Origin of the sequence: Flavobacterium sp. N1994, from assembly GCF_025947145.1 — a bacterium.
Taxonomy (GTDB): Bacteria; Bacteroidota; Bacteroidia; order Flavobacteriales; family Flavobacteriaceae; genus Flavobacterium.
The window spans coordinates 1,844,440-1,902,110 of the sequence record NZ_CP109999.1 but is presented as its reverse complement, the minus strand read 5'-3'; the positions used below and the strand labels follow the sequence as shown (position 1 = coordinate 1,902,110).

Genomic DNA, 57,671 nt, shown 5'->3' with positions numbered 1-57,671 from the left:
TTTTACCAAAATAATTGCTGGAGAAATTCCTTGCTACAAGATAGCAGAGGATGATAATTTCATAGCCATTTTGGATGTAAATCCGAATGCAAAAGGACATGCACTTTGTATTCCAAAACAAGAAATCAATAAGATTTTTGATATGGAGGAAACTCTTTATTTAGGCTTAATGAAATTCTCCCGAAAAATTGCCAAAGCCATTGAAAAAACGGTTCCATGCAAACGAATAGGAGTGGCGGTAGTTGGACTTGAAGTGCCTCACGTTCATGTACACTTGATTCCACTTCATGATATGGATGATATGCGTTTTCAAAGAAAAGTTGCTTTAAGTCAAGAAGAATTCGAAAAGTTAGTTTCGGATATTCGAAGTAATTTATAACCTTATTTTAATTACAAAATAGGAAACCTGCTAAGTTCTATAATTTTGCAGGTTTTTTTCATAGTATCAAATTAGCTATATGAGACTCATTTTAGTGTTTTCATTTTTATTTCTAACTCAGTTTTCCATTGGGCAAACTAGCGAGGGTTATTTGAATATTGACAAAACCATTGCTAAAATACCAGATAGCTTAACTACGACAACTTCCAAAATTGCAAGTTATATCACTGCCAATTTCAAAACCGAAAACGAAAAGATTAGAGCGGTATATTATTGGACAGCAAGCAACATTTCTTATGACGTTCCTAATATGTATGAACCCAATTATTTGGATTCACAACAAGTAAAAATCACCAATACATTAAAATCTAGAAAAGGGGTTTGTATTCATTATGCTGAAGTCTTTAATGATATTGCTAACAAAGCAGGTATTAAAACCTATATCATTGGCGGATATACTAAACAACTTGGAGTTATCGCTACTATTTCTCATGCTTGGTGTGCTTCATTTATAGACGGAAAATGGTATATGTTCGATCCTACTTGGGGCTCAGGTTATGTTGATGGGAAAAAATTTGTGAAGAAATTCAATACTACTTACTTTAAAGTTGAGCCTAGTAAGATGATTGCATCGCACATGCCTTTTGATTATTTATGGCAGTTTCTAAACGCTCCGTTGACTAATCAAGAGTTTGTTAGTGGGAAGTCAGATGCCAAAAAACCTAAAATAAATTTTGATTACCCATCCGAAATCGACAAGTATGAAAAATTGCCCGATGGTGAAAAGGCTTTTGAAGCTTCAAAGAGAATTGAAAAAAATGGAGTGCTCAATAATTTAATATCAGAACAATTAAAGGATAAAAAAAACGAGTTCACCGTATACAATCAAAATCAAAATATTGAAAAACTAAACGGAATTACAGCCAATTATAATGAAGCAGCTGCTTCTCTTAATGATTTTTTTATTTTTAAAAGCAAGAAATTCAAGCCTACTCAACCAGATGATATACTCAAAAAAATGATAACCGACATTAAGGATAAATTGGTTACTTGTAGAGATGAGGTTTATACTGTGGGTGCTGTTGGTCAGCAAAACATCAATAATTTAGCGAATTTAAAAAAACTGATTTTAGACGCTCTTACTCAAGTTGCGATAGAAGATAAATTTGTAACAGAGTATCTGGGCAAAGGACTTATAGGGAGAAAGATTATGATAAATACCAAAAATTAACCACTAATTTTTTTATAAGAAACCTGTATGGTGGTGCCTTTTCCAACTTCGGAATTCAACACTTTTATTTTCCCTTTGTGATATTCTTCAACGATTCTTTTGGTTAAAGAGAGTCCTAATCCCCAACCTCTTTTTTTGGTAGTAAAACCAGGTTCAAAAATACGTTTGAATTGTTTTTTTGGGATGCCTTTACCGCTATCTGTCACTATAATTTTTACCAAATTATTTTCATTTTCAATTACTATTAATAGTCTGCCTTTTCCCCGCATCGCATCAATGGCATTTTTGACTAAATTCTCTATTGTCCAACTATGCAATGCCGTATTGAGTGAAACCATGATAGGTTCTTTTGGAGCTTCAAAAGTAAAAGTAACTTGTTTTGAAAACCTCGATCTCAAATAATCAAACGACTGCTCAGTTTCAGCAATAATATCTTTAGGTTCTAATATGGGTTCTGAACCAATTTTTGAAAATCTATCGGCAATGGTCTGTAAACGATTAATGTCTTTCTCAATCTCACTCACCGTAGTTTCATCCACATTATCGGCTTTCATAATTTCGAGCCAACCTAATAAGGAAGATAAAGGTGTGCCAATTTGATGTGCTGTTTCCTTTGCCATTCCAGCCCAAAGCTTATTTTGAGTGGCCATTTTGGTGCTTTTGTAGAAGTTGTAAACAACAGCGCCAAATAGAAAAATAATCAAAAGCAACGCAATAGGATAGTATTTCAGTTTGTTGAGCAAAGAAGAATCGCCATAATACAGATTATGCGTCTGATTTTCAGAAATCCGCATCACAATCGGCTCATTTTGATTTTTTAATTTTTGCAAAAAAGCATAAAGTTTAACCTTATCTTTTAAAATATCGGGATCGATATTATTGGTATTAATTATAGAATCTTTTTCAGTTACAATGATAGGAATATTAGGTTCCCGAATAATTTGAAAAGGGAGTTCCATATCAACATCTGCATTGGGATCAGCGCTATTAATTTTTTTTTGAGCTAAGGCCCAATTTTCCATTTTAATACGTTCTTCGTCTTTAAAAATTTGAAAAAAAGAATAGGTATTCCAAAGAATCAAAACCACAATAAAGAATGAGGTCATAATGATAATCCAACGGGAGATATTTCTTTTTTCGGAAAACTGCATTGTGAAATTTTTTATAAATATAGACAAAACTACCAAAGTTTGAAAAGAGCAATACAGAATCCTCTTTAGTCCTGATGGTAGTGGTTACCATGTAAAAGCGAACAGCAGGAATAAGGATGGCAAGAATGCCCAAACCAACCGCTCCTAAAATCAATTAAAATTGTATTTTTGGAAAAATAAAATATCATGCTTAGTTTCGAACCACATACATTGTCACCAGCAGAATTACAAGGATATTTGCAAAGTGCTGTAGCCCCAAGACCAATTGCTTTCGCCAGTACAATGGATAAAAACGGGAAACCTAATTTGTCACCCTTTAGTTTTTTTAATGTGTTCAGTTCTAATCCGCCAATATTGGTTTTTTCTCCAGCACGACGCGTTAGAAATAACACTACAAAACATACACTAGAAAATTGTGAAACCACAAAAGAAGTCGTAATCAATGTGGTAAATTACGATATTGTACAACAAGCTTCTTTGTCGAGTACGGAATATCCTGATGGAGTAAATGAGTTTGTAAAATCGGGATTGACGATGCTTCATTCGGATATGGTAAAACCTTATCGTGTTGCCGAAAGTCCGGTACAAATGGAATGCAAAGTCAATGAAATTATAGCCTTGGGAAATCAAGGAGGAGCTGGAAATTTAATTATCTGCGAAGTGATTAAAATTCACATCAATGAAAAGGTCCTAGATGCTCAAAATAGGATTGACCAAAATAAAATTGATTTAGTTTCTCGTTTAGGAGGGAATTGGTATTCGCGTTCTAATCAAGGGCTGTTTGAAGTCGAAAAACCATTGACAACTCTGGGAATTGGAGTAGATTCAGTTCCTGATTTTGTCAAAAAAAGTCCTGTTTTTGACGGGAATGATTTAGGTAAATTAGGAAATGTTGAAGCATTGCCAACACAAGAAGAAATTACTATATTTGTACAACAAAATTTTGCTGTTAAAGGAGTTTTGAGTTCGGATGATGAAAAGAAAATTCACCAAAAAGCAAAAGAATATTTAAATAATAATGACGCACTCTCTGCTTGGAAAGTGCTTTTAGCAAAACAATAATTATGGAAGTTACCGGGAAAATTAAGGTGGTAAATGCTGAGCAACAAGTGAGTGCTAGCTTTAGAAAAAGAGAATTGGTTGTGGCTACAGAAGAGCAATATCCGCAATTTATCAGCATCAACTTTGTCCAAGACAAATGTGATTTGTTGAACAATTATAATGTAGGGGATGCGGTAAAAGTAGCCATCAATTTGAGAGGAAGAGAATGGGTAAACCCACAAGGAGAAACCAAATATTTCAACGATATTCAAGGTTGGAGAATTGAAAAATTACAAGCAGAAGCTCCAGCAGCAGGAATGGCTCCAATGCCACCAGCAGAAGCATTTGCTCCAGCAACCAACTTCAACGAAGAAGAACACGACGATTTACCTTTTTAAGAAGAAAGAGTAAAGAAGAAAGAACAAAGACCATTCTAACAGTAATTGTAGGGATGGTTTTTTCATTTAAATCCTTTTTCTTTTCTCTTGCTTCTTTTCTCTATTTTCTAAATATGTATTTTCTATCCAAAGAACTCTATTTTCCTCCTGTTGATGAAGCTTCCTACGAAGGAATTCTTGCTATTGGAGGCGATTTGTCGGTTGAGCGCTTGTTATTGGCTTATCGTGATGGAATTTTTCCTTGGTTTAATGAAGACGAACCCATACTTTGGTGGGCTCCTCCAGAAAGAATGGTAGTTGCACCGCAGTTATACAAGGTTTCTAAAAGTATTCGGAATCTCCTTAATCAGAATAAATTTAAAGTTACTTTCAATCAGAATTTTAAGGATGTAATTTTAGGTTGCCAGCAAATTGAGCGTCCAGGTCAAGATGGAACGTGGCTTTCTGATGATTTTGTCGATTCTTATACCAAGCTTCACGAAATGGGTATTGCTAAATCAGTCGAAGTATGGCAAAATGAGGAATTAGTCGGCGGATTATATGGCGTTGATTTAGGACACATTTTTTGTGGGGAAAGTATGTTTTCAATAGTTTCTAATGCCAGTAAAATAGCTTTTGTCACACTTATAGAACATTTAAAAAACAACAATTATAAACTATTGGATTGTCAAGTTCATAATGATCATTTGGAAAAATTAGGGGCATTTGAGATTTCGAGAGAAACGTTTATGAAAGTTTTAAAATCGGAAAAATCTAGTTTTTAAAACTGGATTTTATTTTTCTTTTGGTCATATGATAATACACCACGATATTATCAAAAACCAAGGCTATTACGAGTACAAATGCTGCAAAAAGCAATATTTTTAATTCGTAGGTTTTGTAAAATAAGCCCCCTAAAACCCCTCCAATAAAGAAAAACAAAATAATAGAAAGTCTCAACGAAATGCTAACAGACAAACGCTTTAACTCAATAGGTTTTTTATAAAAGAACAATTGGGAAAGCTCAATCCCTAAATCAGTGAATAAGCCAGTTAAGTGTGTGGTTCTTACTGTTGACTGAGAAATTTTTGTCACCAAAGCATTTTGTAAACCCATGGCAAAAAGCAAAGTGTAAGCAACACATTCGGGATTATAGTTTTGAGATAAGCCAACCGCACAAAGCAGTATTACTTCCAAAAACATCGGAACGGCATGAGCTATTCTTGGTTTCTTTATAGATACAATCTCAACTAAAAAATTTGAAACAAAAGCACCCGCCAAAAAGAAAAAAATAAAGACAATAAAAGTAAGCGCTTTGGAATAATTCTTCAGTGAAATTTGTTCGGCAAAAAAAGCGAAATGCCCCGTGACATTTGTGGTTAATGTGCTAACAGACAATACACCAGCAATATTAACAATCCCAGCAATAAACGATAAAGTAGATGCTAATCGCAAATTGTGAGAAAATGTTCGCCGACTCCCTTTATGCCGAAACATAGCTTTAAAATTTAAGCTAAAGGTACAAATTTAAGACTGAGCCTAGAGTAAAAATTAAACACTCCTTTTCCAACAATCTTCAACATGATCATTTACCATTCCGGTGGCTTGCATGTGAGCATAAACTACAGTAGAGCCAACAAATTTAAATCCGCGTTTTTTTAAATCTTTACTGATTTCATCCGAAAGAGGAGTAGTAGCTTTTACATCACTCATTTTTTTGATGTTATTCTCAATAGGTTTTCCTCCTGTAAAATTCCAAATGTATTTGGAAAAACTGCCAAACTCTTCTTGAACTTTCATAAAGGCTACAGCGTTGGCAATTGTCCCTTTAATTTTTAAACCATTACGGATAATCCCTGCATCTTGCATCAGTTCCTCAATTTTGGATTCTTTGTATTGCGCCACTTTTTTATAATCAAATTGATCAAATGCTTTGCGGAAGTTATCTCTTTTTTTCAAAATGGTATACCAACTAAGCCCTGCTTGAAAAGTTTCCAAGACTAAAAATTCAAATAATGTAGCATCATCATAGACGGGATTCCCCCATTCGTTATCATGATAATCACGATATAAATCGTCTTTTTCGCACCAGGCACAACGCATTTTATTTTCCATCTTTTGCAATGTATTTTTCAATTAAGGAATGGCCAAGATAAATCAAAGGTGTCATTAAAACGGCAATAATCAATTTTACAGTATAGCCGGTAAATGCAGAAATAATAAAGGTTGGGGTATCCATTTTCCCTGTCATCCAAAAGGCAATTCCAAGCACAATAAAACTATCGAACAATTGCGAAATCACCGTTGACCCCGTACTTCTTAACCAAATCATTTTATCCCCCGTTTTATTTTTAACAAAATGAAAAATACTAACATCAATCAACTGAGAAGCCATAAAAGCAGTAATACTCCCCACAATAATCCACATACTTTGCCCAAAGACTCCATTGAATTGTTCATCAGAAACTAGTTTTTCACCATTGACGGCCGGAATTTGCATCGCCAAATATAGAATGATAAAAGTATAAGCAATTAAACTTGCGGTTATGAGTGATAGTTTTCTAACGCCTTTTTGTCCAAAATATTCGTTGATTAAATCGGTGGTTACAAAAACAACGGGCCAAGGCAAAATACCAATACTCATTACCGCAGATCCTACATGGATTAACTTTCCACCAATCAATTCGGCAACAACAGCATTTGTTATAAATATACCAGCCAGAACAACATAAACGGTATCTTTTTTGGAATGAAACATAGGGTTGTATTTTTCTCAAATTTATAGAATTATCTGTAATGATTTTCAAATGACTTCTGGGAATTGATTTTTCATTACTTTTGATAAATCAAATAAAGTAACTAATGAAAAAACTAATGTTAACCTTGCTTATGAGCGCACCATTGCTTGTTATAAATGCACAAAAAAGCCAAAATTCATTTTTGAATAATTGGGCTGGTCCTTACGGAGGAGTTCCAGCATTCAATGATTATAAATTAAATGAGTTAAAACCTGCTATCGAATTTGCCATTCAGGAAAAATTGAAACAAGTAGATAAAATAGCCAATAATCCGAAACCAGCCACTTTTGATAACACCATAGTAGCTATGGAAAAAGCGGGTAAACGATTGAATGAAGTGTATGTTATTTTTGGTATTTATAGCTCTAATCTAAACAGTCCAGAATTTGAACCTATCGAATCAGAAATGACTCCTAAATTTTCCGAAGTTTTCAATAAAGTGTACCAAAACGGAAAATTATTTAAAAGGATTTCAGCCGTATATAATTCGCCAGCAAAAGCAAAATTAACTCCAGAACAACAACGTTTGGTTTGGTTATACTATTCCAACTTTGTTCGCGAAGGAGCCAAAGCCGATAAGAAAAGCAAAGAAAGAATTGCTCAAATTAATCAAGAATTAGCAGGGTTGTTTACCAAGTTTTCTCAAAATCAATTAGCCGATGAAAACAATTATTACTTGGAATTAAAAACGGAAGCCGATTTTGATGGTTTACCAAATGAATTAAAAAATGCAGCCATTGCTGAAGCTAAAGACAGAAAACTAAACATAATGGGTTGTATTGCTAATACGCGTTCGTCAATGGAACCTTTTCTAACTTTTTCAAACAGAAGAGATTTGAGAGAAAAAGCATTTCAAATTTGGACAAGCCGTGGGGACAATGACAATGCTAATAACAACAACGCTACATTGGTACAAATCTTAAAACTTCGTGCTGAGAAAGCAAAATTATTAGGATTTGCGACTTTCGCCGACTGGAGTTTGTCTAATACTATGGCGCAAAAACCACAGAAAACCTTAGATTTGATGATGTCGGTTTGGACACCCGCTGTAGAAAAAGTACATGCTGATGTTGCTGAAATGCAAAAAATGGTAGATGCCGAAGGAGGAAAATTCCAAATAGAACCTTGGGATTACCGTTATTATTCTGAAAAAGTGCGTAAAGCTAAATATGATTTAGACCAAAACGATGTAAAACCGTATCTTCAATTAGAGAAACTAAGAGAAGGCATGTTTTGGGTAGCTGGCGAATTGTTTCACTTGAAGTTTAAGCAAGTATACAACGTTCCTGTATTTCATCCAGACGTACGTGTTTTCGAAGTGTCTAACTCGGTTACTGGTAAAGTAGTAGGTGTTTGGTATTTCGATCCTTATGCAAGAAAAGGGAAACGTTCAGGAGCATGGATGAATGCCACCAGAGAACAAAGCAGAGTAGATGGCGATGTAATTACGATAGTATCCAATAATTGTAATTTCATCAAAGGCAATGATAACGAACCTATTTTAATTTCATGGGAAGATGCTAGTACTTTATTTCACGAATTTGGACATGCTTTACATGGTTTGAATTCGAATGTAACTTATCCAAGTTTATCTGGAACAAACGTGCCGAGAGACTACGTAGAATTTCCTTCTCAAGTTATGGAAAGATGGTTAGCCACTCCAGAAGTACTAAATCGATTTGCATTGCACTATAAAACAGGAGAACCCATGCCAATGTCTTTAGTAAATAGAATTGAAAAGGCAGCTACTTTTAACGAAGCTTTCTCAACGGTAGAAACTATCGCAAGTGCATTAGTAGATATGAAATTACACTTGTTAACCAATCCGGATATCAATCCAAAAGAGTTTGAAAAGAAAACCTTAACAGAATTGAATATGCCACACGAAATCGTAATGCGTCATAGAATTCCACAGTTTGGCCATATCTTTTCAGATGATGCCTATGCAGCAGGCTATTATGGTTATCTGTGGGCTGATGCTATTAGTGCGGATGCCTCCGAAGCCTTTACAGAAACTAAAGAAGGATTTTACAACAAAGACGTAGCTAAAAAATTATACGATAATGTGTTTAGTATAGGTAACACTATTGACCCTGAAATTGCTTATAAAAAGTTCCGTGGTCGAGATGTAAAGACAGATGCTTTAATGAGAGCAAGAGGATTTACAGTAGTGAAGAAATAAAACAAAACAAAAAACCCAAATCAAACGATTTGGGTTTTTTTATGAGATTCTGAAAATGTTTCAGAATAAATTATCCAAGAGCAACTCTTTTAAAACCAGTAACAGTTAATCCACCGTCAACAGTTTTAACATAAGCAGCAACGCTCATAGAGCTATCTTTAATATAATCTTGGTTTACTAAAGTATTGTCTTTAAAGAAACGACCCAATTTTCCTTTAGCAATGTTTTCAATCATAGCTTCTGGTTTTCCTTCTTGACGTAACATATCTTTAGCAATTTCAATTTCTTTAGCAACTGTATCAGCATCAACACCAGCTTCATCTAAAGCAATTGGGTTCATAGCTGCAGCTTGCATCGCTACGTTTCTTGAAGCTTCTTCAGCACCAGCAACGTTAGCAGAAAGTGCCACTAAAGTAGCAATTTTGTTTCCAGCATGGATATAAGAACCAACAAAAGCACCATTCAATCTTTCGAAAGAAGCGATTTCAATTTTTTCTCCAATAACACCCGTTTGCTCGATTAATTTTTCAGCTACTGTGATACCATTAAAATCAGAAGCTAAAAAGGCTTCTTTAGTATCATAGTGTAACGCTTGGTTAGCGAAATCAGTAGCCAATTTTACGAAACCTTCATTTTTTCCAACAAAGTCAGTTTCGCAGTTTAATGTGATAACAACACCAGAAGTCTTGTCAGCATTAACAGCAGCGATAGCAGCTCCTTCAGTAGATTCTCTGTCAGAACGGTTAGCCGCTACTTTTTGACCTTTTTTTCTAAGGTTTTCAATAGCTAAATCAAAATCTCCTTCTGATTCTACTAAAGCTTTTTTACAGTCCATCATTCCTGCACCAGTAATAGTTCTTAGCTTATTTACGTCTGCAGCAGTAATTGTGATTGTTGACATAATATTTTTTATTTAAAAGTTTTTAAAAGTAAATTACGAATTACAAATTGGTAATTACGAGAGAAAATAATCCGTAATTCATGATTTGTAATTCGTAATTATTTTTTTGTTTTATTCTTCAGTTGAAGTTTCTTCAGTTGCAGCTTCTACTTCTGGAGCAGCTTCTACTTCTACAACCTCAGCAGCTGGTGCTTCTACAGCAGCAACTACTTCAGCTACTTCTTCTGTTTCTGTTTCAGGAGCGATATCAGCATCAGAAGTTCTGTTAGCTAATCCGTCTTTTACAGCGTCAGTTACTAAAGTTAAAATTTTATCAATTGATTTTGAAGCATCATCATTGGATGGAATAACGTAATCTACTTCACGTGGATCAGAGTTAGTATCAACCATTGCAAAAACTGGAATGTTTAATTTTTGTGCTTCTTTGATTGCGATGTGTTCCGCTTTGATATCTACTACGAATAAAGCAGCAGGTAATCTTGACATATCAGCGATAGAACCTAAGTTCTTCTCTAATTTGGCACGAAGACGATCAACTTGTAATCTTTCTTTTTTAGACAAAGTCATGAAAGTACCATCTTTTTTCATTTTATCAATAGAAGCCATTTTTTTAACAGCTTTACGGATAGTAACAAAGTTGGTTAACATACCACCAGGCCATCTTTCAGTGATGTAAGGCATGTTACAAGCTAATGCTTTTTCAGATACGATATCTTTTGCTTGTTTTTTGGTAGCTACGAAAAGTATTTTTCTACCAGATGCTGCAATTTTTTTCATGGCTTCATTAGCCTCTTCAATTTTGGCAGCGGTTTTATATAGATTGATAATGTGAATTCCATTACGCTCCATATAGATGTAAGGGGCCATGTTTGGATCCCACTTACGAGTCATGTGTCCAAAGTGAACACCTGCTTCTAATAATTCTTTAACGTCAATTTTGTTTGCCATTGTGTAATAGTTTACGTTCCGTGTTATAGCAATTTCCAAGTAGTCACTTGCGTTAGTCTTGAAAATTTAGATGCTAAACTAATTCCCTTTTTATAAGGAATATCGACAACTTTATTAATTTCAATTTTAATTTGTAAAAATTCTGAAGATTAACGTTTAGAGAATTGGAATCTCTTACGTGCTTTTTTCTGACCGAATTTTTTACGTTCTACCATTCTTGGATCTCTTGTTAGTAATCCTTCTGGTTTAAGGATAGCTCTGTTTTCAGCTTCCACTTCACACATTGCTCTTGCAATAGCCATTCTCACAGCTTCTGCTTGCCCTGTTGAACCACCACCATATACATTTACTTTTACGTCAAAGTTGTCCGCATTGTTTGTCATAGACATTGGTTGCAACACTTTGTACTGTAAAGTAGCTGTTGGGAAATAGTTGTTGAACTCTCTTTTGTTTACGGTGATTTTTCCTGTTCCTTCTGAAACATAAACACGCGCAACAGCACATTTTCTTCTACCGATTTTGTGAATAACTCCCATTACTTAAGATCGTTTAGGTTAACTGTTTTAGGTTTTTGCGCACCTTGTTTGTGCTCAGTTCCTACAACAACATTTAAATTTCTGAAAAGTTCTGCTCCTAATTTATTTTTAGGTAACATTCCTTTCACTGCTTTTTCAATTAGCAAAGCAGGATTTTTTGATTGCAAAACCTTTGCAGTCAAACTTCTTTGTCCTCCAGGGTAACCTGTGTGTCTGATGTACGTTTTGTCATCTAACTTGTTTCCTGTAAGATTGATTTTCTCTGCGTTAATAACAATTACGTTATCTCCACAGTCGACGTGAGGTGTGTAACTTGGCTTGTATTTGCCTCTCAAAAGCATCGCGACTTTTGAAGCAAAACGACCTAAGTTATGACCATCAGCATCTACAATGATCCACTCTTTTCCAGAGGTGGCTTTGGTTGTAGATTGTGTCTTGTAGCTTAATGCGTCCATAATATTTTTTTAATTAAACATTCCATTCCCAATAAAGGGAGCGCAAAAGTACAATTATTTATTAATAAAGCAAATACGTTTTTTTAAATATTTTTATAAAGCACAGAAATTTGCTTAAAATCCTTTTAATCAATGGGCTTAATAGGGTCAAAACTTCTATTTTTTGCTATAAATGACTTGCCTCTTTTTAATAAAATACCTATAACTTTACTTATTATTTGAGAGGTTGCAGATTTTTTTTTGCTATTTTTACACTTAAACCGATATAAAATGAAATCGAAAGCCACATTAAAACAAATTGCAAAAGAGTTAGGAGTTTCTGTTTCCACAGTTTCTAAAGCATTGAATGGTAGCCCGGAAATAAGTGAGCCAACCAAAAAACGCGTTCAGGAATATGCCAAATTAAAAAACTACAAGCCGAATGTTATTGGATTAAACCTAAAGAACAGAAAAACAAAAACGATCGGTGTTTTAATACCGAATATTTTAAATTCTTTTTTTGCTAAAGTTTTTAGTGGCATAGAAAAGGTAGCAGATGAGAAAGGGTATAAGGTAATTACTTGTATTACTAACGAATCCCTTGAAAAAGAAATCAATGCCTTGGAAATGTTGAGTAATGGAACTATTGATGGTTTTATTCTTTCGATTGCTGAAGAATCTCAAAAACTAAGAAAGTTTGATCACTTCACAACAATTATTAATGAAGGGACTCCTATTGTAATGTTTGACCGAATCGTTGATGAAGTGAATTGTGATAAAGTAATAGTAGACGACTACGAATCGGCAATGAATGCTACACAACACTTGATTAAAACAGGATGTAAAAAAATAGCCTTGCTCTCTGCCATTGACAATCTTAGTGTTGGTAAATTAAGAGCTCAAGGATTCTATAAAGCCATGGAAGACAATGGTCTAAAAGTTGACGAGAATATGGTTATTTTAACCAATAATAATGAAGAGTTCAATTCAAAAATTGGAGGCTTTTTTATCAAAAACAAACCTGATGGCGTTTTTGCTGTTGATGAACATGCATCAGTAACGGCTCTTAAATTAGGAATTCAAAATGGATATAAAATTCCGAAAGACTTATCAATAATAGGTTTTGCCGATGGTGTTTGGTCGCGCAGAATGACCCCAAGTTTGTCAACCGTAAGTCAGCACGGACCTGAAATTGGTGAAGTGGCAGCCCAATTATTAATTGACAAATTAGAAAGCACAGAAGAAATCTTTACGTTTTCAACAACAACTATAAAAACAGAGTTACGTCAGCGTGATTCTACCAAAAAATTATAAAAGCCTGTAAATAGTATTGCAAAAAGGGAAATGTTCACCTTTTGTCTACCTTGATTTGTTGTTTGGTGTTATAGCTTAAAATACATTTGTAACTTAATTAAGACATGAAACACTCTTTATTTTGCATATTACTTTTTCTTACCGTGAACTCGGCTTTCTGTCAAGCGAGCCAAGATGTGTTTGATATAGCCAGAAATGGAACTGTAGAACAAGCCAAAGCTATTATTAACGCAAACCCAAATGCTTTTAAAACCGTAAATAGTGATGGGTTTTCACCCTTAACATTAGCCTGTTATCGAGGTAATAACGAAGTTGCCAAATTGCTCATAGAAACAGGTTGTGATATCAATCAAAAAAGCAGTATGGGAACCCCTTTAATGGCGTCGGTTGTCAAAGGGAATGTTGAAATGGTAACACTATTGTTAAATAAAAAAGCAGAAGTAAACACAGCTGACAATAATGGTACAACAGCTTTGTTATATGCCACAATTTTCAAAAACAAAACAATAGCAAGTTTACTTATAAAATCAAATGCTAATCCAGAAATGAAAGACAATAGAGGAAACTCTGCCATAGATTATGCAATTCTTGCAAATGATGATGAATTAATAGAAATACTTAAAAACAAATAACATGAAAAAAATTACTTTATTATTTGCTTTACTGATTACCTCATTCTTTTACGGTCAAACCTACTCTACAGGTTTAATTAATTTTACTTCTGGATACTCAGGTAAAATTGATGTCACGGATTCACAAGTTACTTTAACTTTAATAGGGCCATCTACAGGTTGGTTGGGAATATCATTCAACTCAACACAAATGGATGACATCGGAAATGATGTAGTCCTATTTGACGGCACAAATTTATCAGACAGAACTTTTGACGGACAAGGTATTGTTCCGCCATTAGACGCTATTCAAAATTGGACAGTAACTTCAAATACTGTTACAAGCGGAGTAAGAACTGTTGTTGGAACAAGAGCAAGAAGTACGGGAGACGCAAATGATTATACTTTTAGTGCTAGTGCTCAAGCATTAAATATAGTTTGGGCTCGTAAACTGGCAAATTTCTCAGTCAATTATCATGGTGCAGGAAGTTGTGGCGCCACTGTTGCTAATTTTACCCTAGGAAATGCTGATTTTAATATTGAAGCATTTAAGTTGTTTCCAAATCCTGCTAAAGGGTTTACATCAATTGAATTGCCTACAAACATTAATGAAGCACAAGTTAAAATTTATGATAATTTAGGAAGAGTAGTTAAAAATCAATCCATTACCAAAACAGAAAATAATGTCAATACTGTTGATATGTCAACGGGAACATACTTAGTTGTAATAAGAACAGATTATGGAAATGCAACCAAAACATTGATAATAGAATAAAAGGGTTATCAATAATAAAAAAGGCTAGAATAAATTTTCTAGCCTTTTTTATTTTAGGTTTATGATGTTTTAAAAAGTAGCAATAAACTTTGTCAATTCAATTAATTTTGTTTCGTCTTTAAATGAAAAATTATTCTTTTTAATAAAGTCTTCGATTTTATCTTTTTGGATAGGGAATTGAATTATAAGCTCCTTTTTGTTTTTAGGAAATAAGATTATTTTTTTATCTGCTAACTCTAAATAATATTCGTCTTGAACTCTTTGAAACCTTGCAGGAATACTTTCACTATAGGTGTTTCTTGCAGGTTTTGCGTTTAAAAATTCTATTTTATCTCTTCTTAAAAGCGTGATTCCATTTTCGGATTTTACTTCAACTAAATAACCATCAATTTGTTTTTTATCCGAATTGGTATAATTTACATGTCTTAATTTGTAATTTAAATCCTTGATGAAAACGGAAGTTATAGTTGAGTTTTTTATTAAATTATAAACATCATTATTTTTTTTAAATTCAACTTCATCTGTAGCAGCATTATATCGAACCATAACATTGTCTACAACTCCTTCGATATTGGCAGGTTTAAAATTATCATTTATAAATTGTGTTCCTTCTATTTCATTCAAAGGTACAACGGTATATTCATGTTTATAAAAAGTACCTGCTTGAACTCCTCCAATAACCTCTAATACTTGTAGCTGTGATTGTGAGAATAAGTTAGAAGAAAGTGCTATTGTAAATAAAATTGTTAGGGATGTTTTTTTCATTTCATTTTTTTTAGTTAGTTGAGAGTACTTATATCAGTAAAATTAATAAATTAACTTCTAAAGTAAGATTAAATTAACATCTTCCTTTCAAAGGATAACTTCTTTTAATTAAATCGTTAAACTTTCTTGTTTAAAAGGGACGTTAATTTAATGTGCCTCTAACCAATTTCTGCCCATTCCCATTTCCACTTCTAGAGGAACGGCTAAAGTAAAAGCGTTTTCCATTTCGTGTTTGATCATGGGTTTTATCTTTTCTATTTCTGAAAGGTGTACATCAAAGACTAACTCGTCATGGACTTGCAACAGCATTTTTGATTTCCAATTTTCAGCAGATAATTTTTTATAAATATTGATCATCGCAATTTTAATGATATCAGCGGCCGAACCTTGAATAGGAGCATTGACGGCATTTCGTTCAGCCCCTCCACGCACTATGGCATTAGCCGAATTGATATCTTTCAAATAACGACGTCTTCCTAAAACCGTTTGCACATAACCATTTTCTCTGGCAAAATCCACTTGGTCAGACATGTAGGATTTAAGTTTGGGATACGTTTTGTAATAGGCATCAATCAAAGCGGCACTCTCTGAACGAGATAATGAAGTTTGGTTACTTAAACCAAATGCGGATACGCCATAAATAATTCCGAAGTTGACTGTTTTGGCATTGCTTCGTTGTTCTTTCGTAACGTCTTCCAAAGGAACATTGAAAACTTTAGCTGCAGTGCTTCTGTGAATATCCTCATGATTTTGAAAAGCTTTAATCATGTTTTCTTCGCCAGATAAAGCAGCAATAATTCTAAGCTCTATTTGAGAATAATCGGCAGAAAGTAAGGTGTAGTTTTCATCACGAGCGATAAATGCTTTTCGTATCAATCGACCTCTCTCGGTTCTAATCGGAATGTTTTGCAAATTGGGATTATTAGAACTCAAACGACCTGTTGCCGCTACCGTTTGCATGTAATCCGTATGAACTCTTTTGGTTTTTTTATCTACTTGATTTGGTAATGCTTCAATATAAGTACTTTGTAATTTTACCATTTGACGCCAATCCAGTATGTCTTTTACAATCGGATTGTCATGAGCCAAATAGGATAAAACTTCTTCCCCAGTAGCATATTGACCTGTTTTGGTTTTCTTTTGTTTGGTACCGCCGATTTTTAATTTATCAAATAAAATATCGCCAAGCTGTTTCGGTGAAGCTAAATTGAATTTTTCTCCAGCCGTTTCATATATTTTTTGTTCGAATAAATCGATTTCTTTTTGCATATCTACCGCCATCGATTTTAGGAAATCAACATCTAGATTGATGCCTTCCATTTCCATAGCGGCTAAAACAGGAATTAATGGAATTTCGATTTCGTCAAATAATTTTTTGGTTTCTGCTTTGTCTAAAATGGGACTGAATACCTCTTTTAATTGTAACGTAACATCAGCATCTTCAGCAGCATATTCTTTGATGTCCTCCAAAGGAACATCTCGCATAGACAATTGATTCTTCCCTTTTTTACCAATTAAAGTTTCAATCGATTTTGGCGCATATTTCAAATAGGTTTCGCTCAACACATCCATATTATGACGCATATCTGGATTGATGAGGTAATGCGCAATCATGGTGTCGAATAGTTTTCCTTTCACTTGAATGCCATAATTCGATAACACTTTCAAATCGTATTTGATGTTTTGCCCTATCTTTTCAATAGTTTCGCTTTCAAAAAAAGGCTTGAATTTATCAACTAAAATCTGAGCTTCCTCTTGATTCTCAGGAATCGGAACATAAAAGGCTTTTCCTTTTTCAAATGAAAATGACATGCCAACCAGTTCAGCATTTAAAGCATCTATTCCAGTAGTTTCAGTATCAAAGCAAACCGAAGTTTGATTCATTAAATTTTGCAAAAACAATTTCGTACCCAATTCTCCTTCAACAATCATATAATTGTGATCGGTGTTTTCTAAAGTGGCGTAATAGGAATGTGGCTTCGGTTCATCACTTTCATCATCAGAAAATCCAAATAAATCAAACTGATCTTGATTGGATTTTTTTACGGGAGCTTTTTTAGTTTCTGGAGATGCAGCTGTTTCAGAACTAGTACCATTCGAATCAATCTCATCGTATTCTTTACCCGTTCCAAAGAGTTTATCAAATTGAGTTTTCATTTGACGGAATTCCAATTCTTGAAACAAAGCATCTGTTTTCTCCACATCGGGTTTGGATAATTCAAAATCAGTGGCATCAAAAGTCACGGGACAGTCTAGTAAAATACGCGCTAGTTTTTTGGATAAAATTCCGAGTTCGGCATTGGCTTCAATCTTCTCTTTCATGGCACCCTTCAGCTTGTCGGTATTGGCCAAAAGATTCTCCATCGAACCAAATTCTTTCAAAAGTTTCTTCGCGGTTACTTCCCCAACGCCAGGCAAACCAGGGATATTATCAGCAGAGTCTCCCATCATCCCTAAAAAGTCAATTACTTGTAAAGGGTCCTCAATTTCAAACTTAGCTAAGACTTCAGGTACTCCCCAAATTTCAATATCATTCCCCATACGAGCGGGTTTGTACATGAAAATATTTTCAGAAACCAATTGTGCAAAATCTTTATCAGGTGTAACCATAAAAACTTGATAACCTTCTTTCTCAGCTTGTTTAGCTAAGGTGCCAATCAAATCATCAGCTTCGTAACCTGCTTTTTCCATAATCGGAATGTGCATGGCTTTTAATAATTCTTGGATATAAGGAACCGCAATTTTTATAGCCTCTGGAGTTTCATCACGGTGGGCTTTGTATTCTTTATACATTTCGTAACGATAATCGCTACCGCCTTTGTCAAAAGCTACCGCCAAATGATCTGGTTTTTCTCGTTTGATAACATCCATCAAAGAGTTCATAAACCCCATAATAGCTGAGGTATCCATTCCTTTCGAATTGATTCTCGGATTTTTTATAAAGGCATAATATCCGCGAAAAATTAAAGCATAAGCATCAAGGAGAAAAAGGCGTTTTTGTGACATGAAATCAATTTTTATAAGAATGTAAAAATAGGAATTTGATGTATATCTTTTGGTAAAATCATAAACTAAAGTTAAACTTTTTTAAATGGTTCTTTCTTAATTCAATCTTCATTTTAAGGATTTAGTTTTGCTTTCAAATTAAACGTAAACCATAAGAATTATGAAAAAAATAGTGGTAATACTATCCTTCTTTTGCACTTTATTACTGCAATCGCAAACGGTTGAAACCAAAACAGAAGTTGTGCCAACATTGGAAGTTCAAAAAGCGTTTCAAAAAGAATTTCCCAAAATCAAACCCGTTTGGAGACAAGAATTTACAGGGGATACTAAAGAGGAATTAAGTTATGAAGCTGATTTCGTTTTGAACAATACTAATATGACAGCGGTTTATAATGCTATCGGAGTTTTTAAACTCTTAGAGTATGAAATTCAACCAGCCGATATTCCAGAAAAGATTCTTCATTATATGGATAAAAATTATCCCAAAAACAAAATACAAAAAGCAGCAAAACAAATGACCAACAGCAATAAAATTACATATGAAATAGGGATTACTATAAATAACAATTGGGTTGATGCTCTTTTTGATAAAGAAGGAGATTTTTTAGAAATGGTCCCGAAAGATAATTGATTTGTGTTTTTAGAGTTGTAGGTTGATGAAAGTCGGTGAAGGGATTTGCCGGCTTTTTGATTACATTTACGTAACATTTTACTAAGATTTTCATGAAAGTTTTAATTGTTGAAGATTATAAAGAATTGGCCAATGAAATTATGGACTTCTTGTCAAAGAATGGCTATTTGTGTAAATGGGTGGCTAATTGCGAAGATGCCTTAGAGGAGATGAATGTCAATACTTATGATGCTATGCTTTTAGATTTGGGACTTCCTGATGGCGATGGATTTCAAGTTTTAAAAAGCATCAGAAAACAACAATCTAAAACGGCAGTTATTGTCATTACAGCTCGTGGTGAATTAGATGATAAAATCAATGGATTAGAATTAGGAGCCGATGACTATCTAACAAAACCGTTTGCACTTACCGAATTAGCAGCTCGTTTGTACGCTGTAATCAGAAGAATGAACGGATTTGTTACTAATGAAATGGAAGTGCACGGTTTTAAAATTCAGCTTCAAGATTATAAAATTACGTTTGAAGATTCTCCTCTTAGCTTGACTAAAAAGGAGTTTGATATTTTTCAGTATTTGGTTTTGAATAAAAACAGAGTCATTACCCGATTACAATTGACAGAACACGTTTGGGGCGATATTTTAGAATTAAATTCAGATTCTAATTTTGTGGATGTTCATGTTAGAAATTTAAGAAAGAAACTGGAAAAATTTACCAAAATAGATTGGTTTGAAACCGTTAGAAATGTGGGTTACCGTATAAATATTTAGCATGAGGATAAAACATCAGTTAGCTATTTTCAATGCCTTAACACGATTATTAATTATTGTGGTGTTGTGGTTTTCATTGCCTATACTGATTGAAAAAGTAGTTTACAAACACATCGACAAAACCCTTTTAGAAAAAAAGCAGAAATTCATTGAACATCTTGACAAAGAAGAAATCAACGATTTCATTACTCGAAATGACTCCACCGAAACCTATTCCAGTTTCTCAACGCTTCACAACGAATTCTTGCAGTTATACCAGTCAAAAGAAAAGTATGTTCAAACGGATTCCTACTTCAAAAATGAATCCCGAATCATAGAGGAAGAACAAAACGATTACCGAATTCTATACTATACTTTCGAATACGAAAACACAACTTACAAGTTAGAAATCGGAATTAGTCTTGATGAAATTAAAGATTTGACTTTCGTTATTCGCTTGTTCATTCTCATTGTATTATGCATTGTAGTGGTGTTTACATTTTTGGTGGATACCGTTTTTGTGGAATATTTGCTAAAACCTTTTTACCGAATCATCAACAAAAAAATCAGAAATGTCAATGCTCCCGAACGATTTGATTATACGACCATTCAATCTCATTCTACTGATTTCAAAGAACTGGATGAAGTGCTCAATCAAATGATGAAAAGAATACAAGAGCATTTTTCCAACGAAAAACAATTTATTGCCAATGTCTCTCATGAATTAATGAGTCCGATAGCCTTACTTAAAAACAGGTTCGAGAATTTACTTCAAAACGAATCGATAAATGATGAAGGGATTGATAAAATTGCGAGTTCCCTCCGAACGTTAGATTTGCTAAAAAAAATAATCAATAATCTATTGCTGATTTCTAAAATCGAAAACAATCAGTTTGTCAATAACGAACAGATATCCATTAAAGAATTAGTGCAGGAAATCATGGATGACTTTGAGGATCGAATTGAAGAAAAGGGAATTGCTGTTGTAAATGAAATAAAGGAAGACTTCATCTTTTTAGGCAACAAAACACTCATCCGAATAATGATTTATAATTTGTTGCTCAATGCTATTAAATACAATATTCAAAATGGTAAAATTATACTGAATACCAATTTTTCGGGAGACCACTATTGGTTAACGATATCCGATACAGGAAAAGGAATGTCGGATATCCAATTGACCAAAATCTTTGATCGTTTTACCCGAATCGATTTAGAACAAGAAGGACAAGGTTTAGGCTTAGCCATTGTAGATAGTATTGCTAAATTTCATCATATCGAAATCAAAGTGGCTTCTACAGTTACGGTTGGAACTACTTTTGTTATTCAATTTCCAGTCACTCTCACAAAGAAAAGTTAAACTTTTTGTCAAAGGGTATTTCTTCATTTTCTCTTCATTTTACAGTTATAATTTTGGGTAACAATAATAACAATAGTGTTATTTATTAATTCAAAAAAAATAGAAATCATGAGAAAAATTGTAATGTTAGCTTTGCTTGTTCTAGGAACAACAGCTTTCGCAAATGGAGTACAAACTCCAACAACAGGAACTCCAACAACAAAAGAAGCGCCTGCTAAAAAACACCACAAAAAACATCATCGCAAAGCCAAAAAAGTAGAAGCAACTAAAACAGAAGGTGCTAAAACCGAAACACCAGCCAAAAAATAGGCCCTAAAAGGAAATAGCTTTGAGTCTTACTCTTAAAGTTATAGTGAGTAGTTATTAATTCCGGAAAAAGCTGATGTGAGTCAGCTTTTTTTGGTTAGAAAAATAACAGAAATCAAGCCAAATCAAAATAGTTTGTTAAACTTTTCAAAAGGCGTAAATCTTCATTTAATCTTCATTTAACGATGGTACATTTGTCTTGTAAATAATAAATAATTAATTTTTAAAACTTAAAATCATGAAAAAAGTATTGATGTTAGTAGCAGTAGTTCTAGGAACAACAGTTATGGTAAACGCTCAAACAGCTCCAGCTAAAGATGCAAAAGCGGCTCCAGCTAAAGAAGTAAAAGCGGATAAAAAAGCTGAGAAAAAAGAAGCTAAAAAAGCGGCTCCAGCTAAAAAAGTAGAAGCTGCTCCAGCTGCTCCAGCAAAAAAATAACTAAAACTTTTGTAAAAAAGTAGTCAAGCAAGACGTTAGTTGAGAAAAGACCAATGGAAATCTCCATTGGTCTTTTTGCTTTAACTAAAGTTAAAATTCTCCAAAAACAAAAGTTCAAAACAACTTTCTTTGTTAATTTGTTAAAAATTTAAAAATGGCTTTTCGCTTACTCCTTCTTTTCTTAATCGTTGCTATAGTGGAAGTCTATGCTTTTCAAGCAATAAAAACAGTAACCAAGTCCAAATGGTTTCTAATAAGTTATGTTGTTATTTCGGTGGCAGCTATTCTTTTTATTGCCTATCAGTTTATGAAATTTGATAGAAGTGTAGGCCAAACCAAGATGACGCTAATCACTTTGGGCTTATTGCTTTTAGTGTTGTTGCCAAAAATTGTCCTATCATTCATAATGCTCTTAGAAGATGTGATGCGAATTTTAATGGGAACCGTTACGCATTTTATGGGACATAATTCCGATAGTTTTCTGCCTCACAGAAGAAAATTCGTCAGCCAAGTAGCGCTTGGATTAGCAGCAGTGCCTTTTCTTTCTTTGATATACGGAATGACCGTTGGCAAATACAATTTTAAAGTGCTTCGTCAAACTTTATACTTCCCCGATTTACCAAATGCTTTTGATGGATTTAAAGTGACGCAAATTTCAGATGTACATAGCGGCAGTTTTGATAACGAAGAAAAAATAAGATACGCCATCGATTTAATTAACGAGCAAGAAGCCGATTTACTTTTGTTTACCGGAGATATTGTCAATGCTAAAGCTGATGAAATGCATCCGTGGATTGACATTTTTAAAGGCATCAAAAAATACGAATATGGTAAATATTCCATTTTAGGGAACCATGATTACGGAGCTTATCTAGATTGGAAATCAGAAAAAGAAAAAGCCGAAAACTTTACCGCCATCAAAGACTTACACCGTCAAATTGATTTTAAATTGATGTTGAACGAACACATAAAAATCAAAAAAGGAACTGACGAAATTGCTTTAGTAGGCGTAGAGAACTGGGGAAAACATTTTGGAGAATTTGGTGATATTGACAAAGCCACTGAAAACCTAGCGGCATCCGATTTCAAAATCCTAATGAGTCACGATCCAAGTCATTGGGAATACATTGTAAAACGGCATCCGAAAAATATTCAACTTACGCTTTCAGGTCATACTCATGGAATGCAATTTGGAATTGAAATCCCTGGCTATTTTAAATGGAGTTTAGCCCAATACATGTACAAACAATGGGCAGGATTGTACCAAGAATTTGGAAGATATATTTATGTCAATCGCGGTTTTGGCTTCCATGCTTATCCTGGACGTGTGGGTATTATGCCCGAAATAACGGTTTTTGAACTAAAAAAAGGCAATAATGTGGCATAATTAGTTAAAAATGCTACATTTGTGCTTTAATTTACTTTTGAAACTATAGTAATTAAGTAAAAACGTTTTGGTTTTATGTCAAAATTTGGAGAATTAATCAATGCTCAAGTTCCAGTATTAATCGATTTTTATACTGAGTGGAACGAATCATCCGTATCAATGCACCCTGTAATTAGAGATGTAGCGGCGGCACTTGGCGATAGAGCAAAAGTGATAAAAATTGATGTAGATAAAAATCAGGAATTGGCCGATGCATTACGTATCAAAGGATTACCAACTCTAATGATTTATAAAGAAGGTCAAATGGTTTGGAGACAATCCGGAGAACTAGATGCCAATACCATTATTGGACTCGTGCAAGAACAATTGTAATCACTTACCACCCTATAAAAAAGGCGAATCAGAAATGGTTCGCCTTTTGTTTTTTTGATAAATACTTTTTCATCACGGTACTCTCAAATGTACTTTTTTTTAATTCATCAAATGCCTCTTCTAGGTTTCGAAAATTGATTTTAAAAACTTTGGCAAAATTTTTGATAAGAAAAAGTGTCACAAAGAAAGTTGTCGCAAAAATAAATGTGACAAAAAAAATTGTGACATTAAGTTTATTGTAATTTATAAAAAAAAATCATGAAGAGAAAGAGTTTACGTCAAGCCCATTCTAACAGATTAATGTTTGGGCTTACACAGCAGGAAATCGCTTTGATATTAAATGTTAGCCGCAGTCACTTGTCCCACCATGAAGGCAACAGAAGAAATTTGCCGTCTGCAGCGAACTTAAGGTTGCAAGAAATGATGCTTTACATGCTCACCCCCGAGGCTCAAGCCTTGCAAAATCTTCCTAATCAGAAACAAGAGGAAAGCAAAATAAAAAACATCCTTGAGATACGACTTAAAGAAAATGAATACCAATTGCAGGTCATTGCTCGAAAAATAACTGCAACTCAGGAAAAAGTAGCCAAGTATGCTAAGGCAGTTCAACTAATGCACTTTTTAAATTTGCCAGAACAAGTTGCCAAAGCAGCCGCGCCAAATGTTTTAGAGGCTATAACGGCAACAGCCCTTAGGAATTACAATGAAAATAATTCGCAATTGAGTGTATTACTTATAGACCAAGAGTTGTTGCAACTGCAACATAAAGTTCTTGAAAAAGCAATGCTTAAATTTGAAAAATAAAGTACCGATTACTCTATTTTAGCACAAACAAATCCCCGCTCTTTCAAATACGCCAAGGTTTTAGGCAACACATACCGAAGATTGGGCTCGGCTTTCAAACTATCGTGGAAAACAATAATGCTACCAGTGGTGACGTTGTTAAGTACGTTTGCCAAACATTGTTCTGGGGTAATGCTTCGGTCAAAATCACAACTCAACACATCCCACATAATAATTTTATACCCCATCTTGCGCAAAATCCTAGATTGAGCCGGTTTAATTTTCCCATAAGGAGGTCTAAACAACTCTTTATCTTGCTTCTTGCTTCTTGCTTCTTGCTTCTCCATAAGCATCGAACACTTCATTGTGTTTTCAATATAGTCTTTAGTATCCGTTTCCCAACCTTTAACATGATTAAAAGTATGGTTCCCAATAGCGTGTCCTTCAGCGATTACTTGTTCAAAAATAGCGGGATGTTTTTCAATGTTATTGCCAATGCAAAAAAAAGTAGCTTTTGCATCATAGGCTTTCAATTGTTCTAAAGTCCAAGCTGTAATTTCAGGTGTCGGGCCATCATCAAAAGTTAAGTAGACTTTCTTCTCACGGTTAGGAATGTCCCAAACGTACTTCGGAAAAAGCAACTTAATAAACGGATTTATCTTGACCCAAAAACTCATAGTTTAAATATAAAAAAAATGTGCCAATAAGAACTATCCAATTGGCACATCTTCCATTTTTAAAGTAACCTTATTCTAAATCTCTACCAAAACGACCAAAGCGTTGTACTAAAGCATTAAAAGCAGGTTTGTTTTTGTTATAGAATTCAAGATCCTTGTGGTCTTTCATTACCACTAATAAACTTCGGTAGCGCTCAATGTCGGTAATAATATCAGAAGCAATACCGTTTTGAACAGAAGGTTGAATACCGGAATAATACGTTAAACTTTGTTTGTATTTAGTCATCAAGCGTTCTAACAACTCACGAGCTTTAGCTTTTTCACCCAATTCATAATACCCACTGGCAAAAGGCTCCACCATAGTGTAATAGCCATAATAATCCATTGGCATTTTGGTTAAAGCTACCTCAATAATCTTTTTCGCTTTCTCAGTTTTCCCTTCATTGATTAACTGTTCCATTAATCGCGCCATGTTCGTGCGGTACGAAATACTGTTTTTACGAGTTTCAGGATCGTGGTAAATAGTCGTTAAGTCACCATTACCCCAAACCCATTTCATGACCAAGTTATACATCTTATCGCTATCAATATTCCCCATATCATAAGGATTGTCTTTATCGATAGGCGTTTTAACAGGAACCAATTTATAAACTAATCCGTCCAATTGCAGGTAATCTTTCATCCAAAGATAATCGTCATCCCCAAAACTTCCTCCCGTAAAATAGATAGGACGTTTCCAATCATTATTAGCCAAAACATCCAAAGCCATCAAACGGTTTTTATACAAAGCACTGCCTTTGATGTCCAAATCGATATAAGGCACAATAGAGTCATAGTATCTTGGATTCACCACTTTGTTTCTGATGATGGCCGCTTTGTCAATAGGAATTCTGATTTTATTGGTTGGATAGAAATGAATGGTTTGTCCATTGCCCATCTCCACCGTAGATCTTTTATCTTTTATAAAATTAATCCAAGCTTTTAAATCCCAACGCGCCTCCGTTTTCGGAATATGAGCCACATAATCTAATTTATCCCCCACATACTCATCATGAGTAAATGAAATAGGCAATCCATCTGATTTATAAGTCTTAAACTTCATCTGATCGATATACCAATCCGTCATAAACAATTGGGTATTCACAATTTTGATGTCAGTTCGAACCCCTTCAATCTCTTGAGCATACCAAAGCGGGAAAGTATCGTTATCCCCAATGGTATACAAGATGGCATTAGCATCACAAGACTCTAAGTAATTTTTCGCCATAGCAATAGCCGTATATTTTTTAGCTCGACTATGATCATCCCAGTTTTGAGAAGCCATCAAGACCGGTGCCGCAAGTAAACAAGTTCCAATTACTATAGGTCCTACCAATTTAGATTTAACCCTTTCTGAAATCATTTCATAAATAGCATAGACCCCAAAGCCTAACCAAATGGCAAACACATAAAACGAACCTACCAAGGCGTAATCTCGTTCACGAGGCTCAAAAGGTCTTTCGTTTAGGAATATTTTTAGAGCAATACTAGTAAATAAGAACAAGGCCAAAAGCACATAAAAGCTTTTCAAATCTTTTTGAGCATGGTACATCAGTCCAATTAGTCCAATAAAGAAAGGCAAGAAGTAATACAGATTTCTTCCTTTGTTGTTCTTAACATCATCTGGTAAATTTTCTTGAGAACCTTTACCTAAGTGAATTTCATCAATAAATTTGATGCCACTCAACCAATTTCCATCTAAGTTATCATATTTCCCTTGAACGTCGTTTTGTCTTCCCACAAAGTTCCATAGTAAATAACGACCATACATATAGCCAAATTGGTATTCAAACATGAAACTTAAATTGTCCCAAGTGGATGGTTTTTCAACTGTTAGATAGTCGCTGTATTTTTTCAAAAACGAAACATAGTCCTCATTGTCAATTTTTTTCTGAGCATAAGCCGTTTTAAATTCAGAAACTGTTTTTTGCATTTCATCTTTCAATTGACCCACAGCCATGGTAACTTGTTCTTCACTAAGACTATCAATATTAACGCCATATTGCGCTAAATCCTCTTCATATGGATAATCTTTTCTTAGCTCCACTTTAGGAACTCCTGTAAACTGAATGTAGTTATCAATATTATCGGTACTCCAAAGTCTTGGAAGTATTGCTTTTTGGGAATTATCACTGTTTTGCTCAGCATTTTTATAATTGTTTACAATAACATATTTTCCTGTTTTGTAATCTCTCTCGTAGTTAGGGGCTTTGTCTAAATAAGGTTCATCTTTATCCAAACCAGCAAAAGTATCCGTATACTGCGGACCATAAAACAATGGATTTACTCCATATTGCTCTCGGTTATAATAAGCTAACACCTCGGCAGCATCGGAAGGTTTGTTTTCATTAATAACCACATTGGCATTGGCACGAATTGGCAACATCATCCATGTTGAAAAACCAATAAGTACAAAAAGAATACATAATAAAACCGTATTCAAAAGTGGATGGTTTTTTTGACGGGTATAGCGTAATCCAAAATAAAAGAAAGCTATAATCAACAACAACGCAAAGATGGTTCCTGAGTTGAAAGGCAACCCAAAGCTATTTACCATGAAGATCTCAGTCTTTCCAAAGAAGGCTAGGGTATATGGCAATAATAATTTAAAAATAAACAATAAAACTGCAACGATAATGATGTTAGCCAGAATAAAATTCTTGATGGTAACGGTTTTGTAGTTTTTGAAGTAATATAAAAACCCAATGGCAGGAATGGTCAATAAAGCCATAAAGTGAACTCCAAAAGAAAGTCCAACTAATAATGAAATCAACAATAACCAACGATTACCTCTCGGGGTATGCATATCTTCTTCCCAACGCAATCCCAACCAAAACAATATAGCAATAAACAAAGAAGCCATGGCATAGACCTCTGCTTCAACAGCACTCGACCAAAAACTGTCCGAAAAAGTAAACGCTAAGGAACCTACAAAAGAACTTCCTAAAATTACAATAGCTTTACTTTTATCAATTTCAGTATATTGAGAAACAATTTTTCGCAACAATATAGAGGAAGACCAAAACATAAATAATATAGTAAAGGCACTTGAGAATACGGATAACATATTAACCATTAAGGCAACGGTTTCTTTACTGGTGGCAAACATCGCGAAGAAGGCTCCAAGAATTTGAAATAGTGGAGCTCCAGGTGGATGACCTACTTCTAATTTTGCTGAGGTGGAGATGTACTCGCCACAATCCCAAAAACTCATGGTAGGTTCAACAGTTAATGAAAAGGTAACTAAGGCAATGGTAAATGCAGCCCATCCTAAGATGGTGTTCCATTTGTTGAAATTGAAGTTCATCATATAGCTATGAAATGAAGGGTTTTATTTTGATGCTACAAAGAAACTATTTTTTTCAACGTAAGTTTACTTGCGTTAACAAAATTTTCTAAAACAACTTAACGATTTAAGTTCAAGTTTATTATGACCGTAAAAGAAAAGAATTAAGCAACTACTTTTAATTTTTATACTTATTTATTTGTGTAAAATAAAATTTGTACTAAATTTGCACTCGCGTTAAGCAAAACCTGGTCTATGGTGTAATGGTAACACAACTGTTTTTGGTGCAGTCTTTCAAGGTTCGAGTCCTTGTAGACCAACAAAAAAAGCCTCTCAATTTTGAGAGGCTTTTTTATTTTTAGAAGTAGCTGTAAAATTATATTTTAAAAGTAACTACAGGTCGCGAAGCATGATTTACTAAGTCTTCACTAATGCTACCATTGAAAAAGTGTGCAATACCTTTTCTGCCATGTGTACTAACACCGATTAAATCTGCATCAATATGGTTTGAAAAGTTTAATATTCCGTTTTCAACATTTACATCATTATAAATATTAATAGAATATTTGTTAATAGTAAAGTTGGAAGCAAAATTTCTCATAATTTCTTCAGCAACATGAGTTGGTTTGAAACTACTTGGAGTGTTAATCATAGCTAATTGTAATTCTGCATCAAATTTATTGGCGAATTCAACTACTTTGGCGAAAGGTTTTTTAATTTCATCTGAAAAGTCAGAGGCAAATACAAATTTGTCTACATTGAACTGTCCAACATCTTTTTTAATAATCAAAACAGGTGCTTCAGAATTTCTGACTACTTTTTCAGCATTTGAACCAATGAACATTTCTTTGAAACCATTGGCGCCATGTGAACCCATTACAATTAAATCAACTTCGTTTTTTCTACTAATATTCAGGATGCCGTCGAATGCTAGTTCAAACTGTATAATTTCAGAAACTTTTAATCCTTCTAAACATTCATCATCCATTAAATCCTCAAGTCTATTGATGGCAAAGTTTTTAAAAAGCATTATTTCAGGTAAATCATGACCACTCCCTATAGCATCACCAGCCTGATGAGGTAATTCTAACATGTGTAATAATATGATTTCTCCACCATTTTTTTTAGCAATTTGTGAAGCAACTTTTAGTGCGTAATAGGCGTGATCTGAAAAGTCGGTAGGGACTAAGATTTTTTTCATAATATAAAAAGTAAATTTTGGATTGTAAATTTTAAGACAATAAAGGTATTATTTTTTTTTTGATACAACAACATTTTTTGATTTATAAAAAAATAACTATATTTGCCCCGTTATTTATCATTCAAACTAAATAATGAGGGAAGCATTGCTTCCCTCTTTTTATACAACCTATGGCATTTAGAGACAAAGTTTTGCAATTATTAGAGGAAGGATTACAAGAAAGACCTTCTTTGTTTCTTGTAGATTTAAACATTTCAGACAGTTATAAAATTACCGTAACTTTGGATGGAGATAATGGTGTAAATTTGCAAGACTGTATTGATATCAGTCGAGCTATAGATAATAATTTAGACCGTGAAGAACAAGATTTTTCACTAGAAGTAGCTTCGGCAGGAGTTTCAACCCCTTTGAAAATGGTTAGACAATATAAGAAAAATATTGGAAGAACTTTAAAGGTAAAAACCGCTACCGAAACAATAGAAGCAGTTTTAGAACAAGTTTCTGATGAAAGCATAGTGCTAAGTTGGACGACAAGAGAACCAAAAAAAATAGGAAAAGGAAAAGAAACGGTTCAGAAGACGTTAACTCTTCCTTATTCAGAGATAAAAGAAGCAATTGTTACAATAATATTTAATTAAAATTTAGGCATGGAGAATATTGCATTAATCGACTCGTTTTCAGAGTTTAAAGACGATAAACTTATTGATCGAGTAACGCTTATGGCGATTTTGGAAGATGTGTTTAGAAATGCATTGAAAAAGAAATACGGTTCTGATGATAACTTTGACATCATCATTAATCCTGATAAAGGAGATATGGAGATTTGGAGAAGAAGAATTGTTGTTGCTGATGACGATTTAGATTTAGAAAACGAAGAAATTACCCTAACAGAAGCAAGAAAAATTGAAGCCGATTTTGAAATTGGTGAAGAAGTTTCTGAAGAAGTAAAATTGATTGATTTAGGAAGAAGAGCTATTTTAGCTTTACGCCAAAACTTGATTTCAAAAATTCACGAACACGACAATACCAATCTTTACAAACAATTTAAAGATCTGATAGGTGAAATTTACACTGCAGAAGTACACCATGTTCGTCCAAGAGTTGTAATTTTGATTGATGACGAAGGAAACGAAATTGTTTTACCAAAAGAAAAACAAATTCCATCTGACTTTTTCCGTAAAGGAGATAACGTTCGTGGTATTATTGAAAGCGTTGAATTGAAAGGAAATAAACCTCAAATTATCATGTCGAGAACGGCAGATAAATTTTTGGAAAAATTATTCGAACAAGAAATTCCAGAAGTTTTTGACGGTTTGATCATGATTAAAAAAGTAGTAAGAATTCCAGGAGAAAAAGCAAAAGTAGCCGTAGATTCTTATGATGATAGAATTGATCCAGTTGGAGCTTGTGTGGGTATGAAAGGGTCTAGAATTCACGGAATTGTTCGCGAATTAGGAAATGAAAATATTGATGTAATTAACTATACTACTAATTTGCAGTTGTATATCACAAGAGCTTTAAGTCCTGCAAAAGTATCTTCCGTTAAAATTGATGAAGAGAAAAAAAGAGCTGAAGTATTCTTGAAATTAGAAGAAGTATCAAAAGCAATAGGACGTGGTGGACACAATATCAAATTAGCTGGGCTTTTAACAGGTTACGAATTAGACGTAATCAGAGAAGGAAGTGCAATTGAAGAAGATGATGTTGAATTAACTGAGTTCTCAGACGAAATCGATGGATGGGTTATTGATGAGTTTGCCAAAATCGGATTGGATACTGCTAGAAGTATTTTGAATCAAGATGTTGCTGATTTAGTAAGAAGAACCGATTTAGAAGAAGAAACTATTTTAGAAGTAATAAGAATATTGAAAGAAGAGTTTGAGGACTAATTTTTTCACCCAAAATTGATAACATTAAAAAGATTATATGTCTGAAGGAAATATTAGAATTAATAAAGTTTTAAGAGAGTTAAATATTTCTCTGGAAAGAGCTGTGGATTATCTTAAGGATAAGGGTATTGCTATTGAAGCAAGTCCCAACACAAAAATTTCCGACGATGTATATACTATTCTTTGCGGACAATTTGCCGGAGACAAAGGCAATAAAGAAGCTTCAAAAGGAGTAAGTGAAGAAATTAGAAAAGAAAAAGAAGCGCTTCGAATAGAAAGAGAAAAAGAAATCGAAGACAAACGCAAACAAGACGAAGAGCGTCAACAACAACAAGAGTTGATTAAAGCAAAAGCGGTTGTTACGGGTCCCAAGCAAGTTGGAAAAATCGATTTACAACCTAAAGCAACTCCAACTCCTCCGGCTCAAGAACCAAAAATTACGGCTGAAAAGAAAGAAATTGTAACGCCAAAAGAAGTTATAGCTCCACCAGTTGCTCCAGTTGAAACTAAAGCAGTTGAAATCAAAGCAGTTGAAAAACCACAAGTTGTTGCAGAAGAAGCACCTGTAGACGAAACACACACTACACAATATCAAAATCTTACTGGGCCAGTCTTAACAGGACAAAAAATAGATTTAACTCAGTTTAATAAGCCTAAAAAGAAAAAAGAAGAGTTCAAAAAAGACGCCAATAAGCCTGCTGCTGGAACTCCAGCAAACGCACAAAATGCAGGAGCAAATAATAACGCGAATAAAAACAAAAGAAAAAGAATATTGCCTAAAGCTGGAGAAGCAGGCAAACCGGCTATTACTGCTGGTGGAGGAGGAAGTAATGCTTTTGGGCCTAATAAACCAGGAGGTAACAAACCAGGAGGCGGTGGTTTCCAAAAAGGAAATCGTCCTGCTATAGTTCAAAAAGTAGAGCCTACTGAAGAAGAAGTTAAAAATCAAATTAAAGAAACTTTAGAGCGTTTACAAGGTAAAGGAAACAAATCTAAAGCAGCTAAATACAGAAGAGATAAACGTGATTCTCACCGTCAAAGAAGTGAGGAAGAAATGCAAGCGCTTGAGGAAGGAAGCAAAACTATCAAAGTAACAGAATTCGTTACTGTTGGAGAAGTAGCGACCATGATGGATGTGCCTATTACTAAAGTTATAGGAACATGTATGTCATTAGGAATCATGGTTACGATGAATCAACGTTTGGATGCTGAGACTTTATCTATTGTTGCAGATGAATTTGGTTTTGAAGTTGAATTCATAACAACTGATATCGAAGACGCAATTGAAATTGTTGAAGATAGAGAAGAAGATTTAGTATCTCGTGCGCCAATCGTAACTGTAATGGGTCACGTAGATCACGGTAAAACATCGTTACTAGATTATATCCGTAAAGAAAATGTAATCGCAGGTGAATCAGGAGGAATTACACAACATATCGGAGCTTATGCTGTTACTTTAGATGGAGGACAAAAAATCACATTCTTGGATACACCAGGTCACGAAGCGTTTACCGCTATGCGTGCTCGTGGAGCTCAAGTTACCGATATCGCTATTATTGTAGTAGCTGCGGATGATGATATCATGCCACAAACCAAAGAAGCTATTAGTCACGCGCAAGCGGCTAATGTTCCTATGATATTTGCTATTAACAAGATTGATAAACAAGGAGCCAATCCTGAAAAAATCAAAGAGAAATTAGCAGCCATGAACTTATTAGTAGAAGACTGGGGTGGTAAATACCAATCGCATGATATTTCAGCTAAAAAAGGAACTGGAGTTAAAGAATTATTAGAAAAAGTATTGCTTGAAGCTGAAATATTAGACTTAAAAGCAAATCCAAATAAACCAGCAGTTGGAACTGTTGTTGAAGCTCAATTAGATAAAGGTAGAGGATATGTGTCCACTATCTTGGTACAATCGGGGACTTTGAAAGTGGGGGATTATGTATTGGCAGGAAAAAATCATGGTAAAGTGAAAGCGATGCATGATGAAAGAGGTCATAATGTTTTAACGGCTGGTCCATCAACACCAATATCTATATTAGGTTTGGATGGTGCGTCAACTGCAGGAGATAAGTTTAATGTATTTGAAGACGAAAGAGAAGCTAAACAAATTGCTACTAAACGTATTCAGTTAATGCGTGAACAATCGGTTAGAACACAACGTCATATTACCTTGGCTGAGATTGGTCGTCGTATAGCTTTAGGACAATTTAAAGAATTGAACATTATCCTTAAAGGAGACGTGGATGGTTCTGTAGAAGCACTTTCTAGTGAGTTCGCTAAATTGTCTACAGAAGAAATTCAAATCAACATTATCCATAAAGGAGTTGGTGCTATTACAGAAACTGACGTTATGTTAGCTTCTGCTTCGGATGCGATTATTATTGGATTTAATGTTCGTCCGGCTGGAAATGCACGTCAACTGGCTCAAAAAGAAGAAATCGATATCAGAAACTATTCTATTATTTATGATGCCATCAATGACTTGAAAGATGCTATGGAAGGAATGCTTTCTCCAGAAATGAAGGAAGAAATTACTGGAACGGCTGAAATCAGAGAAATATTTAAAGTGTCTAAAGTGGGAACTATCGCTGGATGTATGGTTACCGATGGTAAAATCTTTAGAAACTCTAAAATACGTATCATACGTGAAGGCGTTGTAATTTATACTGGAGAGTTAGCTACTTTAAAACGTTTTAAAGACGATGTTAAAGAGGTCTCTAAAGGCTATGATTGCGGTATGCAAATCAAGAATTACAACGACATTGAGCAACTAGATATCATCGAAGCTTTCCAAGAAGTGGAAGTGAAGAAAAAGATCAAATAATAATAAAAAGTCTCGATTTAATCGGGACTTTTTTATTTTAGCTACAAATAAGGCAGTTTTATGAAAAAAACGATATTTACTTTTTACATGTTCTTTACTCTTGGAGCCTTTGCTCAAGACAATGAGGTTCATTTAATTTCTTTAGCAAACAAAAATAACCTTGCCATTGATAGTGATTTCTATATTGAAAATATATACGATGGTAGACAAGTAACTGAAAATATAGGTACAGTTTATGAGCTTTTCAACAATAAGGTTCCTGCCAATTTTGAAAAGCCTTTTATTGAAGAACTGCGGTCGTTGTTTGCAGTATTGTATCCAAAAAAAGATAATATAAAGCCTATTTCAGTCAGGATTAATGAATTGTATATTACCGAAGCAAGCGCCAATACAGAAACAAATAGAAAGGAATTGGCTTCGGCAACTGTTGTTCTGGATATCATTGAAAAAGGAGCAGATGGGAAAGAATATATTTTAGGAACTTATTTTGCAACTAGAGAAAATACACGGTCAGATGTAACTAAGTTGCACCCTGCATTAATTACTGCAGCTATAAAAAATACTTTTGAGAATTATAAAAATTCCAAACAAGTTTATCAAACACCGATTCCTTTTGACCAAGATGAGCCTGTTAATACAAAAAATACAAACATCAAAGAAGGGGTTTATCTTAATTATAAGGATGTTTTTAACCAACACGCACTAAGTCTGGAAGATTATTCTATCACTAAGTATAAGGAGGGTTTTTGTCTTACAAACAGAGTCACCGGAAGGATAGAAACTGCATTTTATGGATTTAGTGATGGGCAAAATTTTTACATCAATTTATTTCAATTCTCAACGGTTCGGTATTATTTGAAAACTGAAATTATGGGTGACCGCTACTTTATTGATGAAGTGTTCGAGAGTAATCTCGATTTTGGGGGATATTATGTGACTTATGGAGGAATGATTGGTGGACTCGGAGGTGCTTTGGCTATGACTTTAATCAGTAACGGAAACAACACTTCTGAACTAAAAAAAATACCGTTAGTTCTTGATAGGGTAAACGGTACGCCAACTTTTCTCTCTGATAAATATATTTTAAGAATACTAGAATCAAATAAAGAATTATTGAAAGAATATAAAAAGACGCAAAGAACACCGGCAGATAAAAAGCTATTTTACATGCGGATTCATGGTCTATAAAAAAGGCCTGATTATATCGGGGGCTTTTTTATTTATTCGGCTTAATTAAAAAAGCATTTGGATATTTTTTCTTTAGATCATTTAGGTTTTTTTCGGCTTCAATTCGGGTTTTGAAATTGCCGACCCATACCTTATATAAAGGAGTGCTAAAAACAATAGTAGCATCCATATTCTTATTGTCTCTTTTAAAATCGAGCAACGTTTTCTTAGAATTCTCGGTATCCCCGTTAAAAATTTGAATTTTATAACGATCATTTATGGTTATAGAGCTGTTTATTTTTCTTTTTTCGTTTAGTAGTTGTTCAAATTTCGGATCTTGAGTTACAGTCACTTTTCCGTCTTGAGAATGACTTTTTTGTGATAATAATAAAAGAAAAGGTAGCGCTAAAAAAACTTTTAATTGGGATAAATTTGGCATAATGATTTGATTTTTATACAAATGTAAAACTTAATAAATTAAACAAAACCTTAAATGTTATTTAGAATTAATATAAATTGATATTTAAGATATATTTAAGGTTTTGAGAATAGTTCATAAGTCGTATTTTTGTGCAAGTTTTTAATAAAGTGTCGATTTTTAAACTGAATTGCTTTCAGAAAAAATCATGCCAACATTAGTAGATAATCACTATATTATATGAAAAAAGTGGGTAACCATAATTCGATTTCAAGGAAAATACTCTTCTGTTTAGCTTTAATGCTAACATTCTCCTTCACTTCATTTTCACAAGCAACACCACCGCCAGCTGCCACTACAACGGCAGCCGCTCCAGCTGCAGCTACACCAGCCGCAACCACTGGAGGTGATGCAGTAGCTGGAAAAGCTTTGTTTAATACCAACTGTGCAGCTTGTCATAATTTAGACAGGAAAATGACAGGTCCTGCCTTAAGAGGAGTAACAGGACGTCATGCCAAAGATTGGTTCTACAAATGGATTGCCAACAGTTCTGCCTTGATAAAATCAGGCGATGCTGATGCGGTTAAATTGTTTGCAGAAAATAATCAATCTGTAATGACAGCTTTCCCACAATTGTCTAAACAAGATGTGGATAATATTTTGGCTTATACGGATACGCCAAAAGAAGAGCCAAAAACCGCAACTACTGCAGGGCCTCCAGGAACTACAGCAGCCGATAATGGTGTTTCCAACAATGTTATTTTAGGAGCTTTATCTTTAGTGATGTTGATGTTAGTAATCATGTTGTTCTTTGTGAACAATGTGTTGACTAAAGTAGCTAAAGCGAATGGCATTGAAGCAGCAGAAAAAGAAGCAACATTACCTATTTGGAGAGCGTTTGCTAAAAATCAATTCTTGGTATTTGTATCTACAGTATTTTTGATATTGGCTAGTGGATACTTCTTCTACGGTTGGGTGATGCAAATTGGTATCGACCAAAATTACGAGCCTATTCAACCAATCCATTATTCTCACAGAATACACGCTGGAAGTAACGGGATCGATTGTAAATATTGTCACTCTGCAGCTAGAGTTAGTAAAAATGCTGGAATACCTTCATTAAACGTGTGTATGAATTGCCACAAAAATATTGCTGAGGTTTCAGATACTACAGCAACGCCTGAGCATTCAAAAGCATTTTATGATGGAGAAATCCAAAAATTATACAAAGCTGTTGGTTGGGATGGAGCTAAATACACTGGAAAAACAAGTCCTGTGAAATGGGTTCGTATTCACAACTTACCTGACTTTGCTTACTTCAATCACTCACAACACGTAACTGTTGCAGGTATTGAATGTCAAAAATGTCACGGTCCAGTTCAAACCTATGAAATTCAAAAACAATTTGCTCCTTTAACTATGGGATGGTGTATTAAATGTCACCGTGAAACTGATGTTAAAATGGAGGGTAACAAATACTATGACAAAATTCACGCAGAACTTTCTAAACGATATGGAGTAGACAAATTGACTGCTGCACAAATGGGAGGTTTAGAATGTGGTAAGTGTCACTACTAATAAATTTATTAAGAAGCTAATATTTATATACGATGTCATCGAACAAAAAATACTGGAAAAGTGTTGAGGAGCTAAACGAAAATAGTTCTATTGTTGAGGCGCTTAGAAATAATGAATTTGTAGAAGAAATTCCAACAGCGGATTTTTTATCTGATAAAGACTCATTATCCTCATCCTCAACAACTCGTCGTGATTTCTTGAAATACGTTGGATTCAGTACAGCGGCTGCTACATTGGCGGCTTGCGAAGGTCCAGTACACAAATCAATACCTTACGTTTTACAACCTGAACAAATCATTCCAGGTGTTGCCGATTTTTATGCAACTTCTATGTTTGATGGTTTTGATTTTGCTAATTTGTTAGTAAAAACAAGAGAAGGTCGTCCAATTAAAATAGAAAACAATACTATTGCTGGTGCTAAGTTTGCTGCCAATGCAAGAGTTCATGCTTCTGTATTATCATTATATGATAGTATGCGTTTGAAAGTTACTAAAGTTGGACAAAAAGAAGCGTCTTGGCAAGAAGCTGATTTGAAAATAAAAGCAAGTTTAGCTGAGGCTAAAGCTAAAGGAGGTCTAATCGTTTTATTGACTAACACTTTGGCAAGTCCATCTACTGAAAAGTTGATTGCTGAGTTTATTGCTAAAAATCCAACTGCGAAACATGTTGTTTATGATGCTGTTTCTGAGTCTGCGGCATTAGATGCTTTTGAAGCAGCTTATGGCGAAAGAGCTTTGGTAGATTATGATTTTTCAAAAGCAAATACGATAGTTTCTTTAGATGCAGATTTCTTAGGAGATTGGCAAGGTGGAAGTTTTGATTCAGGCTATGCTAAAGGAAGAATTCCTCAAGCAGGAAAAATGTCAAAACACTATCAGTTTGAAGCTAATATGACATTGTCTGGTGCAGCTGCTGATAAGAGAGTTCCAATGACTGTTGCTAATCAAAAACAAGCTTTAGTTAAAATATATAATGTAATTACAGGTTCTGCAATATCTACAGGAAAAGTGGATAATGAAGATGTAGTTATAAAAGCAGCACAACAATTGAAAGCTGCAGGAAGTAAAGGACTTTTAGTTTCTGGAATTCAAGATAAAAATGCACAATTAGTAGTTTTAGCTATTAATCAAGCTTTAGCTAGTGAGGCATTTTCAACTTCAGGAACTCGTCAAATTAGAAAAGGTTCTAATGAAAAAGTAGCGCAATTGATTGCTGATATGAATGCAGGAAGTGTTCATACTTTAATCATGAGCGGTGTAAATCCAGTATACACTTTAGCTGATTCGGCTAAATTCGTAAGCGGATTGAAAAAAGTAAAATTATCAGCTGCATTCTCTTTGAGAGAAGATGAAACAGCTTCTATAACCAATATTGCTATTCCAGCACCTCATTATTTAGAGTCATGGAATGATCTAGAGTTGACTAAAGGAACTTATTCTTTAACACAACCTACTATTCGTCCGTTATTCAGTTCTAAACAATTCCAAGAAGGATTATTGTCATGGAATGGTAATGGTGCAGCATACTACGATTATTTGAAAGCCAATGCAGCAAATTATACTAGCGGAAAATCATGGAATCAAACGGTTCATGATGGTCTTGCTGTTGGTGTTTCTGGAGCGGCATCTGGTGGTTCTGCTAATGCAGCAGCAGCGGCTAGTGCTTTAGCGGCATCTGCACCTGTTAAAGGATATGAATTAGTATTGTATACCAAAACTGGTTTAGGGGATGGACAACAAGCTAATAACCCATGGTTGCAAGAGTTTCCAGATCCAATTACAAGAGTTTCTTGGGATAATTATGTTACGGTTTCACAAGCTGATGCTAAAGCATTAGGTTTAGAAAATAAAATAGTGGCCAATGGTGGTCTTAACGGAAGTTATGCAACACTAACGGTTAACGGAATTAAATTGGAAAATGTTCCAGTTATCGTTCAACCAGGACAAGCTAAAGGAACTTTAGGTTTGGCTTTAGGTTACGGTAAAAAAACAGGATTGAAAGAAGAGATGCAAGTTGGGCTTAATGCTTATGCTTTCTATGCTAATTTCAATAATGTACAATCAGCTTCTATTGCTAAAGGAAGTGGAGAACATGAGTTTGCTTGTGTTCAGTCACAAAAAACTTTGATGGGTAGAGGGGATATTATTAAAGAAACTTCTCTAGAGATATTTAATGCCAAATATGACGAGCCAGAAGTATGGAACTCGGTTGCTATGGTTTCTTTGGATCACAAAGAAGTAGAAGCTACTAAAGTAGATTTATGGGAGCCATTTGATCGTTCAGTAGGACATCACTTTAACTTGTCAATCGATTTGAATGCTTGTACTGGATGTGGTGCTTGTGTTATTGCTTGTCATGCAGAAAATAACGTTCCAGTAGTAGGAAAAGCAGAAATCAGAAGAAGTCGTGATATGCACTGGTTGCGTATTGATAGATATTATTCATCAGAAGATACTTTTGCTGGAGATAACGAGAAAAAAGAAAGCTTCGACGGATTATTTGGTAAAAAAGGTTCATTAGGAGGATTTGGTGAAATGGAAAATCCTGCAGCTAATCCACAAGTATCTTTCCAACCTGTAATGTGTCAACATTGTAATCATGCTCCTTGTGAGACTGTTTGTCCAGTTGCTGCAACATCACACGGTCGTCAAGGTCAAAATATGATGGCTTACAACAGATGTGTGGGTACTCGTTACTGTGCTAACAACTGTCCGTATAAAGTACGTCGTTTCAACTGGTTCTTATACAATAATAACGACGAATTTGATTTCCATATGAATGATGATTTAGGTCGTATGGTTGTTAATCCAGATGTTAACGTTCGTTCTCGTGGGGTAATGGAAAAATGTTCAATGTGTATTCAAAAAACACAATTAACCATCCTTACTGCTAAACGTGAAGGAAGAGAAGTTGCTGTTGATGAATTCCAAACGGCTTGTTCAGCTGCCTGTTCAACAGGCGCTATGGTTTTTGGAGATGTGAACAATAAAGAAAGTCAAGTGGCCAAATTGGCTCAAGATAAGAGAATGTACCACTTATTAGAAAGTGTAGGTACAAAACCTAATGTGTTTTATCACGTTAAAGTTAGAAATACGTAGTATAATAATTAATTAAGAAATAAAGGATTATGTCGTCTCATTACGAAGCACCCATTAGAAAACCATTAGTTATAGGTGATAAATCTTATCACGATGTAACTGTAGATGTCGCTGCTCCAGTCGAAGGAAGAGCCAATAAACAGTGGTGGACTGTATTTTCTATCGCATTAGTAGCTTTCCTTTGGGGAATTTCATGCATCATCTATACCATCTCAACTGGTATTGGAACTTGGGGTTTAAATAAAACTGTTGGTTGGGCCTGGGATATCACTAACTTCGTTTGGTGGGTAGGTATCGGGCACGCAGGAACATTAATCTCCGCTGTATTATTATTATTCCGTCAAAGATGGAGAATGGCGATTAACCGTTCTGCGGAAGCGATGACCATTTTCTCGGTAATCCAAGCGGGTTTATTCCCAATCATTCACATGGGTCGTCCTTGGTTAGCATACTGGGTAGTGCCAATTCCGAATCAGTTTGGTTCTTTATGGGTAAACTTTAATTCACCATTACTTTGGGACGTATTTGCAATCTCTACCTATCTTTCTGTATCATTAGTTTTCTGGTGGACTGGATTATTGCCTGACTTTGCGATGCTTAGAGATAGAGCTGTAACACCATTTGCTAAAAAAATCTATACTATTTTAAGTTTCGGTTGGAGTGGAAGAGCTAAAGATTGGCAACGTTTTGAAGAAGTATCTTTGGTACTGGCAGGGTTAGCTACACCACTTGTACTTTCTGTACATACGATTGTATCCTTTGACTTTGCTACTTCTGTAGTTCCTGGATGGCATACTACAATTTTCCCTCCTTACTTTGTGGCTGGAGCGGTATTCTCAGGTTTTGCCATGGTAAACACCTTGCTTATTATTATGAGAAAAGTGTCTAATCTTGAAGCTTACATCACTATTCAACATATCGAATTGATGAACATTGTAATTATGATTACAGGTTCTATCGTTGGGGTTGCTTATATTACTGAGTTATTTGTAGCTTGGTATTCTGGAGTTGAATTTGAACAATATGCTTTCTTGAATAGAGCTACTGGACCTTACTGGTGGGCTTATTGGTCGATGATGACTTGTAACGTATTCTCTCCACAATTTATGTGGTTCAAAAAATTGAGAACTAGTATTATGTTCTCATTTATAATCTCGATTGTTGTAAATATTGGTATGTGGTTTGAGCGTTTCGTAATTATCGTAACGTCATTGCACAGAGATTATTTACCATCATCTTGGACGATGTTCCAACCAACATTTGTGGATATTGGAATATTCATCGGAACTATTGGTTTCTTCTTTGTATTGTTCCTATTATATGCTAGAACATTCCCTGTGATTGCTCAAGCAGAGGTTAAAACTATTTTGAAATCTTCTGGTGAGAATTTCAAAAGACAAAGAGAATTAGAAGGTCATAATCATTCAGATAAACATTAATAATTGCTATGAGTAGTAATAAAGTTATACACGCTATATACAATGATGATGATGTATTAATGGATGCAGTTCACAAAACAAGAGCCGCTCATCATCACATTGAAGAAGTCTTTACACCTTTCCCAGTTCACGGTTTGGATAAAGCTATGGGAATTGCACCAACAAGGTTAGCCATTTGTGCTTTCATTTATGGATGTATTGGGTTGTCAGTGGCAACGACTATGATGAATTATATCATGATTCAAGACTGGCCACAAGATATTGGTGGTAAACCAAGTTTCAGTTATATTCAAAATATGCCAGCATTCGTTCCGGTTATGTTTGAGATGACTGTATTCTTTGCAGCACACTTAATGGTTATTACTTTTTATATGAGAAGTAAATTATGGCCATTTAAAAAAGCTGAAAATCCTGATTTGAGAACTACAGATGACCACTTTTTGATGGAAGTAGCTGTGAAAGGTGACGAAGCAGAATTGGTAAAATTCTTCGAAGGTACAGGTGCAGTAGAAGTTAAAGTAATTGATAAGCATTAAAATAGATATGAAAAGTTTATTTAAAATAGCAATAGTATTAGGTATAGTAGTTTCTCTGTCCTCTTGTAAAGATGATAAGAAACCTAACTACCAATATATGCCAAACATGTATGAATCTGTAGCTTATGAAACGTATTCAGAATCTGGCGCTTTCAATTCTCCGACAGGATTAAAAGGTAAAGAAGGTCAACTTCCTCCAAGTGGATCAATCAAAAGAGGATTTGTTCCTTATGAAATCCCAAATACGACGGAAGGGTATAATTTTTCTAAAACAATTGTAAAATCACCTTTAGATTCTACAGCTGTTGATATGAAAAAGGCTGAAGAATTATTCGGTATATACTGTGCTATTTGTCACGGAACAGCTGGAGACGGAATGGGAAAATTAGTAAAACAACAAAAATTCCTTGGAGTTCCAAATTACAAAGACAGACAAGTTACAGTTGGAAGTATTTTCCATGTTGAAACATATGGTTTAAATTCAATGGGTTCTTATGCGAATCAATTGACTCAACAAGAGCGTTGGATGATTGCTGCTTATGTTCTTGAACTTAAAAGCAAATTATAAATTGTAGAACAAACTGATTGTTATTAATATGTATACATTTTCAAGTAAATTAAAAACCTTTTCCTTTGTCTTAATGATCGTTGGAATTCTTGGGATTGGTTATGGTTTTTTAACTGCACCCAAAACAATTCAAGACGTTGAGACTATTCTGAAAGCTGAAGAATCTCATGAAGGTCACGAAGCAGCAGCAGTAAATCATGAAGCTAAAGCAGAAGCACAAGAAGCTGTTGCTAACCATGAAGAAGTTGCTAAAACGGTTGTAGATTCAACATCTCATGATACTATCGCTAAAGCTATTGCCCCTGTAGTTGCTGCTAAACCAGAAGTTGCTACTGAAAAGGTTGTTGATCCTGCAAAAGAGCATGAGGAACACGCAGCGCACGTTTTAAGTCAATTACAAAATAAACCATGGGCAGCGTTATATGTTGCTTGTATATTCTTTATGTTGATTACTATGGGAGCTTTAGCTTTCTATGCTATTCAACAAGTGGCACAAGCAGGATGGTCACCTGTATTATTCAGAGTGATGCAAGGGATTACTTCTTATTTATTGCCAGGTTCTATTATTTTCTTTATCATTCTTTTGGCTTCAGGTTTCCACATGAATCATTTATTTATTTGGATGGATGAGAAAGTGAGAGCTACAGATGAAATCATAAAAGGTAAAGCAGGATACTTGAATTTTCCATTCTGGATTATTAGAGCTACATTATTCTTAACCGTATGGAATCTTTACAGATTTTTTTCTAGAAAAAACTGTTTGGCTCAAGACGAATCGAATGACAATAGTTATTACAAAAAGAATTTCAAAATGTCTGCGGCATTCTTAGTATTCTTTATAGTTTCAGAATCTATAATGTCTTGGGACTGGATTATGTCTGTTGACCCACATTGGTTTAGTACTTTGTTTGGATGGTATGTATTTGCAAGTTTCTTCGTAAGCGGTATTACAGCTATTCAGATGGTAACTTTATACTTAAAATCTAAAGGGTATTTAGAAAATGTAAACTCAAGTCATATTCACGATTTATCAAAATTCATGTTTGGTATTAGCGTATTTTGGACTTACTTATGGTTCTCACAATTCATGTTGATTTGGTATGCCAATATTCCAGAAGAGGTTACTTACTTCGTTATGAGAATTGAGCATTATAACATTACCTTCTTTGGTGCAGTGGCAATGAACTTTGTTTTCCCAATATTACTTTTAATCAATACTGATTTCAAACGTATTGCTTGGATTATTGTAATGGCTGGAATAGTTATTTTGTTTGGACATTATATTGATTTCTTTAATATGATTATGCCAGCAACAGTTGGAGATAGATGGTTTATTGGAATACCAGAAATTTCATCATTAGCATTCTTCTTAGGATTATTCATTTATGTAGTTTTCAGTGCTCTTACAAAAGCACCGTTAGTTCCAAAACGAAATCCATTTATTGAGGAAAGTAAACATTTTCATTATTAATATTTAAAGTAAATTACAAATGACAACTCTTTTGGTACTTATAGTTGTAGTTTTATTGGCAGTTGCCCTGTGGCAGTTAACTAAGATATTTGACTTAACTCAAGTTGGCGCAAATGTTAATACCACGCAAGTGGCCAATGATAATGATAATAAAGTAAACGGTTACTTGATGTTTGGTTTCCTTGTTTTCATTTACATTACAACTATTTTTTGTCTAGTAAACTATGGTAAATTTCCATTAATTGGAGGTTCAGCATCAGCACACGGACCACAAATCGATAACCTGATGGTTATTACTATGGTTCTTATATTTATTGTTCAAACTATAACTCAAGCTTTATTGCATTACTTCGCCTTTAAATATAGAGGAAGACAAGGTCAAAAAGCGCTTTATTTTGCGGACAGTAATAAATTAGAATTTATTTGGAGTATTATTCCAGCTATAGTATTAGCAGTTCTAATTCTTTATGGATTGTATGCTTGGACGAACATTATGTTTGTTAACGAAAAAGACGATAAAGATGCTATTGTTATCGAGCTTTATGCACAACAATTCAAATGGACTGCAAGATACTCAGGTGCTGATGATGTGTTAGGAAAAGCTAACGTAAGATATATTGAAGGAGTAAATAACTTAGGAGTAGATTTATCAGATCCAAATGCTCAAGATGATTTTATGACATCTGAATTGCATATTCCAAAAGGAACTAGAGTTATTTTCAAATTGCGTTCTCAAGATGTATTACACTCAGCTTATATGCCACACTTTAGAGCACAAATGAACTGTGTTCCTGGAATGGTAACAAATTTCTCATTCATTCCAACAGTAACTACTGCTGAAATGAGAGAGAATCCAGAGATGGTTGAGAAAGTAGCCAATATCAATAACATAAGAACTAAGAAAAGTGCCGAATTAGTGGCAAAAGGAGAACCAGCACTTGATCCTTATACTTTTGATTACTTATTATTATGTAATAAAATTTGTGGTGCCTCACATTACAATATGCAAATGAAAATTGTAGTTGATACACCATCAGAATATAAAGCTTGGTTAAAAGAGAATGCTCCAAAAACCATTGTACAAGCTGTTAAAAATGCTGCTACAGAGGCAAAAGCAGCTGATGGAAATGAAACACAATCAAAAGATTCAACTTCTGCTAAAAGCACCGACTCTACTGTAGTTGCTAAAGTAGAAATGAAATAATTATAAAATTTAAAAGTTAACTTATATGTCAGCAGAAGCTCACGATCACGGACACGATCACGATCACGAACATCACCATAAAGACACGTTCATTACTAAATACATTTTTAGTATTGACCACAAGATGATTGCTAAACAATATCTAATTACAGGTATTTTCATGGGAATCATCGGTGTTGGGATGTCTATGCTTTTCAGAATGCAATTGGCTTGGCCAGAAGAATCATTCAAAATATTTAATTTCCTTTTAGGTGATAAATTTGCTCCAAATGGAGTAATGTCAAATGAAATCTATTTGTCATTAGTTACTATACACGGAACCATCATGGTATTCTTTGTGTTGACAGCCGCTTTGAGTGGTACTTTTAGTAACCTTTTGATTCCACTTCAAATTGGAGCACGAGATATGGCTTCTGGACTTTTGAATATGATATCCTACTGGTTATTTTTCCTTTCAAGTGTTGTTATGGTTTGTTCTTTATTCGTAGAATCAGGACCAGCTAATGCAGGATGGACGATTTATCCACCATTGAGTGCCTTACCTCAAGCTATTTCAGGTTCTGGAACAGGTATGACTTTATGGTTAGTTTCTATGGCAATATTTATCGCCGCCTCTTTATTAGGTTCTTTAAATTATATTGTTACCGTAATTAACTTAAGAACAAAAGGAATGTCGATGACAAGATTGCCTCTAACAGTTTGGGCATTCTTTATTACTGCAATCATTGGAGTAATTTCTTTCCCTGTATTACTTTCTGCAGCTTTAATGTTAATCATGGATAGAAGTTTTGGAACATCATTCTTTTTATCTGATATTTATATTGCTGGTGAGGTATTACATTACCAAGGTGGTTCTCCAGTATTATTTGAACACTTATTCTGGTTTTTAGGTCACCCTGAGGTTTATATCGTATTATTACCAGCTTTAGGTATTACATCTGAAGTTATAGCTACTAACTCTCGTAAACCTATCTTTGGTTACAGAGCTATGATTATGTCAATTATTGCGATTGCATTTTTATCCACTATTGTTTGGGGTCACCACATGTTTATCTCAGGTATGAATCCATTCCTAGGTTCTGTATTTACTTTTACAACCTTATTGATTGCGATTCCATCTGCTGTAAAAGCATTTAACTATATCACCACTTTATGGAAAGGGAACTTGCAATTAAATCCTGCTATGTTATTTTCTATTGGACTAGTTTCTACTTTTATAACAGGAGGATTAACCGGAATTATTTTAGGAGATAGTACGCTTGATATTAACGTTCATGATACGTATTTCGTTGTAGCTCACTTCCACTTAGTAATGGGTATTTCTGCTCTTTACGGAATGTTCGCTGGAATCTACCATTGGTTCCCAAAAATGTTCGGAAGAATGTTGAACAAAAATTTAGGTTATGTTCACTTTTGGGTAACAGCAGTTTGTGCATACGGAGTATTCTTCCCAATGCACTTTATTGGAATGGCAGGTTTACCAAGAAGATATTATACTAATACGAACTTCCCATTATTTGATGATTTGCAAAATGTGAATGTTATCATTACTAGTTTTGCATTAGTAGGTGGTGTTTTCCAATTGGTATTCTTGTGGAATTTCTTCCACAGTATTTTCTACGGAAAGAAAACAGTTCAAAATCCATGGAGATCTAACACTTTGGAATGGACAGCCCCAATCGAACACATCCACGGTAACTGGCCAGGAGAAATTCCTCATGTATACAGATGGCCTTATGATTATAGCAAACCAGGTCACGATGAAGATTTTGTTCCTCAAAACGTACCAATGAAAGAAGGAGAAGAAGTGTTACATCACTAATCCTTTTATAAAATATAACAAATGCCTTTCCTTATCGAAAGGCATTTTTATTTGCAACCAACTTTATCTTATATTTGTGGTATGAACGAAAATCTCAATCCAACCAATTCTAATTTTAATCCAGAAGAACTTGACCTTGAAAAAAAGTTAAGACCTTTAACTTTTGATGATTTCACAGGACAGGAACAAGTCTTGGAAAATCTAAAAGTTTTTGTGGAGGCAGCTAATCAAAGAGATGAAGCTCTAGATCATACTCTTTTTCACGGACCTCCTGGATTAGGAAAAACAACATTGGCTAATATTTTGGCTAATGAATTAGGAGTTGGAATCAAAATAACATCCGGACCTGTTTTAGACAAACCGGAGATTTAGCAGGATTGCTCACCAACCTTGAAGAAAGAGATGTTTTATTCATTGATGAGATTCATCGTTTAAGTCCAGTAGTGGAAGAGTATTTGTATTCTGCTATGGAAGACTTCAAGATTGATATTATGATTGAATCAGGACCAAATGCAAGAACCGTTCAAATCAATTTAAATCCGTTTACTTTAGTTGGTGCTACTACTCGTTCAGGTCTTTTAACAGCTCCAATGCGAGCTCGTTTCGGGATTCAAAGTCGATTACAATATTACAATACCGAACTTTTAACCACCATTGTTCAACGTAGTGCTACTATTTTGAAAATGCCCATCACTATGGAAGCTGCCATTGAAATAGCTGGTAGAAGCAGAGGAACACCAAGAATTGCCAACGCGCTTTTACGCCGAGTTAGAGATTTTGCCCAAATCAAAGGCAACGGAAAAATTGATATAGAAATTGCTCGTTTTTCACTGAAAGCATTACATGTTGATGCACACGGATTAGATGAAATGGATAACAAAATCCTCACTACTATCATAGATAAATTCAAAGGAGGGCCAGTTGGTTTATCTACTTTGGCTACAGCGGTTTCCGAAAGTGGCGAAACCATCGAAGAAGTTTATGAGCCATTCTTAATTCAAGAAGGTTTTATCGTGCGAACTCCTCGTGGTAGAGAAGTTACTGAGAAAGCTTACATTCACTTAGGAAGAATCAAAACCAATATTCAAGGAGGGCTTTTTTAATTTATAATCTATGGCAGAAAATAAGAAATACAATTATCCGGTGCAACTTTCGATAGTTAGGTTCTTATTAAAAGCAGAAAGTTTTCGAAAAAATCCAATCCCTTTTCATACTAAATTTTTTAATGAATTTGGAGATACTTTTTCTTTGCGTATAGGAAAAAATAAACACGTTATATTATCGAGAGATAATGAGCTTGCGGAATATATTCTTCAGAAGAATCAAAAAAAATATCAGAAGTCGAAACTACAAACCCAATTCTTGTCTAAATATTTGGGCAAAGGATTACTCACGGTTAATGGCGATTTTTGGTTAAAACAACGCCGTCTCATTCAACCCGCTTTTCATAAACAAAAAATGAATCAATTGGTTCAAAATATGGAAGAAGCCATTGCTTTTGAATTAAAAGAGTTGCCCGAAGGGAAAGAGATGGCACTATTTCCAATAATGAATAATTTGGCATTTAATGTAGTGGCGAAATCCTTATTTCATATTTCTTTTATAGAACAGAAATTAAACCGATTGAAATTTATTATTGAAGAAGTTCAAGATTTTGTGATCAAAGAAATACGATTACCTTATAAATCTTGGTGGTATAAAATTAGCGGTCAGGTGCACTATCATGAGCAGTTAGCATTAGAAAGTGATGCTATTATCAATGAAATTATAGCCAGCAGACAACATTCAAATCAGCAACATAACGATTTGTTGGATATGTTACTCGAAACCCGTTATGAAGATACTGGAGAAGGAATGGCCACGCAACAATTGATTGACGAAATTAAAATTCTGTTTATTGCGGGTCATGAAACCACTGCTAACGCCTTAACTTTTACCCTGCATCTTTTAGCTAATCATCCAGAAGTACAACAAAAAATTCACGAAGAACTTATAGCTATCGATGCTGAAACCAACGATGTAGTCGAACAACTTCAAAAAATGACTTATACCAACGCAGTCATTAATGAATCTATGAGACTGTATCCGCCTGCTTGGATTACGGATAGAGAAAATGTTGAAGATGACACACTTTTAGGATTTCCTATTAAAAAAGGAACACTAATTGGAATTTCCTTTTATGAATTACATCGAAATCCAAAGTATTGGAAAGACCCAGAAGTTTTTAATCCAGAGCGCTTTTTAGGAGAACAAAAAAAGGAGTCCATGACTTATTTTTATCCTTTTGGAGCTGGACCCCGAATGTGCATCGGATTTGGTTTCGCCATTTATGAGATGTGTTTAGCCCTTTCTTATATTGTAAAAAAATATACAATTACCTCCCAACATCAAAACATTCAATTTAATCCTTTGATAACTTTGAAACCAGTGGGTGTTACTGTGAAATTTTCCAAACGATGATTCTCGATTCTAAAAAAGAGCACTATACTAAACTTATAAAAGCGGAAGCCAAACGACTCGGCTTTTTGTCTTGTGGAATTTCTAAGGCTGGTTTTTTAGAAGAAGAAGCACCGCGATTGGAAAATTGGTTAAACCAAAACAGACATGGTGAAATGAAGTATATGGAAAATCATTTTGACAAACGATTAAATCCTACGCTACTAGTTGACGATGCTAAAAGTGTAATCTCCTTATTACTGAATTATTATCCGTCAGAATTTCAAAATCAAGAAAGTTATAAGATTTCTAAATACGCTTATGGTCAGGATTATCATTTTGTCATCAAGGAAAAATTAAAAGAACTTTTACATACCATTCAAACTGAAATCGGTGAAGTTTCGGGAAGAGCCTTTGTAGATTCGGCACCTGTATTAGATAAAGCATGGGCCGCTAAAAGTGGTTTGGGGTGGATTGGCAAAAACAGCAATTTATTGACGCAACAAGTAGGTTCTTTTTATTTTATTGCCGAATTAATTGTCGATTTAGATTTAGAATACGACCACGCTACTACTGACCATTGTGGAACTTGCACCGCTTGCATTGATGCTTGTCCAACAGAAGCTATTGTGGCTCCCTATGTAGTCGACGGTAGCAAATGCATTTCCTATTTTACCATCGAATTAAAAGACAATATTCCGATGCAGATGAAAGGCAAATTCGATGATTGGGCTTTTGGTTGTGATGTTTGTCAAGATGTTTGTCCATGGAATCGGTTTTCAAAAGCACATAAAGAACCGCTTTTTTCTGCTACTCCAGAATTACTTTCTTTTACCAAAAAAGATTGGGAAGAAATCACAGCAGAAACCTTTCAAAAGGTCTTCAAAAACTCGGCAGTGAAGCGAACCAAATTTGAAGGATTTAAACGAAACATTAATTTTTTGAAATAGACATTGCTCAGTTGTCTTAAAGTGAAAAAGAAATCCACAAAAATTTCCTTTTTACCTTTAGTCTTATACCTTTGTATATATCAAACCAAACGATAATGCATAAAGATAGTAAACGACGAGAAGCACTTTTATACCACGCGAAGCCAACTCCTGGAAAAATACAAGTTGTACCCACCAAAAAATACGCAACACAAAGAGACTTATCATTAGCCTATTCCCCTGGAGTAGCCGAGCCTTGTTTGGAAATTGCCAAAGATGTAAACAATGTCTATAAATATACTTCCAAAGGAAATTTAGTAGCGGTTATCACTAATGGAACAGCTGTTTTAGGATTGGGTGATATTGGTCCAGAAGCCTCTAAACCCGTAATGGAAGGAAAAGCACTGCTCTTTAAAATATTCGCTGATATTGATGTTTTTGATATCGAAGTAGGGACGAAAGACATTGACGCCTTTATTGAAACGGTAAAAAATATAGCACCAACTTTTGGAGGAATCAATCTAGAAGACATTAAAGCACCAGAGTCATTTGAAATAGAAAGACGTTTGGTAGAAGAATTGAATATTCCTGTAATGCACGATGATCAGCATGGAACGGCTATTATTTCTTCGGCAGCTTTAATCAATGCGGTTGAATTGGCTGGAAAAAAAATGGATGAAGTCAAAATGGTGATTTCTGGTGCTGGTTCAGCGGCAATTGCTTGTGCTAATCTTTATGTTTCTTTTGGTGTAAAAGAAGAAAATATTGTAATGTTCAATAGCAAAGGGGCGCTTAGAAAAGACGATCCTGCTATTTCAGATAATCAACGAAAATATGCCACCGATCAAAACTTCCAATCATTGCACGATGCTATGGTGGGTTGTGATGTATTTGTTGGTTTGTCTACTGGAGATATAGTTACGCCAGAAATGTTATTGGTGATGGCAAAAAACCCAATCGTTTTCGCGATGGCCAATCCAAATCCTGAGATAAAATATGATTTGGCTATTAAAACCAGAAGAGATATAATCATGGCAACGGGTCGTTCTGACCATCCTAATCAAGTGAATAATGTACTTGGTTTTCCTTATATTTTCCGTGGCGCATTAGATGTTAGAGCGACTAAGATTAATGAGGAAATGAAAAAAGCAGCAGTTATTGCTTTAGCCGAATTAGCCAAAGAGTCCGTTCCAGAGCAAGTGAATATTGCTTACGGAGAAACCAAGTTGAATTTTGGTAAAGAGTATATTATTCCAAAACCTTTCGATCCAAGATTAATCGCAAAAGTTCCACCTGCAGTAGCAAGAGCCGCAATGGAATCGGGAGTTGCCTTACATCCAATTACCGATTGGGATAAATATGAAGAAGAATTATTAGAGCGATTAGGGTCTGATAATAAATTGGTTCGATTATTAACTAATAGAGCTAGGACAGAACCTAAAAGAGTCGTTTTTGCCGAAGCGGATCATTTGGATGTTTTGAAAGCAGCGCAAATTGCTTACGAAGAAGGCATTGCTCATCCTATATTGTTAGGAAATAAAGAATTGATTTTGGAACTCAAAGAAGAAATTGGTTTTGATGTTGATGTCCCAATTTTTGATCCAAAAACGAAAGAAGAAGACAAACGAAGATTAAAATACGCCGATATTTATTGGAAGTCAAGACAACGTAGAGGAATTTCATTACTCGATGCCCAAAAATGGATGAGAGAGCGCAACTATTTTGCTGCAATGATGGTTAATGAAGGCGATGCTGATGCCATGGTTTCGGGTTACTCTAGAAGTTATCCGTCAACAGTGAAGCCCTTGATGCAATTGATAGGAAAAGCACCAGGGATTACTTTAATTGCTACAGCCAATATGATGATGACGAACCGAGGACCAATGTTCTTATCGGATACGGCCATTAATCCAAATCCAACTTCAGATGAATTGGCTAAAATTGCTTTGATGACGGCAAAAATGACTAGAATGTTTGGAATAGAACCGGTGATTGCCATGGTTTCGTTTTCCAATTTTGGTTCGTCGGCTCATGAAAGTGCTAACAAGGTTAGAGAAGCTGTAGCCTATTTGCATAAATATTATCCTGACTTAATTGTGGATGGGGAAATCCAAACCGATTTTGCTTTAAATGCCGAAATGTTGAAAGCTAAATTTCCTTTCTCAAAATTAGCAGGCAAAAAAGTGAACACACTAATTTTCCCTAATTTAGAAGCTTCCAATATCACTTATAAACTATTGAAAGAATTGTATAAAGTAGACTCTATTGGGCCTATTATGTTGGGTATGGAAAAAGCAGTTCATATTTTTCAGCTTGGCGCCAGTGTAGAAGAAATGGTAAATATGGTAGCAGTTGCTGTTGTGGATGCACAAGAAAAAGAGAAGAGAAAAAAAGCGGCTTCCCCTAAATAGTTTTGTATTATTTTAGAGATATTGCAAAGAGATTCTTCCAGTTAAAGAATTTTGCTATATTTGGAATTAGATTTCAGTAAAAAATGATTGCACACATTCAAGGAAAATTAATTGAAAAATCACCTACCGAGGTTGTAATTGACTGCAATGGTGTTGGTTATCACATAAATATTTCTTTGCATACCTTTTCATTACTTCCCAATTCCGATTTTATTAAGTTATTTACCCATCTTCAAATCAAGGAGGATGCTCATTCTTTGTTTGGTTTTGTAGAAAAATCTGAACGTGAGTTGTTTAAATTATTACTTACCGTATCAGGAATTGGTGCTAGTATTGCTAGAACGATGTTATCCTCTTTAGATCCAAAACAAATCATACAGGCTATTGCTAGTGCTGATGTTGGAACAATTCAATCGATCAAAGGAATCGGCAGTAAAACGGCGCAACGGGTTATATTGGATTTAAAAGAAAAAGTGTTAAAAATCTATGATTTAAGTGAAATTTCTACTTCACAGCACAATATTAATCGAGAAGAATCGTTATCTGCCTTAGAGGTTTTGGGATTCATTAGAAAGAATGCCGAAAAAGTAGTGGATAAAATCCTAAAAGAAAACCCTGAAGCAGGAGTAGAAGTAATAATCAAACAAGCTTTAAAAAATTTATAGTTCTTGGAAACAAAATACTTTACAAAATCATTTCTAAACTTGAAGAAGTTAATCTTAGGATTAGTTTTGCTACTAAGCGCTACGACTTATGCTCAGATTAATGAAACGCCTAAAGACAGTTTGGGCTATTCAAAAGGGAAAATGGAGATAAAAAATCCAAATAGTATTGTTAATGCTTACACCTATGATCCAGCAACAAACAGATATATTTATACCAGTTCCGTTGATGGTTTTAATATCAATTACCCTATTATTTTAACCCCAAAGGAATACGAAGAATTAGTGCTTCGAGAATCGATGCGGGAGTATTTCAAACAAAAATCGGATGCGATTGATGGAAAAAAAGATGGTAGTGATCAAAAGAAAAAAGATTTATTACCTCGATACTATGTAAACTCAGGTTTCTTTGAGTCTATTTTTGGGTCCAATACCATTGATGTAAAGCCCACAGGTTCTGTAGAAATGGATTTGGGAGTTCGTTATACTAAACAAGACAATCCGGCCTTTTCTCCAAGAAATAGATCCCAAACTTCCTTTGATTTTGCTCAAAGAATTAGCATGAGTTTGAACGGTAAAGTGGGAACAAGATTGAGCGTTAATGCCAATTATGATACCCAATCTACTTTTGCTTTTCAAAATCTTATCAAGTTAGAGTATGCACCAACAGAAGATGACATCATTCAAAAAATTGAAGTCGGAAATGTGAGTATGCCAACGAGTAATTCTTTGATTCGTGGTGCTCAAAGTTTATTTGGGGTTAAAGCGCAATTACAATTTGGAAAAACTACAGTAACCGGTGTTTTCTCAGAACAAAAATCAAAAACCAAATCAGTCACAGCTCAAGGCGGCGGAACGATACAAAATTTTCAATTATATGGTCTAGATTACGATGCCGACCGACACTTTTTCTTATCGCAATACTTCAGAAATAAGTATGATGAAGCGTTGCAAGATTACCCAGTAATTCGAAGTAGAGTTCAAATTACAAGAATAGAAGTATGGGTAACCAACAGACAAAACAGAGTTAGTACCACCAATAATAACTTGAGAAACATCATTGCTCTTCAAGATTTAGGGGAATCACAATATTCGGGAATTCCTGATCCAAGACTAGTTGCTATTACACCACAGCCACCAGGTTTCTTTGTTTACAATTCAACTGTAACACCACCTGATTCTAATGGCAATGTACCATCAGATAATAAAAACAACAAATATGACCCAGCGTTAATTACTACTGGAGGCGGGTTGTTGAATTCAAATGTTAGGGATATTGTCACAGCTACAGCTGGTTTTAATAATACAGTTGATGAAGGGACTGATTTTTCAAAACTAGAAAATGCTAGAAAATTAGCGTCAAATGAATACACACTGAATCCACAATTAGGTTACATTTCGTTGCAACAACGTTTGTCTAATGACGAAGTTTTAGCAGTTGCTTATCAATATACCATTGGTGATAATGTATACCAAGTTGGGGAATTTGGAACAGACGGAGTAGATGCTACAGTAATTACAGGTGGCGGAGCAACTAATCAGGAGGTTTCATCTCAGAGTTTGATCTTGAAAATGCTAAAAAGTAGTTTGACAAATGTTCAAAAACCAATTTGGAATTTGATGATGAAAAACATTTATCAAATTCAAGGAGGTTACCAATTGCAAAGAGAAGATTTTAGATTCAATATATTGTATTCTGATCCTTCACCAATTAATTACATAAGTCCAGTTGCAGGAGTGCCATTTCCAACCAACCCACTTCCTGGCAATCAAGTTACAGAAACCCCACTGTTAAATGTCTTTAATGTTGATAAATTAAACTACAATAACGACCCACAAACAGGAGGAGATGGATTTTTTGATTTCTTACCAGGATTAACGGTAGATCAAACTAATGGACGACTCATTTTTACTACGGTGGAACCTTTTGGGAAATTAATTTTTGATAAATTAAAACTAAATGGTACTGAGGATTATTACAATACAACTACTTACAACGGAAACCAACAGAAATATGTTTTCCGAAGCATGTATGCCAACACCCAAGCGGCAGCTTTGCAAGATGCTGAAAAAAATAAGTTTCTATTAAAAGGAAGATTTAAATCTTCAGGAGGTGATGGAATTCCAATTGGAGCTTATAATGTGCCAAGAGGTTCGGTTGTAGTAACCGCAGGAGGAAGAGTGTTGCAAGAAGGTATTGATTATAGTGTAAATTATCAAGCAGGAAGAGTTCAAATTTTAGACCCATCTTTGCAAGCTTCTAATACACCAATACAAGTTTCTGTTGAAAACAATTCTACTTTTGGGCAACAAACTAGAAGATTTATGGGCTTTAATATTGAGCACAAATTCTCTGATAAATTTTTACTTGGTGCCACTTTAATTCAAATGAGCGAAAGACCATTGACTAACAAATCAAATTATGGTCAAGAGTCAGTAAATAATACCATTTTTGGATTCAATGCCAACTACTCAACTGAAGTTCCTTTTTTAACTAGATTAGTTAACAAATTACCTAATATCGATACTGATGTTCCTTCTAACTTCTCGCTAAGAGGGGAAGTAGCATTTTTAAAACCAGATGCACCAAAAGCAGACCAATTTAGAGGAGAATCTACCGTTTATGTAGATAATTTTGAAGGTTCACAAACCACCATTGATATGCGTTCGGCACAATCATGGAGCTTGTCTTCCACTCCAAAACAACCAACAACTGGAGCGACGTATCCTGATTTTGGTTCTAATGCTGTTGATTTAAGTTATGGCTATAAAAGAGGTAAATTAAGTTGGTACTCTATTGACCCAACTATTTATGTTCAAACACCAGGAAATATTGGTCAGGATGGGATTTCGACTAATAGTACTAGAAGAATATTTAGCCAAGAATTATTCCCTAACCTTCAAATTGCTATAGGACAGTCTACCGTAATTAACACTTTAGATTTATCGTATTATCCTGAGGAGAGAGGGCCTTATAATTATAATCCGTCAGCTCTTACTGGATTTAGTAATACTGATGCTAAGAATAATTTTGGAGGTATTATGCGTGCTATAAACTCTACCAATTTTGAACAGAGTAATGTGGAGTATATCCAGTTTTGGATGCTAGACCCTTACTATGACTTTAATAATCCAACAGCAGAAACAGATCATAATAATACAGGTCAAATTTATTTTAACCTAGGTGAAATTTCAGAAGATGTCTTGAAGGATTCAAGAAAACAATATGAAAACGGTTTGCCTTCTACCAGTACTTCGAATACCTTGACTCACACAACGGTATGGGGGAAAGTTCCATCATCTCAATCGCTTATTTATGCTTTTGATGTAGATGGTGCCAATAGAGGAGCTCAAGATGTTGGTTTTGATGGTGTAGGAGATGCTGATGAAAAAAATCTTTCGGGTGTTGCCCCTGGATTTGCAGCTTTAAACGACCCTGCCGGGGATAATTACCAATATTTTTTAAATTCTACAGAAACGACGGTACAAGGATGTTATAAAAATTACAATGGTGTTGAAGGCAATTCACCAGTAGAT

Annotated in this window: 48 protein-coding genes, 1 tRNA gene and 1 pseudogene (2 of these 50 only partly in view); 36 read left to right on the top strand and 14 right to left on the bottom strand. The window is 34.7% G+C overall.

Going from position 1 to position 57,671, the window contains the following annotated elements:
- On the top strand, positions 1-379 hold the 3' portion of the coding sequence (locus OLM53_RS08450; RefSeq protein WP_264519797.1) for an HIT family protein. 11 nt of this gene lie to the left of the window's left edge; the window shows 379 of its 390 coding nt (coding positions 12-390); its start codon lies beyond the left edge, outside the window; the stop codon is at positions 377-379.
- A gap of 79 nt (positions 380-458) precedes the next feature.
- Complete coding sequence (locus OLM53_RS08445; protein ID WP_264519796.1) at positions 459-1,610, top strand: transglutaminase domain-containing protein; 1,152 nt, start codon at positions 459-461, stop codon at positions 1,608-1,610.
- Here OLM53_RS08445 and OLM53_RS08440 read toward each other — a convergent pair.
- On the bottom strand, positions 1,607-2,761 hold the full coding sequence (locus tag OLM53_RS08440) for a sensor histidine kinase (protein WP_264519795.1): 1,155 nt from the start codon (positions 2,759-2,761) through the stop codon (positions 1,607-1,609). The genes OLM53_RS08445 and OLM53_RS08440 overlap by 4 nt on opposite strands.
- Positions 2,762-2,947: 186 nt before the next feature.
- Between OLM53_RS08440 and OLM53_RS08435 the strand changes: the two genes are divergently transcribed.
- The 3 genes from OLM53_RS08435 to aat all read left to right on the top strand — a co-directional run bounded on the left by OLM53_RS08435 (position 2,948) and on the right by aat (position 4,964).
- Positions 2,948-3,823 carry a flavin reductase family protein gene (locus OLM53_RS08435; protein ID WP_264519794.1) on the top strand — a complete coding sequence of 292 codons (876 nt, stop codon included), beginning with the start codon at positions 2,948-2,950 and terminating at the stop codon, positions 3,821-3,823.
- Between the two features lie 2 nt (positions 3,824-3,825).
- On the top strand, positions 3,826-4,200 hold the full coding sequence (locus OLM53_RS08430) for a DUF3127 domain-containing protein (protein WP_264519793.1): 375 nt from the start codon (positions 3,826-3,828) through the stop codon (positions 4,198-4,200).
- A 113-nt stretch (positions 4,201-4,313) separates the two neighbouring features.
- A complete protein-coding gene (gene aat / locus OLM53_RS08425) occupies positions 4,314-4,964 on the top strand; it encodes a leucyl/phenylalanyl-tRNA--protein transferase (protein WP_264519792.1) in 651 nt (216 codons plus the stop codon).
- On the opposite strand, the gene OLM53_RS08420 is transcribed toward aat, so the two are convergent.
- Genes OLM53_RS08420 through OLM53_RS08410 form a run of 3 tightly spaced genes read right to left on the bottom strand, consistent with a single transcriptional unit; the run spans position 4,954 to position 6,937 of the window.
- Positions 4,954-5,676, bottom strand: coding sequence for a YoaK family protein (locus OLM53_RS08420; protein ID WP_264519791.1), 723 nt, complete (start codon positions 5,674-5,676; stop codon positions 4,954-4,956). The genes aat and OLM53_RS08420 overlap by 11 nt on opposite strands.
- Before the next feature lie 54 nt (positions 5,677-5,730).
- The gene (locus OLM53_RS08415; RefSeq protein ID WP_264519790.1) at positions 5,731-6,294 is read right to left on the bottom strand and encodes a DNA-3-methyladenine glycosylase I; all 564 of its coding nucleotides are present in this window, start codon (positions 6,292-6,294) and stop codon (positions 5,731-5,733) included.
- A complete protein-coding gene (locus tag OLM53_RS08410; protein WP_264519789.1) occupies positions 6,284-6,937 on the bottom strand; it encodes a queuosine precursor transporter in 654 nt (217 codons plus the stop codon). Before OLM53_RS08410 ends, OLM53_RS08415 begins: the two co-directional genes overlap by 11 nt.
- A 104-nt stretch (positions 6,938-7,041) precedes the next feature.
- Between OLM53_RS08410 and OLM53_RS08405 the strand changes: the two genes are divergently transcribed.
- The gene (locus OLM53_RS08405; RefSeq protein WP_264519788.1) at positions 7,042-9,159 is read left to right on the top strand and encodes a M3 family metallopeptidase; all 2,118 of its coding nucleotides are present in this window, start codon (positions 7,042-7,044) and stop codon (positions 9,157-9,159) included.
- Positions 9,160-9,229: 70 nt separating this feature from the next.
- On the opposite strand, the gene tsf is transcribed toward OLM53_RS08405, so the two are convergent.
- The 4 genes from tsf to rplM all read right to left on the bottom strand — a co-directional run bounded on the left by tsf (position 9,230) and on the right by rplM (position 11,999).
- Positions 9,230-10,060: a translation elongation factor Ts gene (tsf, locus tag OLM53_RS08400; protein ID WP_264519787.1), complete on the bottom strand. Its 831-nt coding sequence runs from the start codon at positions 10,058-10,060 to the stop codon at positions 9,230-9,232.
- 111 nt (positions 10,061-10,171) lie between these two features.
- Positions 10,172-11,008, bottom strand: a complete 837-nt coding sequence (gene rpsB / locus OLM53_RS08395) for a 30S ribosomal protein S2 (protein ID WP_264519786.1) — start codon at positions 11,006-11,008, stop codon at positions 10,172-10,174.
- A 149-nt stretch (positions 11,009-11,157) separates the two neighbouring features.
- Positions 11,158-11,544: a 30S ribosomal protein S9 gene (rpsI, locus tag OLM53_RS08390; protein WP_176306470.1), complete on the bottom strand. Its 387-nt coding sequence runs from the start codon at positions 11,542-11,544 to the stop codon at positions 11,158-11,160.
- A complete protein-coding gene (rplM, locus tag OLM53_RS08385; RefSeq protein WP_264519785.1) occupies positions 11,544-11,999 on the bottom strand; it encodes a 50S ribosomal protein L13 in 456 nt (151 codons plus the stop codon). Before rplM ends, rpsI begins: the two co-directional genes overlap by 1 nt.
- Positions 12,000-12,269: 270 nt before the next feature.
- Here rplM and OLM53_RS08380 point away from each other — a divergent pair, with 270 nt between their 5' ends.
- The 3 genes from OLM53_RS08380 to OLM53_RS08370 all read left to right on the top strand — a co-directional run bounded on the left by OLM53_RS08380 (position 12,270) and on the right by OLM53_RS08370 (position 14,678).
- Positions 12,270-13,292: a LacI family DNA-binding transcriptional regulator gene (locus OLM53_RS08380; protein WP_264519784.1), complete on the top strand. Its 1,023-nt coding sequence runs from the start codon at positions 12,270-12,272 to the stop codon at positions 13,290-13,292.
- Between the two features lie 104 nt (positions 13,293-13,396).
- The gene (locus OLM53_RS08375; protein WP_264519783.1) at positions 13,397-13,924 is read left to right on the top strand and encodes an ankyrin repeat domain-containing protein; all 528 of its coding nucleotides are present in this window, start codon (positions 13,397-13,399) and stop codon (positions 13,922-13,924) included.
- Between the two features lies 1 nt (position 13,925).
- Positions 13,926-14,678, top strand: coding sequence for a T9SS type A sorting domain-containing protein (locus OLM53_RS08370; RefSeq protein ID WP_264519782.1), 753 nt, complete (start codon positions 13,926-13,928; stop codon positions 14,676-14,678).
- 69 nt (positions 14,679-14,747) lie between these two features.
- Here OLM53_RS08370 and OLM53_RS08365 read toward each other — a convergent pair whose 3' ends face one another.
- Positions 14,748-15,443: a hypothetical protein gene (locus OLM53_RS08365; protein WP_264519781.1), complete on the bottom strand. Its 696-nt coding sequence runs from the start codon at positions 15,441-15,443 to the stop codon at positions 14,748-14,750.
- A gap of 147 nt (positions 15,444-15,590) precedes the next feature.
- Entirely contained in the window at positions 15,591-18,449 is a 2,859-nt protein-coding gene (polA, locus tag OLM53_RS08360; protein WP_264519780.1) for a DNA polymerase I, read from the bottom strand.
- Positions 18,450-18,609: 160 nt separating this feature from the next.
- Here polA and OLM53_RS08355 point away from each other — a divergent pair, with 160 nt between their 5' ends.
- The 8 genes from OLM53_RS08355 to OLM53_RS08320 all read left to right on the top strand — a co-directional run bounded on the left by OLM53_RS08355 (position 18,610) and on the right by OLM53_RS08320 (position 24,494).
- A complete protein-coding gene (locus OLM53_RS08355; protein ID WP_264519779.1) occupies positions 18,610-19,080 on the top strand; it encodes a hypothetical protein in 471 nt (156 codons plus the stop codon).
- Between the two features lie 92 nt (positions 19,081-19,172).
- Positions 19,173-19,847: a response regulator transcription factor gene (locus tag OLM53_RS08350; RefSeq protein ID WP_264519778.1), complete on the top strand. Its 675-nt coding sequence runs from the start codon at positions 19,173-19,175 to the stop codon at positions 19,845-19,847.
- Position 19,848: 1 nt separating this feature from the next.
- Complete coding sequence (locus OLM53_RS08345; RefSeq protein WP_264519777.1) at positions 19,849-21,186, top strand: sensor histidine kinase; 1,338 nt, start codon at positions 19,849-19,851, stop codon at positions 21,184-21,186.
- A gap of 108 nt (positions 21,187-21,294) precedes the next feature.
- Complete coding sequence (locus OLM53_RS08340; protein WP_264519776.1) at positions 21,295-21,495, top strand: hypothetical protein; 201 nt, start codon at positions 21,295-21,297, stop codon at positions 21,493-21,495.
- 235 nt (positions 21,496-21,730) lie between these two features.
- Positions 21,731-21,931 (top strand): hypothetical protein, encoded by a 201-nt coding sequence (locus OLM53_RS08335; RefSeq protein WP_264519775.1) that lies wholly within the window; start codon positions 21,731-21,733, stop codon positions 21,929-21,931.
- Positions 21,932-22,085: 154 nt separating this feature from the next.
- Entirely contained in the window at positions 22,086-23,318 is a 1,233-nt protein-coding gene (locus tag OLM53_RS08330) for a metallophosphoesterase (protein WP_264519774.1), read from the top strand.
- Between the two features lie 75 nt (positions 23,319-23,393).
- Complete coding sequence (locus tag OLM53_RS08325) at positions 23,394-23,690, top strand: thioredoxin family protein (RefSeq protein ID WP_136150834.1); 297 nt, start codon at positions 23,394-23,396, stop codon at positions 23,688-23,690.
- Between the two features lie 258 nt (positions 23,691-23,948).
- On the top strand, positions 23,949-24,494 hold the full coding sequence (locus tag OLM53_RS08320; protein ID WP_264519773.1) for a hypothetical protein: 546 nt from the start codon (positions 23,949-23,951) through the stop codon (positions 24,492-24,494).
- 8 nt (positions 24,495-24,502) lie between these two features.
- Here the strand turns inward: OLM53_RS08320 and OLM53_RS08315 are convergent, their stop codons facing one another.
- Entirely contained in the window at positions 24,503-25,150 is a 648-nt protein-coding gene (locus tag OLM53_RS08315) for a polysaccharide deacetylase family protein (RefSeq protein ID WP_264519772.1), read from the bottom strand.
- 70 nt (positions 25,151-25,220) lie between these two features.
- Positions 25,221-28,499 carry a DUF2723 domain-containing protein gene (locus OLM53_RS08310; protein ID WP_264519771.1) on the bottom strand — a complete coding sequence of 1,093 codons (3,279 nt, stop codon included), beginning with the start codon at positions 28,497-28,499 and terminating at the stop codon, positions 25,221-25,223.
- 225 nt (positions 28,500-28,724) lie between these two features.
- Between OLM53_RS08310 and OLM53_RS08305 the strand changes: the two genes are divergently transcribed.
- Positions 28,725-28,795, top strand: a tRNA-Gln gene (locus OLM53_RS08305).
- Between the two features lie 56 nt (positions 28,796-28,851).
- Here the strand turns inward: OLM53_RS08305 and OLM53_RS08300 are convergent.
- Positions 28,852-29,676 carry a universal stress protein gene (locus tag OLM53_RS08300; protein WP_264519770.1) on the bottom strand — a complete coding sequence of 275 codons (825 nt, stop codon included), beginning with the start codon at positions 29,674-29,676 and terminating at the stop codon, positions 28,852-28,854.
- A 170-nt stretch (positions 29,677-29,846) separates the two neighbouring features.
- Here OLM53_RS08300 and rimP point away from each other — a divergent pair, with 170 nt between their 5' ends.
- Genes rimP through OLM53_RS08280 form a run of 4 tightly spaced genes read left to right on the top strand, consistent with a single transcriptional unit; the run spans position 29,847 to position 35,583 of the window.
- A complete protein-coding gene (gene rimP / locus OLM53_RS08295; protein ID WP_264519769.1) occupies positions 29,847-30,314 on the top strand; it encodes a ribosome assembly cofactor RimP in 468 nt (155 codons plus the stop codon).
- Between the two features lie 9 nt (positions 30,315-30,323).
- On the top strand, positions 30,324-31,565 hold the full coding sequence (gene nusA, locus OLM53_RS08290; protein WP_264519768.1) for a transcription termination factor NusA: 1,242 nt from the start codon (positions 30,324-30,326) through the stop codon (positions 31,563-31,565).
- Positions 31,566-31,602: 37 nt separating this feature from the next.
- The gene (gene infB / locus OLM53_RS08285; protein WP_264519767.1) at positions 31,603-34,395 is read left to right on the top strand and encodes a translation initiation factor IF-2; all 2,793 of its coding nucleotides are present in this window, start codon (positions 31,603-31,605) and stop codon (positions 34,393-34,395) included.
- A 60-nt stretch (positions 34,396-34,455) separates the two neighbouring features.
- Positions 34,456-35,583, top strand: coding sequence for a hypothetical protein (locus tag OLM53_RS08280; protein WP_264519766.1), 1,128 nt, complete (start codon positions 34,456-34,458; stop codon positions 35,581-35,583).
- A gap of 28 nt (positions 35,584-35,611) precedes the next feature.
- Here the strand turns inward: OLM53_RS08280 and OLM53_RS08275 are convergent, their stop codons facing one another.
- Positions 35,612-36,001: an SPOR domain-containing protein gene (locus tag OLM53_RS08275; protein WP_264519765.1), complete on the bottom strand. Its 390-nt coding sequence runs from the start codon at positions 35,999-36,001 to the stop codon at positions 35,612-35,614.
- A 219-nt stretch (positions 36,002-36,220) separates the two neighbouring features.
- Between OLM53_RS08275 and OLM53_RS08270 the strand changes: the two genes are divergently transcribed.
- The 14 genes and pseudogenes from OLM53_RS08270 to sprA all read left to right on the top strand — a co-directional run.
- Entirely contained in the window at positions 36,221-37,558 is a 1,338-nt protein-coding gene (locus OLM53_RS08270; protein WP_264519764.1) for a c-type cytochrome, read from the top strand.
- A 32-nt stretch (positions 37,559-37,590) separates the two neighbouring features.
- Entirely contained in the window at positions 37,591-40,656 is a 3,066-nt protein-coding gene (locus OLM53_RS08265) for a TAT-variant-translocated molybdopterin oxidoreductase (protein ID WP_264519763.1), read from the top strand.
- Between the two features lie 29 nt (positions 40,657-40,685).
- On the top strand, positions 40,686-42,095 hold the full coding sequence (gene nrfD, locus OLM53_RS08260; protein ID WP_264519762.1) for an NrfD/PsrC family molybdoenzyme membrane anchor subunit: 1,410 nt from the start codon (positions 40,686-40,688) through the stop codon (positions 42,093-42,095).
- Between the two features lie 8 nt (positions 42,096-42,103).
- Positions 42,104-42,631, top strand: a complete 528-nt coding sequence (locus OLM53_RS08255) for a DUF3341 domain-containing protein (RefSeq protein ID WP_264519761.1) — start codon at positions 42,104-42,106, stop codon at positions 42,629-42,631.
- Between the two features lie 7 nt (positions 42,632-42,638).
- The gene (locus OLM53_RS08250; protein WP_264519760.1) at positions 42,639-43,199 is read left to right on the top strand and encodes a c-type cytochrome; all 561 of its coding nucleotides are present in this window, start codon (positions 42,639-42,641) and stop codon (positions 43,197-43,199) included.
- 28 nt (positions 43,200-43,227) lie between these two features.
- Positions 43,228-44,670 (top strand): cell envelope integrity protein TolA, encoded by a 1,443-nt coding sequence (locus tag OLM53_RS08245; protein WP_264519759.1) that lies wholly within the window; start codon positions 43,228-43,230, stop codon positions 44,668-44,670.
- Between the two features lie 19 nt (positions 44,671-44,689).
- Positions 44,690-45,874 (top strand): cytochrome c oxidase subunit II, encoded by a 1,185-nt coding sequence (locus OLM53_RS08240; protein ID WP_264519758.1) that lies wholly within the window; start codon positions 44,690-44,692, stop codon positions 45,872-45,874.
- 25 nt (positions 45,875-45,899) lie between these two features.
- Positions 45,900-47,696 carry a cbb3-type cytochrome c oxidase subunit I gene (locus OLM53_RS08235; RefSeq protein WP_264519757.1) on the top strand — a complete coding sequence of 599 codons (1,797 nt, stop codon included), beginning with the start codon at positions 45,900-45,902 and terminating at the stop codon, positions 47,694-47,696.
- Between the two features lie 81 nt (positions 47,697-47,777).
- Positions 47,778-48,799: pseudogene (gene ruvB, locus OLM53_RS08230) on the top strand (Holliday junction branch migration DNA helicase RuvB).
- Positions 48,800-48,809: 10 nt separating this feature from the next.
- Complete coding sequence (locus OLM53_RS08225) at positions 48,810-50,156, top strand: cytochrome P450 (protein ID WP_264519756.1); 1,347 nt, start codon at positions 48,810-48,812, stop codon at positions 50,154-50,156.
- Positions 50,153-51,082, top strand: a complete 930-nt coding sequence (queG, locus tag OLM53_RS08220; protein ID WP_264519755.1) for a tRNA epoxyqueuosine(34) reductase QueG — start codon at positions 50,153-50,155, stop codon at positions 51,080-51,082. Before OLM53_RS08225 ends, queG begins: the two co-directional genes overlap by 4 nt.
- A 95-nt stretch (positions 51,083-51,177) precedes the next feature.
- Positions 51,178-53,472, top strand: coding sequence for an NADP-dependent malic enzyme (locus tag OLM53_RS08215; RefSeq protein WP_264519754.1), 2,295 nt, complete (start codon positions 51,178-51,180; stop codon positions 53,470-53,472).
- A gap of 83 nt (positions 53,473-53,555) precedes the next feature.
- Positions 53,556-54,137 carry a Holliday junction branch migration protein RuvA gene (ruvA, locus tag OLM53_RS08210; RefSeq protein ID WP_264519753.1) on the top strand — a complete coding sequence of 194 codons (582 nt, stop codon included), beginning with the start codon at positions 53,556-53,558 and terminating at the stop codon, positions 54,135-54,137.
- 39 nt (positions 54,138-54,176) lie between these two features.
- On the top strand, positions 54,177-57,671 hold the start of the coding sequence (gene sprA, locus OLM53_RS08205) for a cell surface protein SprA (protein ID WP_264519752.1). It continues 3,843 nt past the right edge of the window; 3,495 of the gene's 7,338 nt are visible here — the first part of the coding sequence; its start codon is at positions 54,177-54,179; its stop codon lies off the right edge, out of view.

What these genes read in the sequence shown, in the direction of transcription:
- OLM53_RS08445 (WP_264519796.1), top strand. Translation starts at nt 459, where the DNA reads ATGAGACTCATTTTAGTGTTTTCATTTTTATTTCTAACTCAGTTTTCC.
- OLM53_RS08440 (WP_264519795.1), bottom strand. Translation starts at nt 2,761, where the DNA reads ATGCAGTTTTCCGAAAAAAGAAATATCTCCCGTTGGATTATCATTATG.
- OLM53_RS08435 (WP_264519794.1), top strand. Translation starts at nt 2,948, where the DNA reads ATGCTTAGTTTCGAACCACATACATTGTCACCAGCAGAATTACAAGGA.
- OLM53_RS08430 (WP_264519793.1), top strand. Translation starts at nt 3,826, where the DNA reads ATGGAAGTTACCGGGAAAATTAAGGTGGTAAATGCTGAGCAACAAGTG.
- aat (WP_264519792.1), top strand. Translation starts at nt 4,314, where the DNA reads ATGTATTTTCTATCCAAAGAACTCTATTTTCCTCCTGTTGATGAAGCT.
- OLM53_RS08420 (WP_264519791.1), bottom strand. Translation starts at nt 5,676, where the DNA reads ATGTTTCGGCATAAAGGGAGTCGGCGAACATTTTCTCACAATTTGCGA.
- OLM53_RS08415 (WP_264519790.1), bottom strand. Translation starts at nt 6,294, where the DNA reads ATGGAAAATAAAATGCGTTGTGCCTGGTGCGAAAAAGACGATTTATAT.
- OLM53_RS08410 (WP_264519789.1), bottom strand. Translation starts at nt 6,937, where the DNA reads ATGTTTCATTCCAAAAAAGATACCGTTTATGTTGTTCTGGCTGGTATA.
- OLM53_RS08405 (WP_264519788.1), top strand. Translation starts at nt 7,042, where the DNA reads ATGAAAAAACTAATGTTAACCTTGCTTATGAGCGCACCATTGCTTGTT.
- tsf (WP_264519787.1), bottom strand. Translation starts at nt 10,060, where the DNA reads ATGTCAACAATCACAATTACTGCTGCAGACGTAAATAAGCTAAGAACT.
- rpsB (WP_264519786.1), bottom strand. Translation starts at nt 11,008, where the DNA reads ATGGCAAACAAAATTGACGTTAAAGAATTATTAGAAGCAGGTGTTCAC.
- rpsI (WP_176306470.1), bottom strand. Translation starts at nt 11,544, where the DNA reads ATGGGAGTTATTCACAAAATCGGTAGAAGAAAATGTGCTGTTGCGCGT.
- rplM (WP_264519785.1), bottom strand. Translation starts at nt 11,999, where the DNA reads ATGGACGCATTAAGCTACAAGACACAATCTACAACCAAAGCCACCTCT.
- OLM53_RS08380 (WP_264519784.1), top strand. Translation starts at nt 12,270, where the DNA reads ATGAAATCGAAAGCCACATTAAAACAAATTGCAAAAGAGTTAGGAGTT.
- OLM53_RS08375 (WP_264519783.1), top strand. Translation starts at nt 13,397, where the DNA reads ATGAAACACTCTTTATTTTGCATATTACTTTTTCTTACCGTGAACTCG.
- OLM53_RS08370 (WP_264519782.1), top strand. Translation starts at nt 13,926, where the DNA reads ATGAAAAAAATTACTTTATTATTTGCTTTACTGATTACCTCATTCTTT.
- OLM53_RS08365 (WP_264519781.1), bottom strand. Translation starts at nt 15,443, where the DNA reads ATGAAAAAAACATCCCTAACAATTTTATTTACAATAGCACTTTCTTCT.
- polA (WP_264519780.1), bottom strand. Translation starts at nt 18,449, where the DNA reads ATGTCACAAAAACGCCTTTTTCTCCTTGATGCTTATGCTTTAATTTTT.
- OLM53_RS08355 (WP_264519779.1), top strand. Translation starts at nt 18,610, where the DNA reads ATGAAAAAAATAGTGGTAATACTATCCTTCTTTTGCACTTTATTACTG.
- OLM53_RS08350 (WP_264519778.1), top strand. Translation starts at nt 19,173, where the DNA reads ATGAAAGTTTTAATTGTTGAAGATTATAAAGAATTGGCCAATGAAATT.
- OLM53_RS08345 (WP_264519777.1), top strand. Translation starts at nt 19,849, where the DNA reads ATGAGGATAAAACATCAGTTAGCTATTTTCAATGCCTTAACACGATTA.
- OLM53_RS08340 (WP_264519776.1), top strand. Translation starts at nt 21,295, where the DNA reads ATGAGAAAAATTGTAATGTTAGCTTTGCTTGTTCTAGGAACAACAGCT.
- OLM53_RS08335 (WP_264519775.1), top strand. Translation starts at nt 21,731, where the DNA reads ATGAAAAAAGTATTGATGTTAGTAGCAGTAGTTCTAGGAACAACAGTT.
- OLM53_RS08330 (WP_264519774.1), top strand. Translation starts at nt 22,086, where the DNA reads ATGGCTTTTCGCTTACTCCTTCTTTTCTTAATCGTTGCTATAGTGGAA.
- OLM53_RS08325 (WP_136150834.1), top strand. Translation starts at nt 23,394, where the DNA reads ATGTCAAAATTTGGAGAATTAATCAATGCTCAAGTTCCAGTATTAATC.
- OLM53_RS08320 (WP_264519773.1), top strand. Translation starts at nt 23,949, where the DNA reads ATGAAGAGAAAGAGTTTACGTCAAGCCCATTCTAACAGATTAATGTTT.
- OLM53_RS08315 (WP_264519772.1), bottom strand. Translation starts at nt 25,150, where the DNA reads ATGAGTTTTTGGGTCAAGATAAATCCGTTTATTAAGTTGCTTTTTCCG.
- OLM53_RS08310 (WP_264519771.1), bottom strand. Translation starts at nt 28,499, where the DNA reads ATGATGAACTTCAATTTCAACAAATGGAACACCATCTTAGGATGGGCT.
- OLM53_RS08300 (WP_264519770.1), bottom strand. Translation starts at nt 29,676, where the DNA reads ATGAAAAAAATCTTAGTCCCTACCGACTTTTCAGATCACGCCTATTAC.
- rimP (WP_264519769.1), top strand. Translation starts at nt 29,847, where the DNA reads ATGGCATTTAGAGACAAAGTTTTGCAATTATTAGAGGAAGGATTACAA.
- nusA (WP_264519768.1), top strand. Translation starts at nt 30,324, where the DNA reads ATGGAGAATATTGCATTAATCGACTCGTTTTCAGAGTTTAAAGACGAT.
- infB (WP_264519767.1), top strand. Translation starts at nt 31,603, where the DNA reads ATGTCTGAAGGAAATATTAGAATTAATAAAGTTTTAAGAGAGTTAAAT.
- OLM53_RS08280 (WP_264519766.1), top strand. Translation starts at nt 34,456, where the DNA reads ATGAAAAAAACGATATTTACTTTTTACATGTTCTTTACTCTTGGAGCC.
- OLM53_RS08275 (WP_264519765.1), bottom strand. Translation starts at nt 36,001, where the DNA reads ATGCCAAATTTATCCCAATTAAAAGTTTTTTTAGCGCTACCTTTTCTT.
- OLM53_RS08270 (WP_264519764.1), top strand. Translation starts at nt 36,221, where the DNA reads ATGAAAAAAGTGGGTAACCATAATTCGATTTCAAGGAAAATACTCTTC.
- OLM53_RS08265 (WP_264519763.1), top strand. Translation starts at nt 37,591, where the DNA reads ATGTCATCGAACAAAAAATACTGGAAAAGTGTTGAGGAGCTAAACGAA.
- nrfD (WP_264519762.1), top strand. Translation starts at nt 40,686, where the DNA reads ATGTCGTCTCATTACGAAGCACCCATTAGAAAACCATTAGTTATAGGT.
- OLM53_RS08255 (WP_264519761.1), top strand. Translation starts at nt 42,104, where the DNA reads ATGAGTAGTAATAAAGTTATACACGCTATATACAATGATGATGATGTA.
- OLM53_RS08250 (WP_264519760.1), top strand. Translation starts at nt 42,639, where the DNA reads ATGAAAAGTTTATTTAAAATAGCAATAGTATTAGGTATAGTAGTTTCT.
- OLM53_RS08245 (WP_264519759.1), top strand. Translation starts at nt 43,228, where the DNA reads ATGTATACATTTTCAAGTAAATTAAAAACCTTTTCCTTTGTCTTAATG.
- OLM53_RS08240 (WP_264519758.1), top strand. Translation starts at nt 44,690, where the DNA reads ATGACAACTCTTTTGGTACTTATAGTTGTAGTTTTATTGGCAGTTGCC.
- OLM53_RS08235 (WP_264519757.1), top strand. Translation starts at nt 45,900, where the DNA reads ATGTCAGCAGAAGCTCACGATCACGGACACGATCACGATCACGAACAT.
- OLM53_RS08225 (WP_264519756.1), top strand. Translation starts at nt 48,810, where the DNA reads ATGGCAGAAAATAAGAAATACAATTATCCGGTGCAACTTTCGATAGTT.
- queG (WP_264519755.1), top strand. Translation starts at nt 50,153, where the DNA reads ATGATTCTCGATTCTAAAAAAGAGCACTATACTAAACTTATAAAAGCG.
- OLM53_RS08215 (WP_264519754.1), top strand. Translation starts at nt 51,178, where the DNA reads ATGCATAAAGATAGTAAACGACGAGAAGCACTTTTATACCACGCGAAG.
- ruvA (WP_264519753.1), top strand. Translation starts at nt 53,556, where the DNA reads ATGATTGCACACATTCAAGGAAAATTAATTGAAAAATCACCTACCGAG.